Origin of the sequence: Nostoc sp. 'Peltigera membranacea cyanobiont' 210A (genome assembly GCF_002246015.1) — a bacterium.
In the GTDB taxonomy this organism is placed as follows: Bacteria; Cyanobacteriota; Cyanobacteriia; order Cyanobacteriales; family Nostocaceae; genus Nostoc.
This window is the reverse complement of sequence record NZ_NOLJ01000002.1, coordinates 744,806-802,476: the sequence shown is the minus strand read 5'-3', so window position 1 is coordinate 802,476 and position 57,671 is coordinate 744,806. Positions and strand designations below refer to the sequence as shown.

Below are 57,671 nucleotides of genomic sequence, written 5' to 3'. Positions count from 1 at the left end.
TCCATAGTGATTTTGAGCGGGGATTTATTCGCGCCGAAACTGTTGCTTATAAAGATTTAGTAACAACTGGTTCGATGAATGCTGCGAAGGAAAAAGGGTTGGTTCGCAGTGAAGGTAAAGAGTATGTTGTGCAGGAAGGAGATGTAATGTTGTTCCGATTTAATGTGTAGGGGTAATTAATCAGTGGCCGTTATCTTTGAGATAATGGTCAACCTACACGAAGTTGCGTAGGCTTTGCCCGCCGTAGGCATCGCACCAAATAAATTGACAAATATCCTATAATGTGCTTCAAGATATGCAAGGCGATCGCAAATAAACCAGCAATCCTCAAAATCAAGTAGCTCTCATAAAATCGAGTGTATAGCTTTGTTGCTCTATCAAAGCTATACCACTTATACCGAAAGGGATGCCACCGCGAACTGGACGTTAATCTTGCGCCCAAGCTTTCTGAGATATGAGTAACACTGCACCTAAGACTACTATATTGATAATTAACCTAAGAAACCGAGGCATATTGATTTAGCCAAGTTGTGAGTATTGGTAAAAGGAGTGTGTTAACGGATGAATCATATCAAATCCAAGCAATTTGCACCCACATCCATAAAGCAGCTTTTTGTACTCACAAATACCAGTATACTTACGTAATTAGTTGACTCACGATAGTACTTTCTGTAAACAAAGCAATAATTCGTTGACAGTATAGGGCTTCGACAAAAATGTATTGACACCAATAGCTGCGACTGCACTGAGCTTATTGTCAGACATGAGTCCACTGCTGGCGATAATTTTGACTTGGGGGTTGATTTTTTGCAAGGTACGCATGGCTGTTAAACCATCCAGCGAGGGCAGCATAATATCCATGAGGACGGCACTAATTTTATCTCTATTTTGAGCGTATAGCGCGATCGCCTCAATGCCATCACTGGCAACTAAGATTTTGTAGTTGTGAGCTTCTAATGATGTTGTCGTAATCTCTTGAATGGCGGCTTCATCATCGACAACCAAAATCAATTCTCCATGTCCTGTCTGTGGTGGCAAATTTTCGGGGCTGCGTGTTTCTATTCCCCCCACTGCTGGCAAGTAAACCTTAAAGCTAGTGCCACTTTCCAGTTCACTATACACGTTCACAAAACCTCCGTGACTTTTAACGATTCCCAATACTGTGGAAAGTCCTAAACCCGTGCCCTGTCCGACATCTTTTGTAGTAAAGAATGGCTCGAAAATTCTATCTAGCATTTCTTTAGGAATCCCAACTCCGGTATCGGAGACAGTAATCACTATGTAAGGCCCCTCTTTGGCTTCTAGGTTCATGCGGGCATAATTTGCGTCAATCAACATATTTTCAGCAGAGATACTCAAAGTACCGCCATTGGACATAGCATCACGGGCGTTAACGCAGAGGTTCATCAGCACTTGATGCAGTTGGGTACTATCTCCAGAAACCATCCACAAACCTGGCGGTACATTAGTGCTAATTTCTATCGATTTGGGAAATGTCTCTTTAAGAATCTTGGCAATTTCCACAATTATATGTCTGAGTTGCAAAGTGATGTGCTTCCCTTCTACACCCCGCGCAAAGGACAGCACCTGTTTGACTAAATCAGCACCGCGTCTAGCGTTAATTTCTAAAATTTCCAGTAGATGACGAGTCCGCTCATCTGCATTAGGAAATTTTAGCGGTAGCAGTTGCGCTCCTGCCAAAATCGGTGTCAGGATGTTGTTGAGGTCGTGAGCAATACCACTAGCTAAAGTGCCAATACTTTCCAGGCGTTGAGCGCGAAATAATTGGGCTTCTAGGTGCTTTTTCTCGGTAATATCTGTGTCAACGGTGAGAATTGATTTGGGTTTTCCTTGTTCATCGTATACCAGAGTCCAGCGACTAGCCACAAGGACTTCTTTGTTCATTTTAGTAAGTTTTGTTAATTCGCCCTGCCACTTACCTTTACTAATAGCTTGCAATAGAGCCGCTTCAATTTCCGGCGAAGGTTCGTCATACAAAAGTTCGCTAGCATTTTTACCCCAAGCCTCTGTAGCTTGCCAGCCATAAAGTGTTTCTGCACCTTTGTTCCAGAAGAGAATTTGATTGTTTAAATCTCGCACGCAAATGGCATCTGTCGTCACGTCTAGTAACGCTGCTTGTTCGCGGATTTTTTCTTCAGCTAGCTTGCGATCGCATAGCGCGGCTTGCCGTTCGCGTAACGCAGCCTGTCGTTCGCTAATATCTATACTGGCGCATGTCACCCCGACAATTTCTTGGGTTTCATTCCGCAATGGTTCGACAGTTAAATCGTAATATCGGGTTGTATCTTTGATGGTAATTGATACTTCCTCGCGCGTTCCTACACCTGTCGTCAGCACTCCACGTTTAATTGTAATCAGACGTTGAGCATCTTCTATTGGGATGATATCTAAGTCTTGTTTACCCAATATCTTCTCAACTGTTAATCCAGATGGGGGATTGTAAACCCAGGTGTACCGCAAATCTCTATCCTGGTTGTAGACAAAAATTGGAGAATTTTTGAGAGCAACCCGAAATCGCTCCTCACTCTGCCGCAGTGCGTTGTCTGCCTGTTGGCGTTCGATGGCATAACGCATAGATCGCACCAGCAAGTCACCAGTTACTTGCCCTTTCACTAAATAATCTTGCGCTCCTTTTTGCATTGCCCTAGTTGCCAGGGTTTCATCATTTATACCCGTCAACACAATGATTGGAGTTCCTTTTGCCTGATTATGAGCAATGACAAAAGTTTGTAATCCCTGGCTATCTGGCAGCGAGAGGTCTAACAAAATCACATCAAAAATTTCGTTTTTTAGGTAGTTGAGTGCTTCATAAAGCCCCTCAACGGGCATCAGATCAACTACAACTGTGGTAACTTCCTTGAATAACTCCTGTAACAACAAGACATCACCAGGGTTGTCTTCTACTAATAAGACTTTAATATTTTCACCTGCCATTTCCACTACTCCGGTGGCAGTTTTACAATCGCAAACCAAAAATTTTCTATTGATTGGACAATTTTAACGAATTGATCGAAATCTACTGGCTTAGTTATATAACAGTTGGCAGAAAGATTATAAGCTTTGAGGATGTCTTCTTCAGCTTGGGAAGTCGTCAAAACCACTACAGGAATTCGTTTGAGGTTTTCATCTCCTTTAATTTCTGCTAATACCTCTCGTCCGTCTTTTCTAGGGAGATTAAAATCGAGCAGTACAATATCTGGATGGGGTACTTTAGCATATTTTCCCTGTTTTCGCAAGAAAGCCATTGCCTCTACACCATCTTCGACTACGTTCAAGTGAATCGAGATTTTGCTATCTTCCAGGGCGATTCGTGTAAGTTGGACATCGCCAGGATTATCTTCTACTAACAAAACCTCAATAGGCATAATCGCTGTTATGGTGTTTACCATTGCTTACCTACTCTATCTGGAATTGTGAAGTAGAAAGTCGAGCCTTGACCCGGTTTCGACTCAACCCAGATGCGCCCGCTGTGGCGTTCGATAATTTTCTTACAAATTGCCAGACCAATTCCAGTACCTGGATACTTATCTCTACCGTGCAAGCGCTGAAAAATTATAAAAATACGCTCAGTATATTGGGATTCTAAACCAATTCCATTATCACGCACTGAGAACAACCATTCATCCTCCGAGGGGGTAAAATTTAAATTCTTTCCATCTAATATATCTGCATCTCTTTTACTTACTCTAATGTGAATTAATGGCTGTTGACGATCGCAAAATTTGATCGCGTTGGCAATCAGGTTTTGAAATACTTGTGTCAATTGGGTAGCATCAGCCATCACTTGAGGTAGAGTATCGTAGGTGACAACTGCCTTTCGATCTGCGATCGCAACTTGAAGATTAGCAAGCACCTGTTCTAAGACAACACTACAATCAGCTGGCACAAAAGGCTGTCCACGGGTGCTGACGCGGGAATAGTTTAACAAATCGTTGATTAGGGTCTGCATCCGCCTGGCCCCATCTACTGCATAGGCAATAAACTGATCGGCATTGGCATCCAGTTGGTTTTTGTATCTCCGCTCCAGCAGTTGTAAATAACTAGTCACCATCCGCAACGGCTCTTGCAAATCATGAGAAGCCACGTAGGCAAACTGTTCTAATTCTGCATTAGAACGACTAAGTTCCTGACTTTGCTGGGTTTCTTTTTCTAATAGTTGTGCCTGAGATAAAGCAATCCCAATTTGGTTCGCTAATTGCTGTAACAAATCCATCTCAAACTGATTCCACTGTCGAGGTGCGCTACACTGATGAGCTAGCAATAAGCCCCAAATATCGTCCCTGACAAGAATCGGCACTACCAGATTAGCCCTGACAGCAAACTGCTGAAGAAATTCTTGATGGCATGGTTGGATATGAGCAACTTCAATGTCTTCAAGGGCACTTACTCTTCCCTGACGATATCTCTCTATATATTCTTCTTTAAAACAGGGGTCAAAAATATTTTCTCCTAGAATTACTGGCCAACCAGGCAGGACTGCTTCTTGTACCACTGTTCCCGAACCGTCACTTTCCAGTCGAAAAATTAACACCCGATCGGCTTGCAGTAATTTTTGTACCTCTGTGACAGTGGTTTGAAGAATTTCATCTATTTGTAAAGAGTCTCGAATTTTTAGGGTGATTTCGGCAAATAGTTGCGATCGCAGATTTTGCCGCTTTAATTCTTCATTTGCCCGCTTGCGTAAGCGAAGCTCGTCGTAGACATCTGTGATATCAGTATAAGAACCAACCATCCGTACTATATCACCCAATGCGTCCCAAAGTGCCTGCCCTCGATCTAGAATCCATTTATAGCTGCCGTCTTGACACTGGACTCGATATTCACAGACGTAAAACGGTGTTTTCTTGGCAAAGTGGTCTTGGAAAGCCTGAAGTACCCAATCTCGCTCATCGGGATGGATTCGTTTTGTCCATTCATTCCAACGGTTGGAAACTTCGTAGTCTTTATAGCCGAGCATTTCCTTCCATTGAGTTGAGAAGAACACTTCATTAGTCTTGAGGTTCCAATCCCAAATACCATCATTATTACCATGTAATGCTAGTTGCCAACGTTCTTCACTTTCTCGTAGTGCTTCTGCTGTTTTCCGTCGTTCAGTAACGTTTTGAAAATAAACAGACAAGCCGTCTTTTGCCGGATAGGCATGGACTTTAAGCCACTGTTGCTGTGGCAGATACAACTCCTCAAATTCGACGCTCACCTGTTCTAAGATTGCCCTGCGATATTCACAATCAAATGTTGTGCCGATAATTTCTGGAAACACCTCCCAGATGTTTTTACCCAAAAGCTCATTGTGAGTTTTTTGCAACAGCCGTTCTGCTTGACCATTAATATAAGTAAATTGCCACTTTTGATCCAGGGCAAAAAAACCATCAGTGATACTTTCGAGAAGATTGGTGATGCGGGTTTTGGCGGCTTCAGACTGGGCGCGGGCTGCTTGCTCGTGCGCCACTAGTTTTTCAGTAACTTTAGATACCTCATTTACATGACGCCTGAGTTCGAGTTGGTCGATTACCAGGCGACTCAAACCCACAAACGCCTCTATTTGTTTTTGGCTTAGTTGTCGTGGAACTTGGTCAATTGCACACAGAGTTCCCAACATATCTCCCTGCGGAGTAATTAAGGGTACACCTGCATAAAACCGTATATATGGATAGCCAGTTACTACCGGATTACTAGCCAACTTCTCATCAGCTAGGGTATCAGGAACCACCACAACATTACGCTGCTCTTGGCAAAGATAAGATAATCCAACACTACGGGGCATTTCTGATACATCTAAACCTATTTTTGCCTTAAACCATTGACGGTTTTCATCAATAAAATTTACCAATGATATGGGAGTGCCACAAATAAAGGCCGCTAACTGAGCAAGATTGTCATAGGCTTCTTCGGGTTCCGTGTCAAGAATTTGATACTGGCGGAGGGCTTCTAACCTCGCTACTTCTGTATCAATATGTCTAGGTTTCATTAACTTTTTTTAATAAATCTAAATGTGATATCGAGTCATCAGCGTGATTATCTTAAAAATAGCTTAACGTTTTTTAATAATTGTTAGCCCTTTCCTCACCTTTGGCTGTTCAGGAAAGTCTGTTAAAAGCGATTCTTAAAGGATGTTTGAAAAGTATTTTTCGTAACATCTAAGCCTTAGAAACCTAACTCTCCCAGCCCCCTTTGCCTAAAACTCTAGTATTTCCACTACATGACTAAGAGTATCCTTAATTCGCTCAATCAGTGTACTGCGCGGATGTATAAATAAACTCCGCTAGCAAACAGCAGTAGTAATATGACAGTCACCGAAGTGTATCAAATTATCAGACAGAAGCGACTAGTCTGAAGTATATTTTTTACTTGATTTTTTAAGTTAACAGTCTGGAATTACGTATTTATACGGCTAAATCATGGCTCAATTTTTGAGTTGGGGTGATTTTGCTGAGGTTGAATTTTTGCTCAAGAATTACACTCTTGTTGCAGTAAATCTGCTTAATCATATTTTATTCTTTGCGCCAGGATAAGACATCAAACTTTTTTGACTATCTATATTTACTGAAACACTGTTGAATCCATCGAATCAAATAAATCAATAATCAATTCAAAGACCAAGTATTAAATAATGGTTAATTTTCGACATTAGCCAATGCTCAATAGTTTGAATCGCCAAAAATTTTATTCTGAAAACATTGAAAAATCCAAATCGAAAAGGTATCAATATCTCCCTAATGAGATTCAAAAAAAATGTAAAAATTCTTGGGATTTGTTTATTGTATTCAACAATACTATACAAAATTGTATTTATTAAATTACCTGCGATCGCTCTAAGCATAAACAGGCAAAACAACATTGATTTAATCGCTAATCATAACAATTTATTAATCAATTCAAATCAAAAAATAAATAACTTCCAAAGCCAAGAACTGTTAAAACAGGCTTTAAGAAAGTCTAACTCTAACCTAGAGAAACCAAAACAGCTACGCAAATTCACCATTGCTGACGTTATCCCAATTGAAGAATACAAAGACAAACCTCCCAAGCTACCTGAAGAAGATGAAGAAAAGCCTCAACCAAATACAATTCAACCATCAAATTCAAATCCATTAAAACCATACACACCCCAGCAGCAAATACTCATAGAAAAACTACGTCGAACAAAAAAACAACAACAAGTAATCCAAAAGAAAATAATTATTGACGCTCTGACTGCAAGTTCCAATCGGTATTCTTGGATTGTTAATCCAACAGATAACCTGACTTTTAAACCTCAATTATTTAAACCAAATGAAGACGAAAATTATATAGATACAGATTTAAATATCAAATTTTCTGGAGACAATCAGTTTGTTGATAAATTTACTTATGCTAAATTTCCCAAAGATGACCAGTTTTACTGGGTTCTCGATAACAATAGATTAGTAATTGAGACTAAAGGTACACAAGCAGGTATTCTTGCCCAAGGTAGAGCTTCTGAAACTTACATTACCCAAAATATGACATCAACCCAAGGATTTTGGGGATTGCAAAATATTACTACTTTACCTGTGAATTTTGATGAATTAGTCGGCGGAGCTAAAATTCAAGATTTTTCTATACTTTCTCTAGCAGGAGAACTAATTAATCCTGAAGGGATACCTGCTGGTAAAGTAATAATTAATAGCGGGATTAATCTTAACGATCCTAATGTCACAGTTTTGGCAAATACTACACCAATTATTGGAAGCGGTTCCACTTTTAGTAATGATGGTGGCGGATCTTTATTTGATTTATTAGATGCTACTAATACACCTAAAATTTTACAAGCCTTTCCTACCACGAATTTAAAGCCTTTACTAAATGGCGGAAGCGTTCAACTCAAGCTAGGCGAAATTATTCCCGATCGTGTTCTAGAAGCGACTGGTATTTTATGGGGAAATATCTTAACGGGTGAAGGTTTTGGTTTTACTGCTCCTGTCTCTTCGTTACCAGGTGTTAAGATTGCCCAGAGAGGCGAATTTGATAATTTTGATTTATTAAATATAGCAGTTAATCCTTACTTGACGCCACTTGAGAGAGACTTGTCTTATTTAAATTCTTTATTATGGGTATCTTTCGGCAAAAGAGACCCCATATTTAAAACTTTATCTGAGACACAAAAAACTTCTAATTGGCACAGATTATATGTTAACTATCCTCATAATCGTACTGTTGTTCAATATGATAAAGAAAAAATTAGTGCTAGTTATTCTAATATTTTTTCTAGCCCAGGATTGTCTATTACAGCTAATTTAAGTGACTTTAGTATTGATAGTATACAAACAGCTAACTCTACTTTAGGATTGGCATTAGGTGGAATCTTTGAATTCATTAAAATAGATAATATTAATGAAAGTTTAGCAGAAGCACGAGAAAGCTTTAAAAACGGAGAAAGTTTTGTTGAATTAAATACAAAGTCTACACCGAATCAAAGAAGACAAATTAACAACAGACTAAATCGTACTTTAGCTTATTCTAATGCAACTAGCGACCTAGAACAAGTCTCTGGAAGTATCACACTTCAAAGTAAAATCACTCCTAATAATTCTAATATTTTGGAACTGAGAACAGGAAATCACAAACGCACAGTCCAATTTTTACAAAGAGATGTTGAACTTTTAGATCCAGGAAATACGTTCTTTTCAACCCTCAGACTTTCTAATGAAAGATTTGGCCCTCTGACTTTCATAGGAAATCAAATGCCTTTGACTAATACTGATATTAATCCTATTAACGAATCTAGCGGTGCTGAAGTTATTTTGACTAACTCCCAAGGACGACAATTTGTACAACGATTTAATTCGGAAGATAACACTATAGTACCAATTCCAGTCCGCACATTTGATTTGGCATTCGATTATTTTGAACTCACCAGAGTCGATCGCATAGGTGTGAGTTTTAAAAGCTTTGATGGTTATCTATCTTTACCTTCAGTCGAATTATTAGCTGCTGGTTCTTCTGGGAATTTAAACTATAGCGCTAGCTTAGGAACTTGGTTTAATATAAATGCCAACTCAGCGCCTGGAGTTTCTAATAATAATTTAGGGTTAGCAGAACCATCTGTGGGTATATATGCCAGTATTCTGGCTAACTATATTAAAACTCATGTCCAGTTAAACTCAAATAAAAAACCTGTAGCTGTCAACACTCACATACCATCATTAAAAATTGACTGGAATAGTGCATCAAATAACAATAATCCTTTTTCCACTGTATTCAGCTATTATTTTAATCATCAAGAAAAAAATATCAGTTTTTCTTTAGCGCCTGCAATAGCTTTTATTCAAGATAATAGCAATGGTGAGTTTTTAACACTGTTTAGTGGTGATCTTAGCACTAGCACAGGTTTAAACATTAATACGAACCTAGAGTTAGGTAAAAGCCTTTTTTATGAGTTACAAGGTTTACAAAAAGTTGGTAGAAATTTCTCTGTTGGTGCTTACATTAAAAATTATTCTACCAAGAATGTGGGCTTAAATACCCGATTGTCTGGTCTAAACTACGGAGCTATTTTTAGATATAATTTTACAGATAATAATATTTTTATAGAATCTAAAATTGGTACGGGAGAAAATGGACTTGATATGCAAATTCAAGGTGGTTATCGATTTTAAATAAAAAAGTAAATAAGCAAGCTAAAACTAGAAAGATTTACTCTGGATTATTTAATTAAACAATATAACAATATAGGCGAGTACTATTTTAGTATGTAAAAACAATGATTACAATCCAAGGAGGCTTCTTTCCCTTGATATCTTGGCTTTTTCCTATTGCCTTTTGCTCTTTACCTCTTGCCTAAGAATTATCAAATATCGTAGATGCAGCAATAAATTTAATATAGTTTTTGCAACTATTCTAAAGCTCCTAAGGCATTATTACTGTTGATTGTCTGAATGAGAGAGGCTGTATCGGGAATTAATGTTTGATTATTGACTGTTTGTAAAGTTGGATTCAAAAACGAATTGTTATTATTTGTGATTATTTCATTGGCTGTGCCTACTGTCAGAGATAAAGAAGTTATTCTTTGATTAGTTGCTCCAATATTTGTCAAAGTAGGCGTTATTGTTAGAGTCGTATTTGTGCCGGGATTTAAAAAATTATTACTAACAGGTAAAGAGAGTTCACCACTAACACTTTGATAAGCGCCGGAAGGCGAAACTATAGAAATAGCCCCACGTGCCACAGCTTCTTGTGCATATGCTGGCACTGCAATAAAATTGCCTATACTGATAAAACCCAGCAAGCAAATGGTTCTTTTGATAGTTCTAGGCAATTGACGAAACACGCTATACATAACTTATCCCTCATGCTTTTTTTGATTGGCATGAGCAATATAGCGGTAACTTTTCAGAAAATTTGATTGCTAGACTACTAAAATTTGGTATAAGAATTGACACTTAGTAAATAAAGGCAAAGTTCAATAGGCAAATACCAAGAGTAATTATTGTGTTATTGTCTTGTGCCTATTGCCTTCTAGCTTCCGTCTTTTGCCTTTTGTATTTTACCTATTGGCTAATTTAAAAGATTTCGTAAAGTATCTATTTAAACAACATCAAAAGCCCGATTTCTTTAAGAAACCGGGTTTATATGGTAATATAGTAGATAAGTTTGGAAATACCGCCCCTCAACTACATTCAAGGGGCTGTATTTTTTCTTCAATCCCTCAACTACATTCAAGGGGCTGTATTTTTTCTTCAATCTTTTACATCTCAATCACTCTCTACTTTATCTTCTGTGAAAACTATGGATACAAGTAAAGAAGAGTCAGTCAAAAAATTGATTCGCGTATTACCAAATACTTTGATGCAAATGCCCAGCATGGGGATAGTCGTAGACGTTTCGTCTCAACTGATGGCAAAATTTTTTCAAACAATACCCAAAAAGAGATTGAAAATCAATGCAAGGTGTGAAAGCATATAGACTAAAAGCCGATCGCTTTTTACACTATCTTGATTTTCTGTCAGTTAACAATCAGTCTATTCTAGACCGCCATTAACACTAGCTGCTCTGACAAGGGCTGCTAGGTCTTCAATTGATGTAGCAGTACCGGCATCAATCTTGGCTGCAATAGCTGCTTCGATTGTAGAACTGGGTGGTGATACTAGGTTTACAACTGCACCTGGATCTATTGTTAAACTAGTTACAAGTTCGTCATTTCCACCCGCGGTACCGCTATATGCAGGTGTAACAAGTAACATTGGTCCGGTGAAATATGCAGAAGTGGGTGCAGTTAACTCAGCACTGACGCTGACAGAAGAACCTGATGGTCTAACAATTGTAACCGCACCACGAGCAGCAGCGTCTCCTGCATTTGCAGGTGCTGCAAAGAAATTACCAACACCAACCAAACCTAATACACAAACGCTGCCTTTGAGAATTGCAGAAATTTTCATGATTAACAAACTCCCCGTGTTGTTTTTCTTTACGTTCTCAATATAACCATTGCCTACCAAAAAAATCCCAGTAACAATACTGAATTTTAGATAAATTACAGAGGTCAGAAATAAAAAAAACTAATAGATGGAAGTAATGGCGTGGATCTGAATAAAAGCTTCAAAACCATCATCTAAATAGAGTCGCAGCAAGGCTTATGTATAACCATTGCCTGTATAAAATTTGTGGCAATAATCACCAAACTTTGGATTTTAGAAAATTAAATCCAGAAAGTACTGGAGGTAAGGCTTGAGACTGCTTTCAACACCACAATCTATGTAAACACTGCTTAATAATTCGTTAAAACTTGTCAGATATGGCTACGTCATATCTTTGCTAAATCTTAAGTGCATCTTTATGGTTAATATGCTGTGGGCAACGATTTAAATCCTCAGGCTGATGGCAGTTATTGTATGGATACAATATTTTGAAAGGGCAGATAACTATACGCCAATACCATATTCCACAAAGTTGAAAACGGTTATAAAATCTAGTTATAGGTTGGGTGGGTAGGGTAATTATCTGGAAGATACCCAAGGCATCGCGCAAAGCGCCCAAAAATTTCTTAGTAATGTTGGCTTTCGTGTCTACACAAGTTAATTTTTGAATCTTTGACTAAAGTTATTTAAATACAAATAGATTTTTAAAAGTCTGATGTCTGTCCTTTACCAGTAGTGAGGTAGATAATAAGCACAGCCAAAAATTGCCTCAGCGTTACCCTCAAGCACCATTTAACTTACTATATTTATTATCCCCCAGTTGAATGGGCTACATCTGCCTGCCTTTAGGTCATTATGGCAAAATCTAAGAAAAGCGCTACCCCCATCAATCTCAGCGATCCACAATATTATCTTAACCGAGAGTTAAGCTGGTTAGAATTTAATGCCAGGGTATTACATGAAGCCTGTGACGATCGCACCCCACTTCTGGAACGTCTTAAGTTTTTGGGAATATTTAACTCTAATTTAGATGAGTTTTTCATGGTGCGCGTTGCTGGCTTAAAGCAACAAGTAGAGGCAAAAGTTAGCCTGTTAACTCCCGATGGTCGCACACCACAACAACAGCTAGACGATATTAGGTCTACCCTCACTCCCCATGTCAACAAACAGCACCAACATTTTGAGGAAGTACTTCGTCCTCTACTAGTAAATCATGGCATTCATATTCTGAATTACATAGATTTAAATCAAAAGCAGCGGACTCATCTCAACAGCTATTTTGAGGAACAAGTCTTTCCAGTTTTGACTCCCCTGGCTGTTGACCCCAGTCATCCCTTTCCTTTTATTTCTAATCTCAGTCTAAATCTGGCTGTTGTAGTCAAGAACCCAGACACCGAAGAGGAATTCTTTGCCAGAATCAAAGTCCCTAGTGTTCTACCACGATTTTTACCGATACCGCCTGAGTTGGGAGATCAGAACAGCGAAAAACCTGCCCACTGGACTGGAGTACCTTTAGAACAGGCGATCGCTCATAACTTGGAATCTCTATTTCCAGGGATGAACATTCAAGAATATCATCCGTTCCGCATTACCCGTGATGCCGATTTGGTCTTAGAAGAAGATGAGGCAGATGATTTGTTGTTAGCGATCGAACAGGAATTGCGAAAACGGCGTCTGGGTGGTAGTCCAGTCCGGCTAGAAATTCAATCCCAGACTCCTGAAATAGTGCGATCGCGATTATTGCAAGATTTGGAATTAACAGAAAGTGATGTTTACGAGGTAGATGGTCTTTTAGGACTGCGAGATTTAATGTACTTTATGTCCTTGCCATTGCCGGAACTCAAAGATCCACCACGCCAATCTGTTGTACCCTTACGCCTGCAAAGGTTGAGAGAACCGAGTTTAGACCCAGATGCGCTGGAGACGGACGAAGGAAAAGACTTTTTTGCTGTAATTCGGGAAAAGGATTTACTAGTACACCATCCTTATCAATCCTTTTCGGCTACAGTAGTCCGTTTTATTACCCATGCTGCCTACGATTCAAATGTGTTAGCCATCAAGATGACCCTTTACCGGACTTCTGGTGACTCACCCATCGTCAACGCCTTAATTGCCGCTGCTGAAAATGGCAAGCAGGTATCTGTGCTGGTGGAATTAAAGGCGCGATTTGATGAGGAGAATAATATTTATTGGGCAAAACGACTAGAAAGAGTTGGAGTTCATGTCGTCTATGGTTTAGTCGGGCTAAAAACCCATAGTAAAACCGTCATGGTGGTACGGCGCGAAAAAGACCGGATACGTCGCTACGTGCATATTGGCACTGGTAATTATAACCCTAAAACAGCACGACTGTATACAGATTTAGGATTGTTTAGTTGCCGTGAAGAATTGGGTGCTGACATTACAGATTTATTTAATTTCTTAACCGGATATTCCCTGCAAAAATCCTATCGAGAGTTGCTGGTTGCCCCTGTGAATATGCGCGATCGCTTTTTGGCACTAATTCACCGCGAAATCGAAAATGTTCAAAATGGATTTTCTGGACGGATTGTCGCCAAAATGAATTCCCTAGTCGATCCAGAAATTATCGCCACTTTATATGAAGCTTCCCGCGCTGGAGTGCAAATCGACTTAATTATCAGGGGTGTTTGTTGTTTACGCCCAGGAATCAAAGATATTAGTGAAAACATTCGTATCATCAGCATTGTCGGTCGCTTTTTAGAACACTCTCGAATTTATTATTTTCATAACAATACACAGGAGGAAATATATATCGGCAGTGCTGACTGGATGCGTCGCAACCTAGATCGCCGAGTCGAAGTAATTACCCCAGTAAAAGACCCAGATATTGCTAAAGATTTGCAAGAAATTATGGGAATTATGCTCGCAGATAATCGCCAAGCTTGGGAATTACAAGCTGATGGTACTTACATTCAACGGCGTCCTTATGATGATTCTCCAGAAGCTAATTCACAAAAAATTCTCATGAACATGGCATTGCGCTCAACCGGTGTAGTCCCAACCTGATTGATAAAAAAATAAGTTACTTATACCTTGACAACTAGCTCAACTTAGTTGTTTTTGGAAAAATTGAATTTTTTGAGCAGTTGTCTAAGTTGTTTATCATAGGTTCACACAAGTTATTCAACCATAGGATAGAGTCAGTGCTGGCACTTGTTCTCATAAACTGGAGAGGCTATTCTGAATAAATTTGTCTTTCCCCTCAATGTTAATGTTATCCTGCGAGCTTTCTACCTTGCGTGTTTTAGTAGTTGATGACCACGAACTGACTCGTTTAACCTTACAATTGGTTTTTTCTTGCCAGGAAAATATTCAAGTAGTAGGTTTAGCCAGTAATGGTGAAGAAGCTATAGAAATGGTTAAACGTTGCCATCCTGACGTAATTGTTCTAGATTTACAGATGCCAGTCATGGATGGCTGGAGTGCGTCCAGTCACATTAAAGCTATATCTCCGAACACCCAGATACTTGCTTACTCCTCAGTGGAAGATGTCAATTTTCACGGGACAAAGGCAATGTCTAGCTTTGATGACGTTTGCAAGAAAGATGTGCCTACAAGCGAACTTATTGCCTTAGTTAGGCAGCTGGGTCAGCGTGCAGGAGATGGTTCAGTGGCAGGATAAATGATGCAGTGATTATTGCTTCGCCAACTCAGGCTTAGTTCAATTCTGGGGATTTGAAGACATGATACTACTGAAGAACGTCGGTCTAGCCTGAAGTTGAGGTTGAACCGACGTAATTTTTGATAACTTCTACTCTACCGGAATAGTGCGTGTAAATTCATCAATTAGTTCATCCAGTTCTTCCAAAGCCTGATTTACATCTATTCTCAAAGTTCCCAGGTTTGGTTGCTCCAGTAAGCTTAATAGGTAATCGCGTTTACTTTGAACTGCGACAATTCGTTCTTTTATAGTCTGTAAATCCATTATTTTTTTCCTATCTTTAACTACCTTTAAATTTAAAGTTAACTCAAAATCTAATATTTTGGCACACTATACGCCGTTAGTAGTCAACTTAGAGCTACCTGCCTTGCCTACGAGATGCTGCGCAAATAGTAGACTAAGGAAAAATTGAGTGTTTGAAAATCACAAAGATAAAAGTGGGTAAAGTCTCGTTTAAACGAAGCTAGTGCTTTGGGCAAAAATGCCTGACTTGTTGGCTCTTGGTGTGTTGCCTTCCGGCTCTTTAGCAACTGCCGTGCGGTTTAACCGCCTTAATATGGCAATGTTGAATACTAGCGCCTGGGGACGATGTTCTTTCCTAATTTGTTGCTCATAGCCGATGATAATAAAACAAGGTATTCAGACTTTATACTAATTTAAGCTCATGCTACGCCAAATTTCTTTAGGAACACTCGGTCTAACTATCGGTGGCATATTAACCATCATTGGCTTCGTCGCCTATGCTGATAATAATGCCACACTCAATCTTGTCGGATTTTTTTACGGGATTCCTCTATTATTGGGAGGGCTGGCACTAAAAGCTAATGAACTTAAGCCAGTACCATTTACCCAAACTACGTCACCATCAGCATTGATACTGCGCCAGCAGCAAGCAACTGATACGCAAAATAAAATTCGCAAAGACATCACCCGATATTGCTACGGTCAAGATGCTCATCTAGATACAACACTTTCTTTTCTGGGTTTGAGTCCCACCGATCAGGAACGGCCAACAGTCACAGGGTTACGAGAAACAGAAGTTGATGGGAGCTATGCCCTCATTTTAGAATTTGATTCACCGTTAATACCAATTGATGTGTGGCAAAAAAAGCATGAAAAAATGACCAATTATTTTGGTCCTGGATTGGAAATTAAAATAACGCAGCCATCTGAAAATACAATTGAGCTAGCGCTAATCAATATTCAAAAAGAATCACTAGTCACTAGTCAGTAGTTGAGAGCAAAATCTTAAGCATTTACCAAAAAGTTACTTTTCTAAACGAACTGCGTACCACTGTAAATATTTCCCAGGCCCAATATCTAATTCGCAACTAGTGTCAATTAAATATTGGGCTTGAGTCTCCACAGTATCAAACTTTTGCAAGTCAGGCGGTAAATCTTGAATTATGAGTTGTTGAAGAGTTATTTTGAGCTTTTCTAATAGCTCTGATGGTGTCATAAATTGTTCTGGTTGATTTGTTTCTAAAACAACAAAATGATCCTGCTGGTACATTAATGAGTCTGGCATTTTAAAGATTTAGCGAATGTCAATAGGTTTGGATGATTTTTGTAAGAACTTTTGCTTGTTTGTGTAATCAGCTTGAGTTCTGTATGGTTTATGGCTAGAAAGAAATGGTTATGAAGTCACTTGAAAATAAAGTTTTGCACTAAGTTTTATCTCAATCTTATGTAATTATACTAAACCTCAGCAAGCCTTGTCGGATAGACTAAATAAATTTCAGTCAGGTGATATTAGTATTTAGTATTAGCTATCTTCTGAGGGTACTTTGGCAATTGCTTTTCCTTGTCTCGCTAGGTTTATAAACTAACTACATAACTAAATAATTAGGGTGTGTATTTGTAATTCTCAAAAAAATCGTAATTTGACTTTAACAATAGGGAAATATAAAAGTAACATTTTCTCCCATAACCATCGCTGAACAAAAAGGCAGCAATTGCCTTCGTGTTCCAATTACAGATTGTCTATGCAACTTATTTATCTACCGCTTGCTTGGCCCAACAACATTGGGCAGTCCATTGTCAAAAAACAGTTGATTGTGAAGCCAGACACGCCTTTGCCGCAAATCCTGGCATTGATGAAAATAGCGATCGCCCCCATACGATTGAGTTGCACAGCCTTTTTCAGGATAGTCCCGCAAGTGGAAGGCAACTCATGTCAGGCATAAGCCCATTTACTGTTTCTAAGCAACCACCATTGATTCTAGTGGCTGATGATGACAAGACCATCCGGGTATTGTTGCGTAAAGCAATGGAACAAGAAGGTTATCGAGTGGTCGAGGTCAATGATGGTAAGCAATGTTTAGATGCTTACGAGACTATCAAGCCGGATATAGTTTTGCTAGATGCTGTAATGCCTGTGATGGATGGCTTTACTTGCTGTAAGCACTTGCTCCAGATTGCCAGGAATAATTTAATTTCAGCCCTTGCCACCTTTGATACTGACTCGACTCTTAACAATACGGTTATCTCCAAGATATGGGAGCGTACTCCCATCTTGATGATCACTTGCTTGGACGATGAGGAATCTGTAAACCGTGCTTTTGAAGCAGGAGCGACTGATTATGTCACTAAGCCAATTCACTGGCCTGTATTACGCCAGCGGTTGCGCCGACTGCTACAGCAAGCACAAGTATACAAACAGTTAGAGGCGGCAAACGAAGCTTTGCATCACCTTGCCAATGTAGATGGGTTAACTGAGTTGGCTAATCGTCGCCGCTTTGACGATTATCTCAATACTCAATGGATTAATCTCGCACAAGAGGGATCTCCCTTGTCAATGATTTTGTGTGATATCGACTTTTTTAAATTTTATAATGATAAATATGGTCATCCGGCTGGAGATGTATGTTTACAAAAGGTGGGTGCTATCTTAACCCTTAAAGCACAAAAACATCAGGATTTAGTAGCCCGTTATGGTGGCGAAGAATTTGCTGTAATTATGCCATACACTCCTGCATCTGGCGCACTTCACGTTGCCGCCGCAATCCAAGCCGGAATCAAAGATTTGCAAATTGTTCATGACGGTTCTGCGGTGAGTCAGCACCTCACTCTCAGTATGGGCGTGGCAACTGTTGTCCCGACTTGGGAATCTTCACCTTCAGAGTTGATCGTGCTGGCAGATAAAGCACTCTATCAAGCAAAGGCTGGGGGACGCGATCGCTTTATCTCAAGTTCTTAATTGTCATTGGTCATTTGTCAATACCCATTACTTAAGAAGGATAAACTGGCAGTGTGAAGTGAAACCATGCTCCGTTATTGGGGGCGGAATCCACCCAAATTTGGCCATAATGTGCCAGGACGATGCGTTGGCATAGACAAAGGCCAATGCCGTAACCTTCTGTACCTTCATCCCGTTGCAGGCGGAAGTGGTTTTCAAAGATGCGATCGCGATTCTCTACAGGAATACCAGGCCCAGTATCGCCAATACTAAACTGAACTTTTTGGGTAGTGCGGTGCAATCCGGCGATGCTAATCTTGCCACCTTCTGGGGTGTATTTGATGGCATTATCCAACAGATTCACTAGCACTTGCCGGATACGTTCTGGGTCAGCATATACATAAGGTAAGTCATTGGGAATATCTGTTTCGACCTCTTGGGATTTGGCGGTGTAGCGATCGCACAATTCTTCTAGTACATCTAAGCACATTTTACCTAGTTGCACCTTTTGTGGTAAAATTGGAAACTCAGTATCTTTGCCGCGACCTACCTGCAAAAGGTCGGTAATCATCCGATCGATGATCTTCGTTTGATTCCGGGCTTGTTTTAATAGATGCGCTGTCAAGGATGGTTTGAGGCGCTGAAATTGTCCTGTCTCTAAATTGTAGTTAGATTGGAGAGTTTCGATGGCGATCGCGGCAGCAGTTAGGGGATTGCGGAGATCGTGTGCCAGCATCGCAATCACCCGATCTTTAAACTGTAGCTGCTCTTGGAGGTTATCTTTTTCTTGTTTTAAGCGAAAAATTTCGTCTGAGAGTCGGATGAGTTCGGCAGAAACAGCAACTGAACGGATAGTTGATTTGGGTGATGTTACTCTAGCAGTATCGTCTATCCGTTCTTGTAAGTCTTCTTGTAATTTCAAATAGGCGTCTACAGCGGCTTGCCAGCGAGGCCACCAGTTTTTCAATTGCGCTATGATATTACTCCCAGCCAAAACCTGTCGTGGTTCCGGGTGAATTTTGATTAAAGCTGGCGTTGCTACCAATTTAAAGTGTTCTGCTAAGTAAGGTTGTTGACCAACATCAATAGTTTGAAGTTCAAAACTATACTCAGCCTGCAATTCTTTTAAGTAAGCACGGATTCGCTGCACCTGTTGACGGGACTTGGGGCGTCCATCGACAAACAGTAACAGCTGGAGTGGAGCCTCAGAATAAATAGGCTGATCCTGGGAAACTTGCATGTAATCGTGTTTCAGCACTGGTAACAACCCGGTGACGCTTTACAGAAAGTAAAAAAGACTGACGGTTGTCGATGGTCGTTGTTTTTTCTTCTTAATATCTATTTTAGATTTTCATACTCCTATCCGATCTGCGTTTTTGACATCAGACATATCTTATTCAGCCTTTTGCTCCCGTTTGGTTAACTTTATCTCCAAGAAACACCCAAGCCCCTTGAATATAAGTCTTAATTTGCCCTGAATCAAAAATTTTCGCCAGAGCCAGGAGGTGAAAGGTTTAATGGTATGTCAAATCGGCTAGTGCAGCACCATGTCAATTTAAGCAAGCGATGTCTACGACGGGCTACGCCTACGCCCAAGAAAACACAGATGCTAATTGTATCTAATCTATCAGGAAGCTGTTAACTGTTCAGACCAAGTTTGTAGAGGTTTTTTTCAACCGCCAGTGCATTTGATGAAGTGTCTTTTTCGCCTCAAGCCAATCATTAACTAGGATTGGGAAAAACAGCCATACCTAACTATGTACTACTTCTATAACTTGCGAAGCGCACCTTCCAGCTTTCCTAAAAGAACCACAGCCCTATCCTAGAATAACAGAGGATGGGTTGATTGAGGGAAAGTTTTGGATAACATAGAGGCGATCGCGCACTTTTAGAGGAAGCACTCACTGCTTTCGAGGCTGTCAATAAACCCTTGACTACAGCACAAGTGGCACTTTCTCCAGAAAATCAATTTAGAAATACTAGGGAAACTGCTGCGACTCTTGACTGCTTTACCTATTTACCCCAGTGGCCAAGAATAACGAACTTACGCTAATTTCCTGGAATTGTTTAACACTGGCATTTTCCAGAGATTCCCTTACTCACCTTACCATCGTCAAATGAATAATTTCCAGAATCGATTTTCAGCCAGTGTTAGTTTACTCGATCTATTCCCCTCTTTGGGTGAGGCTAAGGGGGGCTTTATTCCTAGTCTATCACTTCAGTTATTTGGCGTAGGCTTTGCCTGCCGTAGGCATCCCATTACAACTAGTGCATCTGGAAGTAGATTCCAGCTTTTGCTAGCTAAACTGTTTTTTGACCAGTTATCAATCAGTTATCTGCTCTACAACTTGGATGTTTAGGTAACTATCTGAAAAATTGGTTCACAATCAAGTATCGAGCGGTTTGTAGTCGGTGGCTCGATTCCTCATCTAAAGACTAAATTTTTTACTACGAACTTTCAACTCCTCAAACTCTTATCTAGTAAGGATTTCAGATTTATTTATATTTTTTCTCAAAAATGTTAGTTTTTCAGAATTTTAGGGAACTCTATAAATAAGCATAGGAATTATCAAAACCTAATGGCTGTAAAACGAAGACAATACGGTAGCTTTTGCTACCGTTTACTCATTTTTGGAGATATCATCACCAACATAGACATTTAGGAAGAAGACGTAGTAAGTCGGTAGTGTCTTTTGGTGATTATTATAGAGAGTCAGAGGAGAGCAGGGGAATAAAGGAGAATAACCATGTCTCATGCCCCATTCCCATTTAATGGACAGTCTGCGCTAGGGTAGGAATTGAAACTCAATCTGTGATTTCCTGTGCTTCCCTGTAAACGTCCAGCTGTATTTCTAATTTGGGCTGTTATACTCACTTCGTTAACAGCCTGTGCTAATAGTCCAGTTGCCAAAAACCTTGAGGAATCTTTGGCGGCAGATCCGAAACTGCAAAGCAATCCAGTTGTCTTTGGAGAATCTCAAGGTAATCAACCGCAAGCACAGCAAAATGAATCAGCCGTTCAGCTACCATCTGATTTTCCTAAAGATATCCCTTTATATTCCAATGCCAAACTACAGGAAGTTACACCTGCTAGCGGCTCAGAAAATAAAATCTCAACTCGTTGGTTAAGTTCTGACCCCAGTAATTTTATTGCTAGTTTTTATCGCAGCCAGTTTCAAACAAATAACTGGCAGATTTTACAACAGCCGACAGATGATGCGGGAGGCGCTTTTGAGGCACGTCGCAACGATTTGCTGTTGAAGGTTTCCATTCAGCCCAAATCAGTTACTAACGCCACACCTAATCAACCCCAAACAGCCACTGAATTACTGATTGATTACGTACCGAATAGTACTGCAACAGCACAACCTACTTCAACTACAAATCCTAACGAAACTACTAACGCCGTTCCTCAACCGGGAAATTCACAGTTCATTGGCCCAGTACCACCCACAAACTTAGCAACACAGCCACCAAGCACAGCGAATAACCAAACAATCGCTACAGTTACGACTAAATCTCAGGTATTCAACGATCTGAATAAGGCACCACAAGAATGGCGGCAACATATCCAAGACTTGGCTGCATTAGGTGTTTTATCTATAGAAGCAAAGACAACTAAGAGCAACTCTACGACCACAACTAATCAGTTTGAACCCGGTAAAATCGTTACACATCGGGAATACGCCCGTTGGCTAATTGCTGCTAACAATGCTGTGTATGCCAACAATCCGGCTAAACAGATTCGTTTGGCATCAGAAAGTACTCAACCCGCTTTTAGTGATGTGTCAGCAAAAGACCCTGATTTTCCAGCAATTCAGGGATTAGCCGAAGCTGGATTAATTCCCAGTCCTTTGTCTGGAGATTCTACGGTAGTTTTGTTTCGTCCTGATACACCTCTAACGCGGGAACAGTTGCTGCTGTGGAAATTACCCCTAGATACTCGCCAAGCTTTACCCTCTGCTAACTTAGATGCGGTCAAACAAACCTGGGGTTTCCAAGACGCAGCGCGAATTGACCCGAAGGCTTTAAGAGCAGTATTGGCTGATTACCAGAATGGCGAACAATCGAATATTCGGCGGGTGTTTGGTTATACGACTCTGTTTCAACCCAAAAAATCAGTAACTCGTGCTGAGGCTGCTACGGCTTTGTGGTATTTCGGTAGTCAGGGTGAGGGTGTATCGGCTACTGAGGCTTTGAAATTAAAGCAAAGTTAAAGCTATGTCTACGACGTGTACCTGATTTAGTTGCACTTAGTCCAGTCTCAGCATAAAAGTGGGCAATTCCGCCCTTTAGTACAAAAATTTTGCTATTTCTTTGTAATATACCTATTTTTCATCAAGAAAATGTAAATCTAAGTGTTTTAAGCGTTTTTACCTGTGTTTCATAAATTTTTGAGGCATAGTTAAGTGAAACAACGTAAATTAACTCAATAGACGTACTTAATTTTGAAGTATCTCTATTGAGTAAGTTGTCAGAGTATCGCCCTTTCATTGCTTTTAAACAATTAAAAAGACCACAGGTAACACAAATATGAAAAAACAAGCTGTAGCAGCAGGATTTGTTCTATTTTCTTTCATGTTGCCGACCAAAGCTTCGGCTGTGAGTTTTGATCGGCTTTATGTATTTGGCGATAGTCTTTCTGATACAGGTAATATATATAATGCTACGGGTAAAACATACCCTGCAAGCCCACCTAACTTTGATGGACGTTTTTCCGATGGGCCGATCTGGATAGATTATCTCGGAGATCAGCTAGGATTAAAGCCCACTTTATTGACTACTATTCCTTCCACACCTCCTACTCAAGGGATAAACTTCGCTTTCGGTGGTGCTAGCTCTGGTTTAGATAACGCTGTCGTTCCCAATCAAAATTTACCGGGAGTACTCAAACAAGTCCTTGGTTTTGCTGGAACTCTGCAAGCAAATAATCAAACTGCTGACCCAGATGCACTTTACACATTGTGGGGAGGTGCTAATGATTTCTTTTTTCTGAACCCGGAAGACTCGAAGACGCCAATCAGTAATATATCCCTGGCGTTGAATACTCTGGTAGGAGTCGGCGCAAAAAATATTTTGGTGTTTAACTTGCCAGATTTGGGACAGCTACCAGCAGCTAAAATCAACGGTCGCAACCCTACAACCCTCAGTAAATCGACTAGTGAGTTTAACTTGGGTTTAGCACAAACTGTGAACGCTTTGAATAAAAACCCGAATCTCAACATCATCTCTATTGATACTTATTCTTTATTTAATCAGGCAAGTGCATTAGGTTTTACGAATGTAACCGAATCTTGTCTATCTAGACCAGATATATGTAAGCCAGGTGACAACAAGTTTCTCGTCTGGGACGGTTTCCACCCTACCACTGACGCTCATAAGGTGATAGCAGATACAGCACTGGCGGCGATTGAGGCTAAGTCTGTTCCTGAACCTTCGATAAACTTGGGGATTTTAGCCCTTAGTGCTTTTGGTGCGGTAGGAGTGCTGAAGCGTCAACAAAAAAGGTCAGCAGTCCGGGTTATCGATGCACAATTTCCTCATATAACAGTTAAAAACTAAACTAATTGATGTGAGATTGCGATCGCTTATTTGAAATTATTGAAGAATTAGCCATGCACCATTCTCCGAGTGGTGTGTGCAGAAACTGAGATTAACCAGTTGTTGATGCAACGATTTGCGGCGCTGGATGTAGAAGTCTGGTGCGTAGCTTGCCGCCGTAGACATCGTGCCGATAATATTATTGCCGTTTGTTAAAAGCTTTCTGTGAAACTGAGTTTGAGGAATAATTCGAGGCTTTCACTCGAAGAGCGATCGCATATCAACTCAAAATTGCGTGAATTTTTCTGGTTGTCGAAAATGCGCGTAGGCGTAGCCCGTCGTAGACATCGCATCGCAAAATTGTCCCTACTTTTGATGTGGTATGAGCGGCGATGCCAAATAGCCCGTCGCAGACATCGCCATATCTCTAGATTAGGGATTAGATGTATAATCCCTGAATACTTCATATATTTATTTACGAGTTAAAACTATTAAATGATTACCGTTACACCAGAGGAAATTACTCAGTTTCGCAACCAGTTGGTCGATAGTCCAGAGGCTGCTTTAGCGGCTTTGGATGCTATAGAAGAGTGTGAAGGCTATTTAGATGATGCTGTTCCACTGTTGGTTATGCGGGAAACTGCACAGGAAGCAGATAGATCGTTAAATGATTTGCTAGAAAGATGTCGCCAATTCCTCTGTCAAGAGGAAGTCAGAGAGTTTTTAGAATCAGGATTAATTGCTCCAATTATAGAACCATTGGCAGTTAGTACAGGTATTCCTTTGGGTACTGCCACTGCACTTAGTATATTGGTGTTTAAACTGGGGGCGAAAAAGTTTTGTCAAGTCCCTGAATCTGGTGCTTAACGTCCAGATGCTGGGTTGAGTCGATGAGGGATATTATTCCCTGCACCTCTCAGTTAAATCTGGGCGTGCGACTTTCACCGCACCCAGCTTCCGATGTTCTCAGCTTGCGCTTTTGCTCATGTGTTTGTAATCGTGGCAACTCTCATGAATTGCTTCCAGATTATTTTTCTTCCAGTTGGGGTGATTTCCATCGATGTGATGCAGATTAATCCGTTCTTCATCGATGAATTTTAAACCGCAGGAAGCACATCTATGGTTTTGCTTCTTAAGAGCAATAGAAGTTGTTCCGCCGTCATAGAGTTTACTTTTGCGTTCGCTCCAGTAGGCTGTATCTCCGTCATAGGGGGATTTTACTCCTTTGACCATGACGTGTTTATTTTCGGAGTAGGGAACCGTTGGGAATGCTTTGTCTAGTAATTTCTTGCTAGAGTAGCGATTTTGATTGGTTTCCTTGTTAAATACCCTGTAAGCTCTTGTTTCGATGTGGTATAGCGAGTTTCTAGACCCGTCCATCTTGCAGAACTTATGGTAATTTCTCCAACCTCTAACTACCGGGGCTAATATTTCAGCCTTTTTGGTAGCACCATAATTCGAGTTGTTGACGATGTGTTTTACTTTCTTACGGAACGCTTTGAAGTTATCTACTGAGGGAATACATCTAAACTTTCCGTTTTTCTGGACTTTAAAGTGCCAGCCGAGGAAATCAAACCCATCTGTCGCGGCGGTGACTTTGGTCTTCTTTTGGCTTACATTCATTCCGCGTTTGCGGAGGAACTCGCTGATTCTTTCAAGTATCTCTGTCGCATCATCTTGGGGGCGGAGTATAATAACCATGTCATCCGCGTATCGGATTGATGGCTTGACAATTCTCTTTTCTGGAGTGTTGTCTGTGATACTTCCACCGGATTTGTATCCGATATGGTATCTATGTATACTCTCAATCCCGTTGAGTGCAATATTTGCTAGTAATGGGCTGACCACTCCCCCTTGTGGGGTTCCTTGTTCAGGAAATTCTGGATTTACCCCTGCCTTGAGGCATCGGAATATACCGAGTTTTAGTCCTTTAGGGGCAATGAGTTCGTCCATTATTGCTGAGTGGTTAATCCTGTCGAAGCATTTTTCGATATCGAGTTCGATGACTCGTTTTTCTGTTCCATTGGATTGGGAGCGAAGGTTATTAAAGATGTGGGTTTGTGCATCGTGGGCAGAGCGCCCAGTTCTGAACCCGTAGCTCCTGGCGTGGAAGGTGGCTTCGTGTGCTGGTTCGAGTGCATATTTTGCGAGGCATTGCCAAGCTCTGTCCGCGATGGTTGGTATCTTAAGCATTCTGGTAGTCCCGTCCTTTTTGGGGATGGGGATTTCCCGTAGTCCCTGATGCTTCCAATTTCCACTGTTCATTTTCAGTAGTTCTTCAAGGTTGAAGCGTTCCATGAATGAGAGGGATTTCTTCCCATCAATACCAGCCGTCTTTTTGCCAGCATTTAGCTGAGATACAAGTCTAATTGCAAGAAATCGAGCCGAGGTGGATTTTAGAATAAGCTTTTGTAGTGACCTAGCTTTCCGCTTGTCTCCAACTTGAACAGCTTTATACACGCGCTTTTGAAGGCGGAAAAGGTTACGGCGGAATTTCTTCCACGGTAACGCTCTCCAAGATTCACTAGTTTTGTAACTGTGTCTAATCATTTTCTCTTCTCTGGTTAGTGTATTCTGAACACCTCGAACCAATTACGGTTCGTCCTACCCGAATTGTGGGAATTCCGCTTCTCGTCTAGCCTACTTGGGGTTCGACTGCCCCTTGACCCACAATTCGTTTTTATTCGTTCCCTCGGAGAGATTGATTTTTCCGTTAGATGTAGCCATTTCGACTACTGGATTCCCTTGACTCTTGCCGTTACTGACTTAAATGTTCGGCGGGAATTATCTCCAGTGGGGTCAGGGATTTTGCGTTGCGCCCTGCCCGGGCTTTAAGTCGCTTTTCTAGGCTCTGTTTCATCATAGGAACTCCCTATTAGCGCCAGTGTCAACCCGCAACGGNTCGTCTGATTGCGCCCTGTTCCCAGCTTCACTCTACAAGAACCGAGCTTGTTCGGTGTGGGCAGATAAGGAGTCAATTCTGAGTCTGAATGGCAGGACTTGCACCTGCATCTGACCGAGAGTTCAGCTTTAATGACAGTAATCTGCTGTCGGACTGGCTTAGTTATGTACGGACTGATACCGTGATTCACTAAGCAACGAATCGCACTAAATCCAGCCCAGTAGTAAGGATTTGCAAAAGGTAGGGGTTGACGTTGCTTGATTCGTTCCAAAGATTCTTGAAACCTGATACGTTGTCCTACTCTGAGTTGAGCCAAGACTTTTTCAATTTGGGGTTTGTGTTCTTCTAAAAATCTGTCTAATCCTTCAATAGTCAGATTTCGTAGCCATATTTGAGCTTGCTTAAGAGCTATGGCAATATCTCCTGCTTCTAGGTTATCAAGTGTGAATAAATTTTCGTAGAATTTAATCATTAAAAAACTGGTAGACAAGTCATCTACTTTCCACAGTGAACTAACGACACTGGGACTACCAGCTAACAGAAAACCGCTAGGTAAACCAATGTATTCGTCACTGGTATTTTGAAAATCAATCAATCCAGTTTCGCAAGCGGAAAGGGTGACGAGGCGACATTTTTCTAATTTGAGAGTGAATATTTTATCTAAAGTCAGACATTTTTCTAAATCGTAGGTTTCCCCTGCTCGTAAATTCAGGTAACGTTCGGAGTCGGGTTTTGTTGGAGTGTCTGCGATGAATGCTTTTGCCAAAATTAAGGCTGAATTACCGGGGTTTGTTAAGTTAAAAGACCCGTGACAGCTAAAGTGGGTGCAGTGGTAAGTGTTTAAGTCAGTATTACTAATTGCTGTGAGTGTCGCTGCTGTTTTTTTCAAAACGTTGGAAGTATTAAAGTAGCTTTGAATAACTTGTACTTCTAAATCGGTGTAATTCAAATCTTCTGTAGGATTTTGAATTGCAAATAGAGATTGAAAATCAGGACGTTTGCGCTGTTGTACTTGTTGCAGTAGTTGACAACTGGGTGCATAGCTCACACCACCAGCAAATAAATCCAGAAGACAAGACGAATTTTCAGAATTTTGATTTATTGGGATTGCATGAAGGGGGAATAAGTGCAAGAACCTATGGGGAATTAGGATGAGTTTATCGCAGTGCTTTGGTATCTGGGTTAGTATTTCATCAATGTGCAGAATCGAAGCTAATTCTTTGAGTGCTTTCCCTAAGTTATTTTGCCATTGGTCTTTTTGACCGTAGTAATTCTGCAAATATTGATTTACCCAATCATACAAAGCTTGTTGGTCTTCTGATTGGGATTGGTAAACTGTTACCTCTCCTTTTTTTGTGACAATAAATGCCAGAATTTTATCGTTGAGAATATACCACTCGATAATGGCTGTATGCTCATCCAAAGAACCTTGGAAGGAGTCGAATTTGAAACCATAACCGACAGGTAAGTAGCGGTTTTGCAATTCATTACGCTGCTGTCGCAATTCTTGAAGATGTTGTGCAAGGACTTTGGGATTTTCAGCTTTGCCATTTTGGATTTGATATTGTCCTGTGGCTATTTCATCCCTGTATGTTTCTAGTTGAGTGAATACTTCTGGAGGGAAGATGGTTTTAGAGTCACGTTCAAGAATTTGTTCAACTAAATTGCGGGTTTTACTACGTTCAACATATTCAATTGCTTCGGTAATCTTATTTAATTCTCTGCAAACTTCTACCATGCGCCTATAAAGTTTGTTCCATTCTTCTGCTTGTTTGCGTTTGCTTTCATCGCCAGAAATAATTTCTCCTCGTAATGATTCGACTATTTGGATGGCAGAATTAAAGGTGGCATAGGCTTTAGTTAACTGTTGTGCTTCTTGATAGAGAATACCAATATTACATAAAGTTAATACATGATTGTGTGGAAAGCTGGTACAGGTGAATACTTCTAAAGCATTGGTACAGAATTCGATGGCTTTTTCAAAATTTTCTCTTCTATCCTCCTGTATTTTTTGACGGTAAGCGTTCCCTAAATTATTCTGCGTCATCGCCCATAGTTCTGGAAAATCATTGCGGCTAAATACTTCCAATACAACAGAAAAGGTAGCGATCGCATTTTCGATATCTTCTTCTCTATCTTCCTGTAATCTGTCAAGGTAAGCATTTCCCAAATTATTTTGCGTTATTGCCCATTGTTGTGGAAATTCAAAGCGGGTGTATACTTTTAAAGCGGCAGTATAAGCAATGATCGCATTTTTGATATTTTCTTCTCTATCTTTCCCTTGTCTTTCAAGGTAAGCATTTCCCAAATTATTTTGCGTTACTGCCCTTTGCGTTACTGCCCATTGTTGTGGAAATTGAGAATGGGTTATGACTTCTAATACTTTAGTATAAGCTTTTATAGCACATTCAATATTTTCAATCGGGTTTCCTTTAACTCTATATAAATAAGCATTTCCTAAATTACTTAGCGTTTTTGCCCATTCTTGTGGAAATTTAGAGTAGGTTATTATTTCTAACGAGCTGGTAAAAGTTTTAATAGCATATTCCCGATTTTCTACTCTATCTCCCTGTATTCTCTGAGAGAAAGCAATGCCCAAATTATTTTGTATCATTGCCCACTTTATTGTAGATACACTGCAATTAAAAACATTAAGGGTGACTTCATAGCCAGCAATAGCAATTTCTATATTATTGGCTTTATCTCCTAAAGATAATTCTTGAATTAATGTACTTAAATCAAAAATATCTGATGCAATATCCTTGTTTTCATTTAATTGAAATTGTCTAAGCTTATTCTGTAACCAACTTTGGAATAATCTTGCGGAAATATTATTAAGTTTTTTAACGTTTTTCACAAGTCTTTGGTTAACTACTTGCACGTTATCTCTATTATCTACCATCACTTTCAGTGCTTGCTCTAAGAAATCTAAGCATTCTTTTGTTGTGACAGTTGATGGTAATTTACTATAAACTCCAAGCTGTTGCCCTGCTATATTCATTAAATGATTAGCTTGGTCTAATTCGCCATGTTTTCGTAGATGATTTGCTATTTCCAGGATCTTTGGTATCCAGTCAACATCCACTAGTTCTTGGTTTGCTGCCAAAATTTCTTGGACTTCATCGTTAGTACGACAATTAAGCAGGCTTTGAATGAGGTTGATGTAGGCTTGCTGACGCTGTTCGTTCATGGATTAGGGCGTGAGACGAAACTCGATCATAAGAAACATTCACCACCAACACGCTAAATTCCAGAAAAGTGTAGAATTTCATCACAAATGTTGCGTTCCCGGCGACGCAAGAACCTTGGATGAGTGTTTTTTACTTGTGAACAGACAATATACTGATTTTGCGATCGCTTGATTTCCAAAAGATGCGATCGCGTTTTGCTAAGAAGCTTTTGAGTAAATATCAAGCAATACCCCCCGATATAAATTGTCATCTAATCGAGGGGGAAGTTCCGGTGTAATATTGAATTTTAAATTGTTACACTGCTCTGTGTTCGTCGCAGTTTTTGATGTAACGACGTAAAACAGAGTTGATTAAGGTTTTATATTCTCCGCTTTGAGCTTGAAACCACTCTAGTATATCTGGCTCAATCTGTACCAATTGCTGTGCTTGAGGTGCGGGAACTCGGAGAGTAGCTTTCTGAAAAAAATCTTCTGTCAATGGTGGAATATCAGAGTAGTCAATTTCTTCATCGTTCATTGACTCCAATGCTGTCCAGTTAATACGAGAGGTATTTCTCAAGTTTTTGTCGCTCATACCGATTTGCCCTTGGTGCTGAAATGATCCGAATCACATTATTTTTGCGTTCTGTCCAACACTAGAACGGCTACACCGTTGCTGAGGAAACCTATACCGAACCAACGGTCTTCTCCGTAATCAAAACGATCATCTAACTCAATTAGCATTGGACTTTCAAACATCTCAGGAACATCGGCGAAATCAATCTCATGTTTGCGAAGATTCTCTAAATTTTCCGTCTCATCCCACTCAAACTGCATGAAAATTTAGACACGCTAATTGAACCATCTCTATTATCCTGCATAATATCCCAATACGCTCGGTGTTAGAGAGAACCTGATTTTTGCGTAGGTTGGGTTGAGCAATAACGTAGGCGCAATGATTTTGTGATGCCTGCGGTAGTCTACGTCAACGCATTTATAGATTTGGCGATGCCTACGGCGGTCTTCGCCAACGCATTTGTTATTTCCGCGTATGCATTTATAGATTTGGCGATCGCAATTGCTATTTCGGGGTACGCAATTGCTATTTCGGGGTACGCAATTGCTATTTCGAGGTACGCAATTGTTATTTCGGGGTACGCATTTATTGATTTTGTGATTACTGTTGCTGATTGTACTTATTCTAAAACAACAAATTGATATGAAAAATGAGTAAAAACACAGTCAAAGTCGTAATTCTTTTGTTGAACTTTTAATGAAATAAATCCACAAAACTACCCATCTCAGGCAAAAGGATACTCCACTATCTTGAAAAAGGCATTAAAAAAAGGATATCTCATGTCTTTAAAAACTCGTGGTTCTGCTGCTATTGACAAAGCCCAACTTCGTCTCACCTTGCTTAAATCTATTGATGAAAATCTGGATTTAGGACATGGGTTAACCATTGAAGCTTACAACCACCTAATTAACACTACCCGTGCTGTGCTAGAAGCTAATAATACGCTGGTTGCCAATCTGGAAGAATCACGTAAAACAGTAACCCAGATGGATAAAGCTCTCTCCGAAATATCTGAACGAATGCTAAGTGGAGTTGCAACTGTCTACGGCAAAAACAGTATGGAGTATTCCAAGGCTGGCGGCTCTAATCGAAAACGAAGTAAACAATCTAGTTCAAAAGTTACTTCACTTGTAGCGGTTCTTACTACTCAACCTACTCAAGCTGCAATTGCGAATGCCTCAACTAACGGTAATGGCACAACTCCTTTGCTGCAATAATCCACACCTACTTAAACAAGAAATCAGATCCCCGACTTTTTAGAAAAGTCGGGGATCTTTTTGTCGCCAACATTTTGTTATATCGAGGATGCGTTGGCGTTGGCGTAGCCTCTCGTAGAGAAGCCCACCGTACCCCTACGGGGAAGCAAGCTACGCGTAGCGTCTCGTAGAGAAGGTATCGCTACATAATTACGAATTACGAATTGGTATTAGGTCTTTTGAAGATGCGAGTAACTGCTGTGTAATTTCTGGCAGTTGGTTAAGACAATGCTTATCTAGTTATAAGTTTGCCTTGATTTTTAGCTGCGGCGATGTCTGCGACGGGCTTCTCTACGAGAGGCTACGCCAACGCCTACGCTCCTGAATTAGTAGTAAATACCTGAATTCCTGGCACTGTCACATAATCACCATCATTAGTAATAATCTAGTAGAACTTACGTAAGAACTCTCTGAAACTCTTATTTCTCCGTGCCCTCTGCGTCCTCTGCGGTTCGATTTTCCGTTACCTGTGCGTAAGTCGTGTCTAGGTTTGATGACAATAATTTGTCATAGCGACATTAATCTGTCACCGACGACAAATAATTTAGTCACTGTACAATATGATTTGTGTCAAACTTGACTATTGAGGAATACTTTACATCAAAGCCGATGATGGGATTTGAACCCACGGCCTGCTGATTACGAATCAGCTGCTCTACCACTGAGCCACATCGGCGTACACAATCTAAGAGTATAACATGATTTAATCATGGTAGATCAAAATCCTAAAAATCGCCTTAATCCTGAACAATACGCCAGCCTCAAAGCAGAAATAGCGGCTCCTTATCGGGGCTTACGACAATTTTTCTATATTGCTTTCGGTGCTTCTGGTTCACTCGGTGCATTCGTCTTTTTCTTCCAAGTGCTTGCCGGACGAAATGTTGAGAGTGCAATGCCAAGTTTAGCTCTCCAAGTAGGAATAGTTGCTCTAATGGTTTTCCTCTGGCGCTGGGAACAGCGTCGGCAACAACGCCCCCAATCAGGTAAAAATCCTAATTCCTGAAGGGAGAAATTTTAGCTAGTTAATTTTTGACTACTTTCTTTTGATATATCTTTATATTCTTCAAATTTATGAATGCTTTTATGAAGATTAAAATGTAAAAAAAGAAAAAAGAAAAAATTGTTAGGAAATCCTAAAAAGCAAAAATTTCTGAGAAAATATAAATCATTGAAACGGGGTCAGCCAATATAAAGACCCTGACCATAAATCCAAGAACATTCAAATGGGGTCAGCTATATTTAAAGACCCCAAATTTTATGTTTAAAAACCCCTAAATTTAAAAAAATTCACATTAATTGGAAGCGCCAGACTAACAAATTATTAGCCTGGCGCTTCCAATTTGCTAACTAGGCATTTATTGGGCTGTTACCAAATAAGATGAAGGAATTGGCTGGGCACGTCCAGCATTGACGAGTGCCTGGTAAACAAAGGCAGCAACCTCGGCTCTAGTTGCCTGACGATTAGGATTGAGTTGCTTCACTGTGGGATAATTGATTACTAGTTGCCGTGCAGTTGCCGCAGCAACAGGAGCGATCGCATAATTAGGAATCTGGGCCGCATCGGTGTAAAAAGAAAGGATATTTTGATTACTCGCAGTTAAGCCCAAACCATTAGCTAAAGCAACTAACGCTTGCACTCTGGGAATTTGCTGCTGTGGTTTAAAAGTGCCATCGGGATAACCAGAAACAAATTGACTCTGGTAAGCAGATTGAATGGCAGCGTAAGCCCAGAAATTGCTTGCTACATCCTTAAACTGAATGGCTGCGCGTTTAGTTGGTGGCTTTAGGGCTTTAGTGACAATAGTGGCAAATTGAGCGCGGGTTACAGGTTCATTGGGTTTAAAGCTGCCATCAGGAAAGCCCGCAATAATATTTTGGGAGGCTAAGGCTTCGATGTAGGTTTTTGCCCAGTAATTTGCTGGCACATCTTTAAAGGCAACAGGCCCTCCAGGGGGTACGTCAACACTTGCGGCAACAAAATCTACTGAGCCAAAAATCTTTTTCTGATCGATATCGTTGCCAACAGCGACAATCTTACCTGTTTTGGTGGCGTTGTTCACATCATAACGAGTGTTGTTGCGAATAAGATTGCCACCAGGATTTTCGTTAGTGCCAAGATCGGGTAAAGCACTAACAGTTGCTACAACTCCATCCCGCTTATTATTTTGAATGACATTCTTACGCAATACGGGCTTCGCTGACTCTGAGATAAAAAGACCGTCTTGGTTTTCGATAATTTGGTTTTCTACAACTAGAGGTGTGGAAGTGCCACCGATCGCTAGACCAAAACCAGTATCCTGAAATAAGTTATTCCGAATTTCTCCTTGGGCAGTCTTAGCAATTGAAATCCCATTGCCTTTGTTTTGCACAAAGAGATTACCTTCGACTTTAGGATTGCCTGTACCAGTGACAAAAACACCCTCTCTGGCACTGTTAGTAAAAGTACTGTTTTTGATGACGGGATTAGTTGATTCCACCCACACAGCCGTACCCCGGCTATTTGGGTTGGTGACGGTGACACCAGTAATCGTGGTATCTTGTCCGGCAAGGATGGTAATGTTCTGTTGGGCAAAGGTGCGGCTAGTGTAGAAGCCTCCACCTGTAATCAATATCGCCTGACCTTTTGTAGCTTCATCACCCCGCAGTGTCACCCCTGGTTTAAGTAAAAGCGGGAAGGTTTCATCACTTTCCTGGTTATAGTTTCCAGGTGCTAATTGAATCACTGCACCTGGTTGGGCTTGACTAAGAGCGAAACTGATACTTTTGTAGGGTGCAGCTGAGGTGGCACCAGCACCAGCCCTATCTACACCAGTTGCTGGATTAACGTAAATCGCTGCGGCAGTTGCAGGAGCTTGCGCGGTGCGAGTTGGGGCAATACTTTCTGGGTAAGTTGCGCCAGCATTAACCTTACCTTGTAGTAGTATTGACCCACTAGAAATAACAAGCATTGCCGTTAGTCCGGCTCCTACGCGCAAAGTATATCTGAGATGACTGCTAGAAAGAAGGCGAAAATTTTTCGCTAGAGAAATGTGAGAACCCCGATATTTCATTTTTTGAGTCTGTGATGTGCTGAATTACGGTATGTCGAACAAGGTTAAAGGTAGCAGCTTTGTAGCTGCTGTAAAACCCATGCAAACTATACTGGATGATTAGCACTGATTCAGCTAAATTCCTTAGATAGATCACAGAACTTATACATTGCTTATATTTAGGACTTACGCACAGTCATGGAAAATCAAACCACAGAGGACGTAGAGGAATAAAAGGTAGAAAGGTTTTTTGCGTAAGTCCTAATATTGTGTTGTCTAGAAAATTTTCTTATGGGTACTATGGGGATGAGGCGATTTTTAGTATTCTTTAAAGCTAGATACCGCGACTAATTCTGCTGGAATACGATCGCAGGAAAAACAAACCTATTGGAAATCGGGAGAAATGTGTTTTAATTTTTTGGGGCTGCGTCGCGTCTTAATTTTAGTAGGTAGTATCTGTCTTCTATTTTTGTCCACTCCTGCCTTTGCTGCGGAACGAGTAGTGCTGAAGTATGGTATCTTCCGTGAATCGATTTCTGTAGAGGAACTATCCACCTTTTCCCAAACAGGTGAACTCTCACGTTCACTAAGAGTGAATTTAGCTTTAGCGCGACAAGACCCCAAAGCCATTCGTCAGTATTTAACAAAGCCAGTGAAGGTAAACCCTGTATTTTTAGATAAAGTGCTAAATAGCCAGATTGGTAATATTATTTTGGATCAAATTAGTCAAGTTACTTATACACCGTCTCGGAGAGCAGATCGGCAGGCTTTACGAGCCGCTTTAGTACTTTCTGCTAGTCAAGACAGGCAAGTATCGCTGATTGAAATTATTAAGAATTATCCCACCAATGAAGTGGAAGTTGATGGCGTAGTTTACCGCCGTAGGCATCGCTTGGAGAGTGCATACCGTCAACTCCGCCGCTTGCAAACAAACCTACAAGATTTATTTGGTGTTTAGTAAGCTAAAGTTTCTAAAGTTTCTCGTAAATACCGTTGTACCTGCTGTTCCAAGCGAATTCCATGCAATTGAGCATCGCGTTCTAGTTGCCAACGTTGAAAACCTGAACTAGTGGAGATCGCACATTTGAGGCTATACCAAATTTCAGTATCGGCAGAAAATTGGCGATCGCTAGAAGCTGGAATTTGAGCCATAGTTCCTTATTCCTTTATTTTAAACTTGAACGGTAACTGGGCATTGGGCATTGAAAAGAGGCAGAGGGGCGGGGTGCGGGGGGCGGAGGGGAAAATTCTTCTCCCTTGCTCCCTGCTCCCTTGCTTCTTCTCGGTTCCCTCATCTCTCCCTACCGCCCTGCTCTTATCTCTAGCCCTTGAAAGTGAAATAATATACTTTAGGGGCTACTACGAATCTGTATTTATCCTAAACAATGATTGCAATAATCGGGGCACGATTTGATTAACCCGCACTCCTAAAATGGTGAAATCTTGCTTAATCTTTTCTAAAGATAATGGTTCTATGCCAGCGAATTCTGTCTCATTAATCACCAAAACTCGCATTACACTCACAGGTATTTGTAAAAATAGATTGCTGCCCAAAAAGGCTAATCCCGCAAGCACTAGTGCAAGGCTGCGCCATTGTGGGAGGAATTTAGCTGAATTTGCTACTAATGGGGCAATTTGGTAAAGATTCCACAATATCCAAACCGATAATACTGCTGCCACTAATGCCAGGACACGATTTAATTTTGTATTAATTAAACAGAGAATTTTCCGCTGCCGTTCAGTCAGATTTTCTGGCTTTAGGGCTATTCCTAAAAGAGCAAATATATAAAAGGGGCGACGCAACTGCATCCATAGCAGTGGGAGAACACCAATGGCGGCAACTAAAAATAGCTCCATCCAGACCGGCAAAAACGGTTCGCCTACAGACAGGAACAATAAGCAGAGTACTAAAAAAACAGGCAACGTCGCCAATCCAGCGACGTGAATCCACAAAATAGGTTCAGAGCGAAATGAATGCATAATAAAAAGTTATGAGTTAAGAGTTAGGAGTTAAGAATTAGCAGCCTTTAACTCCTAACTCCTAATTTATCACTCCTAACTTCTAACCATTTTACCCTTAACACTATCTCGTTAAGGTGAGAGTGCGGCGTTTCGTAACCATCTGATAGGATTCGATGATGTCACCTTCAACCCAATCATTGAATTTATCCATGCCGACACCGCATTCATAACCAGCGTTGACCTCACGGGTATCTTCTTTCATCCGTTTTAAGGAATCAAGAACGCCTTCAAAGATCACCTTACCGCCGCGTCGCACCCTGACTTTACAGTTGCGAACTAGCTTGCCAGATTGAACATAGCAACCAGCAACCGCACCACGACCGACTGGGAAGACGGCACGGACTTCGGTTTGACCCAAAGGTTCTTCCACCAACTCTGGTTCCAAAAGACCTTCCAAGGCATCTTGGATATCTTCTAGGAGTTTGTAGATGACGTTATATTCTCTGACATCTACACCTGCTTCATCAGCGGCTTGTCTAGCGCCACTGGCAAAGGTGGTGTTGAAGCCGATAATTACAGCGTTACTGGCAGCGGCTAAATCGATATCTGTCTCGGTGATTTCCCCAGCCGTAGCCAACAGCATCCGAATTTGGACTTCGTTTTGCGGAATTTGCTTGAGCGCTCCCACAATAGCTTCCACCGAACCTTGTACGTCTCCCTTCAAGATCAAGTTGAGTTCTTTCAACTCGCCTTCTTGTGCTTGAGCCGACAGGGTTGTGAGGGTAACGCGTCCTTGTAACAGGCGGGATAGGCGTTGTCTGTCTGCGCGATCGCTAGCGAGGGATCTGGCTTCTTTTTCGTTGTGGAAGACCTCGAACTCGTCGCCGGCGGCTGGCACATCACTTAAACCTAGTACCTCGACAGCAAAGGAAGGAGAAGCAATGTCTACTCTCTTACTTCTGTCATCCACCATCGCCCGGACTTTACCGAAGGCCGAGCCAGCTACCAAGATATCTCCCACATGCAGGGTGCCATTCTGAATTAGCAGGGTAGCAACTGCTCCCTTAGCTTTATCCAGATGTGCTTCAATGACAGTTCCTTTGGCGGTACGATCTGGGTTGGCAGATAGTTCTGCAACCTCTGCTACCAACAGAATCATCTCTAAGAGCGTATCCAGATTTTCACCTCTGATGGCGCTCACGGGAACCATGATTGTCTCACCACCCCAGTCTTCTGCGGTCAGACCATACTGAGTAAGTTCTTGTTTAACCCGCTCTGGCTGTGCCCCTTCTTTGTCAATTTTGTTGATGGCAACAACAATTGGCACTCCCGCAGCTTGGGCGTGACTAATGGCTTCAATAGTTTGGGGACGGACACCATCATCAGCAGCCACTACTAACACGGCAATGTCTGTTACCCGCGCTCCTCGTGCCCGCATCGCCGTAAAGGCTTCGTGACCAGGAGTATCCAGGAAGACTATCTGCTGTGGTTTGCCCTCATGTACTATATCTACATGGTATGCACCAATGTGCTGAGTGATACCGCCAGCTTCGCCAGCAGCCACCTTGGTTTTGCGGATTGAGTCCAGCAGGGTTGTTTTACCGTGGTCTACGTGACCCATAATTGTCACGACTGGTGGACGGCGATGAAGATATTCTTGGTCTTCTACGCCGACCATTTCGGTGATTTTCCGAGCTTCTGCTTCTCGTTCGACAGTTTCAACTTCTATTTCTAGTTCTTTTCCTACCAGAGTAATTGTGGGAATATCTAGATTTTGAGTGATACTCACCGCCATACCTTTAAGGAACAGGATTTTGACAATCTCTGTATCGGCAACGCCTAATACGTCAGACAGTTCTTGCACAGTCAACGGCCCTGTGATCGTCACTTTTTCGGGGCGATCGCGCTTTGTCTCAGCTTCTTGGCGACGGTTTTGGTGATGGTCGCGACCCGAAGACTTGGAACCAGACCTAGAACCAGATTTTCTCCCTCTTGCAGTTGGGGCGCTAGCAAGGGTTGCACCTGGCATCTGTACAGGTCGAGTCGCTTTCGGTTTGGGAGGACGAGCGATAGAAAGGCTGACTTGGACTGTGGCTGGTGAATCTATATCGTCATCATCGAGCAAATCTTCTTCAAACTCATCATCAAGGATGGGTTTGATCCGCTTGCCTTTGACGCCAGCTTTCGCCTTCTCTTTAACTTCGTCAATGATTTCCTCTTCTACCCATTTTTTGCCGCCTTTGGTCGGGCGAGGCGGACTTGGGCGTTTCAAATCGAGGAGATCGGGAGTGACTGGTTCATCACCCAATCCTTGAGATTTGCCCGCTATGCCTGACATCTGTCTGGGTGGAGTAGCGATCGGCATTGCGGCTGCTACTGCTTCACCTGGACGTGCCGGTCTGGGTCTTTGTCCCTCTCCTAGTTGTGATGGTGCAGATGGTCTATTGCCCCTCGGCTCTGGTCTGCTGGGTGCAGGGGTAGGACGACTTGTCCTTTGTGGCGTACCTGGTGCGGACTGGTCGGTTGGCAGTTTTGCGACTCTCGGCTTAATTTGTTCGCGATCGCCTTCCGCGGGTCGTAGCCGTTGGTCACGTTTGAGGATCGGTTTATCTGCCTGAGATACTGGCTGCTCATCTTCCACCTGGGCAACTTCTGCCTCAGGTCTGGCTGGAGGAGCAACTAGTTGTGGTTTGATCGGTTTTTCCGATTTCGGTCTGGGTGAAACTGTTTTTTCCGGTTTTTGAGATGTTATTTTTTCCGGTGCTGGATTTGGATTAGGCGTTTGTTCCAAGTCAGCGATCGGAGGTTGCTCTTGAGTCTCAGATTGAGTCCGGGGCACAGGTCGAGTTGGTGCTGCCGGTTTCAGGGGTGAGACTGGTGTAGCGAAAGGCCGTGGAGGAGAGGGAGGATTAGCTTCAGACAAGGCAGCTTGGGTATTGTTAGCAAGTGACGCCTCTGGGGCGTTGGGAGTAGTATTTCTCAATATTTTGGGTTTGCGTATTTCCAAAATTTGCTGTTTGTGGGGTGCAGCAGGTCGGTTACGTCCGCCGTTGGGTGGTGAATTTGGCTTATGGCTGGTTGTACCTAGTTCCTTTTTGGCAGACACACTCGTAGTTGCAAGCTTTTCTGCTGCCGCCCGGATGTTTTCTGCCTCGGATTCGGAAATCGTGCTGCTATGGCTTTTGACCGCAATATCGAGCTGGTCGCAAATTGCTAGTAGCTCTTTGTTATCCAAATTCAATTCCTTTGATAATTCATAAATTCTAACTTTGCCGTTGGTCATCCACTCTTCCCCTTTAATTTACAGTTTTAGCGGATGGTTGCCTGGTTTGCGACATCTCCATCCTTGGATTACTGTTTTTAGACTGCCGTTCAGTTTTTGCCGGTGCCTCCAATCAGGAAAGAGAGATGTTTCGGTTTAATAATGGCATCCCCACCAGGAATGATGGTTGAGGGATACCCATAAAAATTTCTTAAATAAAAGATTTTTATAGGAACCCTTGACGCCGAACTGCGCCTAAGCGCTACCAGGTTGCCATTTTGTAGTTTCTTGTTTTGTTGATTCTGAGTCTTCCACAACACAATCGATTACATTTTGTTCTGGGAGTGTTGCCTCGCCCCTCGTTATTGGAGAGCCGAATGCCTTTTACACCCATTTACTATTTTGGCACTAACCTTAACGATCAACGGGGAGTGTGATGAAAGCACGACTTCGGCTTTCGACACAATTCCTCTAATGATTACGTCACAAAGTTGTTCCAACTAAATTTGGTTTTGGGTATTACTGCGGGCTAGACGTTGCGACAAGCTTTGGTACAGTGCTTCTGGCACTGATGCATGTAGCGATCGCCCTAGTCGATTTTTTTTTTGAGCCGCTTGTAAGCAACTCGTTTCTGGACAAATATAGGCAGAACGCCCCATGCCCTGATCTAATTGTACCTTTCCCGATGGAAAGACGCGGACAATCCGCCAAAACTGATCTTTTGAGCCTACTTTACGGCAACTAATACAGCGCCGATAATTTGGTTTCATCGGTTCTCTACGATCTCAGCCCAGGATAATGGAAGTAAAAAGAAGCTTATTATTACTATTTTTTACCTATACCAAGTAGCTTTTGAGAAAATAATCCTTGAGACTGAGACTACAATCTACAGTATCAAAACTTTACAAAATTAATCAATTATTCATCATCGTTATTGTCAAAACTATCTTCCTCTTCTAATTCTTCCTGACTTTCATCCTCGAATTCTTCTTCATATTCAAGATCGTCTTCCTCTGATTCCTCTGATTGATATTTTGTTCTGACGGCTGCAAATTTGGCATCCTCTCCTGCAAAGTCATACTTAGCTTTGTCTTTAATGTCTATTTTCCAGCCAGTCAGACGGGCTGCTAAACGAACGTTTTGCCCTTCCTTACCAATGGCCAAACTCAATTGATCTTCAGCTACAAGTACGTGAGTTTGCCGCGATTCTGGGTCCATTAGGCGTACTTCATCTACCCGTGCTGGACTTAAGGCATTAGCAATGTATGTTGCTGGGTCTGGCGACCAGCGAATTACATCTATTTTCTCACCGCGTAATTCGTTGACTACCACTTGAATTCGCGATCCCCTGGCTCCAATACAAGCGCCAACTGGGTCTACATCGCGATCGAGAGTATCTACTGCTATTTTAGTCCGGGGGCCGACATAACGGGAGGGGGGGTTTGCCTCCCTCGCTACGGCAACAATCCGTACCACTTCATCTTCGATTTCTGGGACTTCGTTAGCGAAAAGATAAACTACCAAACCAGCATCAGCACGAGACACAAGCAACTGTGGCCCTCGTTGCTGACCTTGGGAGACTTTTTTGAGATATACCTTGAAGGTGGCATTTGCCCGATAATTATCGTTGGGCAACTGTTCCCGCTTCGGTAATTCGGCTTCTACTTCTGGCTGACCAAAGCCGCTGCTAACTGCTAGAACCACTGATTGCCGCTCAAACCGCAGGACTCTTGCTTGGAGAACAGTTCCTTCTAAATCTTGGAACTCTTCTTGAACCATTTGGCGCTGTTGGTCCCGTAATTTTTGCGCCAATACTTGCTTAGTTTGCATCGCCGCCATCCGACCAAATTCTCCTTGGTCGGGGGTAACATCCAGTACCACAGAGTCCCCTAACTGCGCTTCGGGAGCGACTTGTTGAACTTCGTCTAGGGAAATTTGGTGGTCTGTGTTATCTACTTCTTCAACAATGGTTTTGGTGGAAAGAACGCGAAATCCTTCTCCTTCAATATCGAGTTCTACTTCAAAATTTTCAAAATAATCTTCGTCAAACTGTCTGCGCTCTAAATTTTGGGCGCGGCGATAACGTTCATAGCCTTTGAGTAGGGCTTCTCTAATCGCTGATTGAACTGCAAGCCGGGGTAAATTGCGATCGCGACTTATACTTTCAATTAATTCTTTTAATCCAGGTAAAGTAACCATTGACATAAGCAATCTCCTTTAAAAATTAGGGACTGGGGACTGGGGACTGGGGTCTGGGGATTGGGGACTGGGGACTGAAAACTACGCACTAGAGCCAGGGATTAGAGAATAGCTTTATCTCTAACCTCTAGCCCCTAGCCTCTAACCTTTAGCCCTTAGTTCCTAATCTCTAGCCTTGAGCTAAGGTGCTCTAGTCTCTAACTCTTGAGCCATAGCCCTTTGTTTATCGGCGCTCCTCTAACTGCACCTTAGTAATTAGGGAGCGGGGAATTTCGACTACACGACCTTTTTGGTTTAAGTAAAGTGCTGTCTCATCCCGACGAATCAACAGACCAATCCACTCTTGTTGTCCGTCGTAGGGGGGCTTTGTGGAGATAATGACAGGAAATCCTTTAAAGGAAATAAACTCCCTGTCTGTTACCAGTTGCCGCGAAATACCAGGACTAGACACTTCCAAGACGTATGTATCTGGAACGATTTCCGCAGCATCTAAGGAGGCTTCTAAAGCACGGCTCATCCTCTCACAATCGTTCAATCCAGTGTCTTGCTCAGGATTGCGAATGTCTACCCGCAAAACTGGTGGACTTTGGTTGGTGTGAAAAACCACGCCAACCACTTCCAATCCCAGTTCTTCTGCCACTGGTGTCGCCAAATCAATAATTTGTGGAACTAAAGGATGAGCCATGAGAGAATTCAATAAAAAAAGTGGGCATCGACCCACTTCCTGCGATAGGTATATCTTCCAAGAAGTCTTGTGACGAACCAAATGATGATTCGCCTAATTCGAGTTTAGCGCATTTCTTTTATAGTCGTGCATTGGGGGCTGGGGATTGGGGATTAGGGATTGGGGATTGGGGTATTATTATTCTCCCCCTGCCTCCCCTGCCCCCCTACTCCTTTACCCTTGCCGTATTTTTGGGAGAGTAGCGCCTTTATCCACTACCACCGGAACTGATACTTGTGTTCGTAGCTGCCTGGTTTGCTCGATAATTTGGTCTATGTCTTCTTGGGATAAACGCTGGACGTAGTTGAGTTTGATTTCCTCTAAGAAGTCAAAAAGTAAACTCTGAATTTCTGAGAGTACATGTTTTTCCTTGATTTGAGATCCCAATACCTTGGTGAAGCTTTCTACTAGTTGACTGGTGAGTTTTGCGCCCACAGGGTCTTCAACAGCGCTAACTAAAGTTTTGTAAAGATTAGTTGTGATTTGAGTCGCCAGTTGTTCGCTTAACTGGGTTTGGGCGTGTCCTACGCCAGGGAGATTCTGGAGGTTGCGGTAGACGGGGACTTGATGGAAGACGGTTTCGATATTGTGGCGCAGAATGGCAACGATCGCAGGTTGGATATCAGGTAGGACTTGGTAGACAATTGTTTTTACCAAAAGACCTGCGATCGCTTCTACTTCATTCACATTATTAATATCTATGTAGGGACGTAAATTTTCTTGTTGCGAGAGCCAACTTGTTAACTCACCCCGCTGAATTGAACCCTGAACCTGATTAATTACCCTCACCACGACAATTTCTGTGAGTTCTTCGGCAAAATTGGCGACAATCCCCTGATTAAGTTGCTTTCGCACTGGATGCAGATTCAATAACCGCGCTTGATCAAGGCGAATTAATACAGGTATGATTCGCAACTCTCGCCAAAATGGTAGTAGTAAAAATAAATCGTACCAACGCCACAATAGTGCTTCTAACCAGCTAAAACCAGGATGTTGGCGTTTGAGCAAGAAGGTGCGCCCCAGCAATTCTACGCCAAATAAAATCACAAAGCGTAAGTCAATAATCCAGAATTTATCAATAAAATCGCCATTTTCCCCGATTTGGCGGTAGTAGTTACTGGCGATCAAAGGGCGGATGCTTTTGTTAAAAAAATTAATTTCTTCAAGCCAGCCATTTTGTGATAAATGCGGCTGACTCCAAAAAGTAGCGAAGGACTGTTTTGCAGATTCTTTGCGGATGTGCGATCGCATCCTTTGTTTGATTTTTTCCAGCGTCCCACTCTTATTAGCTCCCGCAAACGGGTTACTGTCAATCATCTCGCTGCTAAGACGACTTATTTGTATTAGCCTGCCATTTACTTGAGGCGACTGTAACCCTGTTTGTCTAACTTCTTCTTCTAATGCGTCTACTGTTTCTAGATAACTTTTTGTGTCTCGATGACTTTCAATACCTTTGATTGGGTCATAAATCTTAGTAATTTGGGGAAGTTTTCGCAAGTAGAAATCTCGCCAAGGTACGTAACTTAAATCAAACAACACTAAACTTAAATTTACGGTGGCAGCAATTGCCATAAATCTTTCAAACCAAAGATTACGCTGCTTAGAAGATTTTACATTTTTCATTTTCTGTAAAATATGATACTTGTTTGGGTATTTAAAATATAAACTCTTTCATTTATTAATTATTCTTTCTGCCCTTTCTAATCAATTACAGCAATTTCCAGTGCAATAGAACCCCAGCACAAGGGCACATCTATTGTGTGTCAACTTCAGCCCAAACCAAAACCCCTTTTTCAAGCATAGGCTGAAAATACTCCTCATTGAAGCATAGCCATAGGTCAAGAGACTGCCTTTCATCTTAAATTGACACCAATGCACAGATGTGAACTATACGGCAATTTAGTGTTAAAAAGGTGTATTCGATTTAAACGATCGGAGCGTTGCTGCACCCCTGCTAATTCAAAATACTTCTTTTGATAGATGACATAAATTACTTTTTAATAAACCAGCTAAATTTACCAAAAAAAAATCACAATTTGTTCAAAATTCATTAAATAATCGTGAAAAAAGTTATTAAACAAACTTAAAATGCAGCTGTTAATGTTTATGATCCTGCTGATTTAACCCAAAGGAGTTTTTAAGTATGTGGTGTGGGTTTGGAAAATCAAGCGCAACCTTTGCTGTTACTTGCCTCATGACTGCTAGTTTGGTAATTGCAGACACAGGTTTTGCAGCCCCTCAAAAAAGTTATACGCCCCAGCAATTCCGTCAAGTATTGCGGGGATTAGGCTATAACGTCAAGGTAACAAATACTGCTTTGACGGATGAGGAAACTAAAAAGGCAATTCGAGAATTTCAGACTGGTTACAAGCTAAAACCTGTTGATGGCATAGCAGGGCCAAAAACCCAAGATTTTGCTGCTAACATCGTTCAAATTCTGCACAGAAATTTGAATGCAGTGGTGAAGCCAAATCCTCCCCTGCCGCGGGATCATTTTTATGGTTCCCGCACGGAAGAAGTGGTGAAGGAGTATCAGAAGAAATATCAGTTGCAAGAAACTGGAATTGCTAATTTAGCACTCCGCCAAAAGCTGAATGAAGAAGCAAAGACACTCTTTAGCCAGCCGACAACTAAACCAACAACTAAGCCGACAACTAAACCAACAGCTAAACCAACAGCTAAACCAACAGCTACACCGACAGCTACACCGACAGCTAAACCGACAGCTACACCGACAGCTACACCGACAGCTACACCAACAGCTACACCAACAGCTACACCAACAGCTACACCAACAGCTACACCAACAGCTACACCAACAGCTACACCAACAGCTACACCAACAGCTACACCCTAGTCCCCACAAAAAACTCCTACCCCAAAACTAGCCCCTCAGGTCATCTGATTTGGTTCCTCTAAGGGTCTGCCCTTGGGTGTAGGTAGAATTGGACGGAGATCGTTGTAAGGCATAGGAATGTACTGCACGCTGGGTCGTCCTCCTTGTGGCTGTGGGTACAGATCCATGAGATCATAAATAGAATGGGGCAGTCCGACGGTTACGGGCAGCCCCATTTCTGTTGCTTCTTCAATAGTGATGGGATAGTCGTGGGTGACGCGCCCAGTTGTCAAGGCTTCGATAATCGGTTCGATATTTTCTGGCAGAACTTTTTGTTTAGGTATACTGTCTTTTAGCAAAGTTCGCACAAATCGCTGTACCTGCTGAATTGCTTTGCGTGAGAGGTCGGCCATAATTAGAGTTTGGTCATCAATCTCACTGATGGGTTTATCTTCAACCACTTTCAGGATACTGGCTGCGGGGTAATTACCCAGTTGGGGATCAACTGGCCCCAAGACAGCGTTAGCATCCATAATAATTTCATCAGAGGCGATCGCAAGCATTGTACCGCCACTCATAGCATAGTGGGGTACAAAGACTGTGACTTTTGCTTGGTGGCGAATTAACGCTCTAGCGATTTGTTCTGTAGCCAAAACCAAACCGCCAGGAGTGTGCAAAATTAAGTCAATCGCTACATCTGGCGGTGTTAGGCGAATTGCTCGCAATATTTGTTCTGAGTCTTCAATAGTAATGTAGCGAGATATGGGAATTCCCAAAAAGCTAATGGACTCTTGGCGGTGAATCAGCAAAATCACCCGACTTTTGCGTTCCTGCTGGAATTGTTGTAAAGCACGCAAGCGCCGATATTCTATTTGACGTTTTTGCCAAAGGGGTTGCAAAGAAGTCAGAAGGAGGAAAATCCAGAATAAATCACCAATACCAAAGCCCATATAATTTATTTTTGTTCAAAAATAACGGTTGCCGTCATTATTGTCACAAATTTGGGGCGATCGCAGTTCTATCTGTAGATTCATAGAAAAATTACGAATTATTTACTACCCCCTTCGCCAAATTTTAATAGTGTCATCATCACTACCGCTAACTAGGGTTTGGCCATCGGGACTGAAGGCAACGCATCTAACATAGTTGGAATGCCCTGTAAGTGTGCTGATTTCTGTACCACTGTGTATGTGCCACAGTTTGATAGTGTTGTCCCAACTGCCACTAGCGAGAAATTGTCCATCCTGACTAAAGGCGACTGACCAAACTGAATCAGAATGACCTGTGAGAGTACAAATTTCTCTGCCTGTATTTACATGCCAGAGTTTAACCGTGTTGTCACCACTACCACTAGCAATAATTTCTCCATTTTTGCTGAAGGCGATACAGTTGACAAAGAAAGAATGGCCTGTGAGTGTGTAAATGTTTCTGCCTGTGTATACTTGCCACAGTTTAATAGTGTAATCATTACTGCCACTAGCCACTAGTTGTCTATCCTGGCTATTGGTTGCAGGCGTTCTCGGAGAGTAGGCGACTGACGAAACTGGGTCGGAATGACCTGTGAAAGTTTGGATTTCTATGCCTGTGTGTACCTGCCACAGTTTGATTGTGCAGTCAGCACTGCCACTAGCCAGAAACTTGCCATCTGGACTAAAAGTAACCGAATTTACCCAATTAGCATGACCAGTGAGAGTACGAATTTCTTTACCCGTCTTGACATCCCACAATTTGATTGTATTGTCCCAACTCCCGCTAGCTAAGATTCCCCGGTTCAGGTCTGTAACTCCCGCAGATTTGCCGGATTCGCCTTGATAAGAAAGGTTTGAAGAGATTGGGCTAAAGGCGACGGAATGAACCATACTGGAATGACTAGAAGACCAACGACCCAGTTGACGCACTAACTTACCAGTACCGACTTGCCAAAGTTTGATGGTCTTGTCATTACTGCCACTAGCAATAAATTGCCCATCTGGGCTAATGGCGATCGCATGAACCATACTAGAATGACCTTTGAGGGTCTGTACACATTGCCAGTTCTGCCGATCTAATACAACAGGTACAGGTAGTTTCACTCTAGGCGTTATCACTAAAGTAGATGATATTTTAGTTATATCTTCCCCAGTATCAGAACCCAATAAATCCAACCACTCCTGTACAGACTGGGGACGATACGTTGACTCCAGATCCATGCCGCACATAATAGCCTGATTTACCCTGTTGCTGATGTTGGGATTAAAATATTGTGGTGGTTCTAAATTAATATTGTGACGCCTATCATCTGCACTAGTTGGTACAACTGCGGTAAGCAAGTTATACAAAGTAGCGGCTAGGGCATAAATATCAATGTATTCTCCTCGCGGCGCTTCTGATTCATACTGTTCAGGTGGGGCAAAACCAGGAGTACGATACACTGTATGCCTTTGGATCATATTAGGAACAAATTCTCTAGCGATGCCAAAGTCTATCAGTACTGCTTCTAATTTATCAATGCGGATCATGATGTTGCGTGGTTTTAGATCCCGATGCAACAGTCCTTTAGAATGGATTAGGGTCAAAGCACCACCAATTTGCCGGATGTACAGTAGTGCTTCTGCCTCTGATAGCACCCCTATTCGCCTCAAGCGTTGTGCTAAGTCTTCCCCTTCGATGTAATCCATCACCATGCAGGGCAAATTCCCCTCATCAAAGATGGTTTCTATCTGTACTATATGAGGATGGTGGCACACAGCCAGCCGAACTGCTTCATCACGAAAGTCTTGCCGTAACTTGTTTCGGTGGAGTATCCAGGCGGGGTGATTCAGGATTTCTTCTTTGAGGGTTTTAATCACTCGCTGTTGATTTCGTTGATTTCTGGCAAGATAAGTAATGCCAATTCCGCCTTCACCTAATTGGCCTTCAATAATGTAGCGTCCCCCGAATAAAGACTTTCCTGCATTCCACACCATTAGTAATATTTGACAATTGCTGGGATTTATTTTGGCAAGGTATCAGAACAGCCAACACGAATTTTTGGGAATTCCATTTGAATTGCTGTTGTAGCTTTTTGGAACTTAATTACTTAGATAACATTTTTATTAACCTCAATAATTACTAATAGTATAAAGTTGGATATACCCTCATAGTTTTGCCTAAACTATGCCTTTATACGAAAACATGAAAGTTGATTGCTCATGGTAGAGTAAACAGTAACTTTAGACATATTTGTTCATAATAATTTGACTTGTAGGTAATCTAAAATTATGCTAAAGAATCTCAATTTGAAACAAAAATTTACAATTCTGCTACTGGTAATTTTGACATTTGGTCTGAGCTTGAGTGGATTTACTCTTTCTTCTCTACTGAGGGAGAATGCTAAACAAGATATTAGCTCCACTGGTCTCATGCTCATCCAAACAATGAGTTCTGTTCGTAAATACACCAGTACTCAAGTGAATCCAGAGCTAGTTGATAAATTAGCTACTGAATTTTTGCCGCAAACCGTTCCTGGATACTCAGCACGAGAAGTGTTTGAAATTTTACGGAAAACAACAGATTACCGTGATTTCTTTTATAAAGAAGCAACTCTCAATCCCACAAATCTTCGGGATAAGGCTGACGGTTTTGAGACGGAAATTGTAGAACAGTTCAGAAATAAATCAGACCTTAAAGAAGTTAGTGGATTTCGTTCAATTCCTGGAGGGGATATCTTTTATATTGCTCGTCCCTTAGCAGTTTCTGAACAAAGCTGTCTGGTCTGTCATAGTGTACCTGAAGCTGCACCTCAAAGTATGATTAGTCTTTATGGTGCTGCTAATGGATTTGGGTGGAAGCTTAATGAAATTGTTGGCGCTCAGATTATATCAGTACCTGCAAAGAATGTCATCAGCAAAGCCAATCAGTCTTCCTTACTAATTATCTTGATTGTATCAGCTATATTTATAGCGACTATCCTGTTAGTCAACTTGTTCTTGAATCGACAAGTTGTGATGCCTCTCAAACGCATGACTCGCATAGCCGAAGAAGTTAGTACGGGACATATGGAAGTTGAATTCGAGCAGATGTCTAATGATGAAATCGGTAATTTAGCTAAAGCCTTTAAACGGATGCAGTTAAGTTTAGAAATGGCGATGAAAAGAATCAAACGTACTCAAGGAGGTACAAGCGATTACAATAATTCGTAATCATGTTCTCTACGAGACGCTGCGTTTAGCTTGCTTAAGAGCAGGGGTATGTGGATTAGCTACCCCTACGCTAACGTAATAACTTTCTGTAGAAGATGTTGCGTGTAGCTTTGCCAAAAAACCTTGTTACTTTTATTAGCTCTCTTGACTTAAACTTACAGAATTGCTTAAGAGATGAAAAATTATTCATCAATTTCATGATTTCTAAATCTCTATGAAAATAAGCTTTTTTTGAATTCAAAAGCTGCTTGAAAGTTAGGAATTTCCTTAGTTACAAGTTCAATAAATTGGTCAGCTGAAATATAAGGATTGTGAGCTAGTATTTCTTCTATAATCAGATTTGCCATTGGGCCGATGTGGTAGGCTAATTCTTGCTGGCAATGTTTGATAAATGCTGGTTGGAGTGAAGATTGTTGTTGTTCAATTCGTCGTCCATTTGGTGGACTAGTAGGTGAACTAAAAATTGTTTCTTCAGGTTGGTTATATGACTGTGATATAACCGACATAGCCTGAAATTCAGGGTTAAATACTGTGGCTGGCAAATCATCAACCATGATTGCAGAAGACATTGCTACTTCTGGTTCTCCAATATAGCCTAAATCTCTAAGAACTTCGCTGGCTGTTTGGTATCGCTTATTAGGTCTATCTTCCAACATACAATCAAGTACTTGAGCAAACCCATCAGTCACATAGGTATAATCACGCCAGTTCCATTCAAGTGAGTATTGATCCATTAGTAAAGATGGATCTCTAGCTGTGAGTAATACAATGGCAGTTACACCCAAAGCATAAAGGTCACTAGAGGGTGAACATAAACCCAAACTAATCTGTTCGCGGGGAGCATATCCAACTTTGCCTACAAGGGACATTTTGCCAACAAACGTTATTTGGTGGTTGGAACTTCTCCCTTCGTTAATATCAGCAATTTGCTTGCCTACCCCGAAATCAATCAGCACTGGCAGATCCTTGCCATCGGGTAACATAATATTGTCAGGAGAAATATCTCGGTGGATGATGTTGTGCTGATGGACATATTCCAAAACAGGCAGCAGATTTTTGAGCCACTGTATAACTTCGTCTTCAGAAAAATTTCTTCCTTGACGTTGAAGTTCTCCTAACAGTCTTGAATATGTTTTCCCGTCAACATACTCTTGTACTAAAAATAGCCGGCCATCTCCTTCAAAGCAAGCCAAAAACTTGGGAATTTGAGGATGTTGCAATTGATGAAGAATTTTTGCCTCTCTTTTAAATAAGTTACGATATTGTTCCAGTCCACTTTCGCCTGTGCCAATGGGTGCAAATTCTTTGAGAACACAGGCTTCATTAAACCGACGAGTGTCAAATGCTAAGTAAGTTCGTCCCAATCCTCCCTGTCCTAGAAGTTTTTGGATAATATAGCGGTTATCGATTAGAGTTCCAGCAGCTATTTCTGGTCTTGTCATAGGGGACTGTGACATCATCATCGCACTCCTAGCGATTTTGTTATTGATAAATTATCTAATTTGCTGAAAGTCAGAAACTCTAGCAGATAAGGGCTGATAACATCCTTTAAATTGAGGTTAGCACCACTATGCAAGTCAAGGAAATACACTTTTCTACAATTTTCTGATGGTCTTGTGTTACCAAATAGACAATTTTAACCTGAGTAGTTAGATCGTACTACTTATACTTAAGTATTTTAGCCGCCGCAACATAATCAGTGTCTGCGGTAATATCTGCAAATGTTCAGGGCATCGCCTTTGAGATTTGCTGCTGAACCTTATTTTCCCCTTAGTAACCCAATTGAAACTGAGTTGAGGAACAGTAAGGATATAGCGTGACATCATGGTTTTTCATAAAAACTGAGGTTGCTATAGACTTGCCGAAAGGAATATTATATGTATTTCAAGTGCTAAATATGCGATCGCTCTCAAAAATTAATCTTTCTGGAAGCCAATATCGTTATCAGATAGCTGCTTCGGCATCGGCTATCAAAGTTTTTAGTGCAGATAATTTCTCAAAAACAGAAAATTATACTGCGTATAAGAAAAGACTTGTAAAGCTAGAATAATTCATCTAGTTCATCAGGATTCACACCTAACTGACGCAAACGTTCTGTTAATTGTTCTACTTTTCGTTTGGCTTGAGCAGCTTCTTGTTCTGCAATGATAGCTCGTTCAGTAGCCGCCGCCGCTTCCTCTGTGGGTGCGAGAATTAATTCTCCCGCCAAAGTGAACCACCTCAACCACAACCTTTCAATATCTCGAAATGAACCTTGCCATAAGCCTAAACTTAAATCTATCTCTGGCATCAGTAGGTATCCATTAGTCAAGTTCATCGGTTCATAGTGAGCGCCAACTAACTGAAAAGCCCGAAGTTCATTAGTGTAGCGACTAAATACAACATAGTAGGGAATCCGCAGAATTCGCTCATAAACTTCCCATTTGCTAGGAGGTTTATCTGCTGCATTTTCTCTTCTTGTGCCTAAATCTTCGTCTTCCGTACCTGGAGATAATAACTCAACAACCACAAAGGGATTTGCTGGTTCTTGCCAAGTTACATAACTCAACCGTAAGTCTTGCCCTTTATATAATTTTCCTACACCTACTACACCAAACCAATCTGGGCGTTTATACCACAAAGGATGTTGTAGATCATAGTAGAGATTAAGATCAGCCGCACTGTAAACTAGTTCGGGATTCCAGTTAATGGGCTGAAAAGTTAAGTATAAAAGTAAGGGTTGTAAAAAGTGAAAATCGTCTGGCAAGCCTGGTTCCTCTGGGTTGTCACTTGGTAAATCATACATCGTTGGTAGAGTTTCCCAAGGAGGAAGCGGCGGGTCAGATTGAGGGATGTAACGGGGAAAAGAATTCATAATCAAAATTGGGTTTGATATTTTTCGGCTATTACTTTTATGGCTCTACCGTACTAATTATGTTAAATTTACAGCTTCTAAAAAGGAACAGGGAATAGGGAACAAAAGCGAATAGATGTTTACTGAGTTTTTTCACGCAATCAAATAGGATTCCTATAGAAGTTAGAACTTACGCACTTTACACATTGACCATTATGTGCATAGTCAGCTTGTTAAACTAAAAGTCTTACCCTGCCTCGTTCCCAGGCTGTGCCTGGGAACGAGGCAGGGTGGGCTGCTGCCTACTTGTTTGACTCTAGGCAGAGCCTCCCATAAGAGCATTACAAGGCTCTGCCTTGTAACGAGAGGTAATTCACAGTTGGCTGTCTTTGTCAATGCGTAAGTTCTAAGAAGTAATAATGTTATTTCACAACTAGCTGCGAAGTGCTAGCGCACCGCTCTGCTAACGCCAAATTTTGAGATCGCTTCTGCTACTATTATCTCTAAATGTTCGGCTTCCTTGGATCAAATGCCACTTGACTCTAATGGTGAAACTTGCTCAAGGTTAGTAATTAACGAGATATCACTTGTGGGGTGGACATCTTGTCCGCCCTTGGCTATGGGCGGACACTCCAAATCTTCGCCTTCGATGTACTCCATCGCCATACATGGCAAATTCTCCTCATCAAAGACATTTTCTACCTGCACAATATGAGGATGGCGACACAAAGCCAGTCTCAAAGCTTCATCTCGAAAGTGATGCCGTAATTTATCTTGATGTGGTCTGAACACTTTGTTTGGTCAGCAGATGCTACAAAAATTATTGGTATCACACCCATCGGTCGGGCAACTTGTAATAGATTAGATTTGAATGATCAACGCCGTAGCGATCGCTTCATTCAAAAATCCCGGCAACTTTGGATAAAAGGAGGTTTTCATCCTCCCTGTGAAGATCCACGACAGGAAAAATAGAAACCTTGCGCTGTTCAGATCCCCGACTTTTTTGAAAAGTCGGGATTCTAAGTTAGATAGGGGTTATTGCGTTAAAATTTGCCGGCTTAAAATACTCATTACTTCACCTGGGTTGGCGGTTGATAGCAGTGGACTCCAATCTCCTACACCGGCATAGCCAATTACCTGCAAGTAGTGAATTGTACTTCTAACGGCTTTGGGAGAACCAATCAGTAGATGTTTAATCGGTTCTCTGTTGGGAAATGGCTGTGCAGTTGATTCCTTGCGGGTGGGTGTATCTAAATTTTCACCCAGGTATTGCTTTAACTGTGATTGGGCAGACTTTTGTAATTGTGCCATCATTGTATTTGTCTCCTGATAAAGGGGTTACATAAAGGCGATCGCATTCTTCTTCGCGGGATTAGGCGATCGCCTTTATCATGTCTTTATATTAAAGTATAAAATTATACTTATTAACTATAAACTTGAAAATTATTAATAATAATTTTCAAGTTTATACGGGAATAAATTAGCCTTAGCTTTGGTATTATTAGCAAACCCTAATTAACAAAAATTCTCTCAATTTTTGGCTGTAATTGGTATTATTTAAAATTTCATCTTTCTAAAAAAAATGCTAGATTTAGCAAATTTTTCACTAATCTAGCAAACCTAAATTATTTACAGGAAGTCTAATCTTCCGGTTCAATTCCCGCCGCCCGCAATTGTGCTGCTAGTCGTTCAGCACGTTGGCGTTCCTGTTCAGCACGTTGGCGTTCTTGTTCAGTGCGTTGGCGTTCTTGTTCGGCTAATTCTGTTCCCCAAGGTAAAAGGTTTCCTTGTTCATCCCACCATCGTAACCACTTTCCTGTGCGGTTTTCACGAGTACCTTGCGACACTCCAAGGTAAAGATTCATTTCTGTTATCCAGTAGCGTTGATTTTCATCAGGCTCTTGCAATATGTACTGTTCTGTAGTTAAGCGATACATCTCGAAACTACCGCTGTCTGGCTCAAAGATGATGTAGTTTGGCACTTTTAAAATGCGCTCGTAAAAAAACCATTTTCCTGGGGGATATGTCGCTTTGATAGAATACTCTGTCTCCTGTGTATCGGAAACAAATTCCATCACAATTAGCGGAATGTCACCCTGTAGTTGAGGTGTGTAACTGCGTATTACTTCTTCTCTACTAACATTAATTTTGGCAATGAAAGCCCAATCAGGCGCTTTAATGACTATTTTGTTGTTTAGAGTCGCACAAATGCCGTAATTAGTTGTTGTTAGGGTGTTAACTGAAATTTTTCCGGCTAATTGTAGGCTTTCCGTGAGTGCAGCAGCTAATGCTGGTTGATTGATGTTGTCCACTGGATCATCGGGGAGTTTGTAATCATCGGGTAGTTTTTCCCAAGTGATTTGGTAGTCTTGGGTGAGGGTTGTCATGATGGGTTTTCCTTTGGTCTGTAAAAGGGATTGGGTACTGGATTTTCACTTGTAAAAATATGGAATTTACTTTGACCCTTCCCAAATTTTGAAACAATTTCCCAGTACCCAGTAGCTACTCATCTTCATCGGGTTCTAAATCGTCGGCTGTCAATTCCTGATGGGGGATTGCGGCGATAATCGCATCTATTACTTTAGAGACTGGTAATATCTCAATATTCAAGTCGGGAAATTTTGTTCCTTTTGGCACGATCGCTCGTTTAAATCCCAACTTAGCTGCTTCTTTCAACCGCAGTTCCATTTGGGAAACCGATCGCACTTGTCCACCTAACCCAACTTCACCGATTAATACTGTACCGGGATCAACTATGCGATCGCGGAAACTAGCGACAATTGCGATCGCTATCCCTAAATCTACTGCCGGTTCTTCCACATTCAACCCACCCGCAGAAGCAACGTAAGAATCTAACTTGGACATGGGAATTCCCACCCGTTTTTCTAAGACGGCGAGAATTTGCACTAGGCGGTTGTAGTCTACGCCAGTTCCCGCACGCCGAGGGGAAGGGTAGCTGGTGGGACTCACCAAAGCTTGCAATTCCACTACAATCGGGCGAGTGCCTTCGCAAGCAACCACAATGGCAGTACCTGGCGCTGGATCGTCACGGTTGCCTAAAAATAGCTCTGAGGGATTGGAAACTTCTCGCAGTCCCTCCGCTACCATTTCAAAGATGCCGATTTCGTGGGTTGCGCCGAAGCGATTTTTTACTGTGCGTAATAACCGGTGGGAAGCAAAGCGATCGCCTTCAAAATACAACACTGTATCTACTAAATGTTCTAAAACTTTTGGCCCTGCGATCGCTCCTTCTTTGGTGACGTGTCCCACAATCAGCATGGTGACATCTTCGTGCTTCGCCACCTTCATCAGCGCTGCGGTACATTCCCGTACCTGAGCTACTGAACCTGGTGCAGAAGTCAGCGCCGGAAAAAACACCGTTTGGATACTATCAATCACCGCGACATTTGGCTTGAGAGAGTCTATTTCCCGTAAAATTTCTTCTAAATCTGTTTCTGGCAGTACATATAAATCTGCACCTATACTGTCAGGATCTATGGAAAGTTTAGTCTCTACTACTACTGTTACATTCTCCTCATTCACCACACTTAGGGGTTTTGATACTCCCAAACGAGAAGCTCGTAATTTTACCTGCTGTCCCGATTCTTCACCAGTTACGTAAAGGATGCGGTATTTCTGCGCTAATTGATTTGATACTTGCAATAATAGAGTAGATTTACCGATACCAGGATCGCCACCAATCAACACCATAGAGCCGGGGACAATCCCACCTCCAAGCACCCGATCCAATTCTTCATAACCAGACTCCCATCGGGCAATTTGGCGATCCGTAATTTGGTCAAATGTTAAAGAAGCTCGCGCTTTAGCTGGTTTATTGTGAGATTTGCCATTGCCTTGAGCGGATTGCCAACTACTCACCCCCCCTCGACTGGGTACATCTACTGAGGATTGAATAGAAATTTGTTCTTCTAGAGAGTTGTAAGTACCGCAAGCTGGACACTTACCAAACCACTGGGGCGATTCTGCTCCACATTCGTTACAAGTGAAAAAGGTTTTTGGCTTTGCCATTCTTAAATCTTATTAAATAATCTTAATATTTACTTAATTCTTGAAAAAAACTAAAAACTAATAATAGTGGTATTTAGAGCTTTTTCCAAATCAATTCATGGAATGATATCTTAATATTATGGTATTAAAAATTAATCATGTAAATTTTTAGTCAAGGAGCCTAGAGAAACTTGGAAAGCCATAAAGAAAAAATCTTGGTGGTAGACGACGAAGCCAGCATTCGCCGGATTTTGGAAACACGCCTTTCCATGATTGGCTACGATGTAGTGACGGCTGGCGACGGGGAAGAAGCTTTGGAAACTTTTCGCAAAACTGAGCCTGACCTGGTAGTTTTAGATGTAATGATGCCAAAGCTAGACGGCTATGGTGTATGTCAAGAATTACGAAAAGAATCAGATGTGCCCATTATTATGCTAACAGCCTTGGGTGATGTCGCCGATCGCATCACCGGGTTAGAATTGGGTGCTGATGATTATGTAGTTAAACCATTTTCCCCCAAGGAGCTAGAAGCCCGGATTCGCTCGGTGCTGCGGCGAGTAGATAAAAACGGAGCTTCTGGAATTCCCAGTTCTGGGGTAATCCATGTCGCTAATATTAAAATCGATACGAATAAGCGACAAGTCTACAAAGGCGATGAGCGCATTCGATTGACGGGTATGGAGTTCAGCTTGTTAGAGTTGTTAGTCAGTCGCTCTGGAGAAGCTTTTTCTCGTTCGGAAATTTTGCAGGAAGTATGGGGTTATACACCAGAACGTCATGTGGATACCCGCGTAGTAGATGTGCATATATCACGTTTGCGCGCAAAATTAGAAGACGATCCTAGCAACCCAGAATTGATTCTCACTGCACGGGGTACTGGTTATCTTTTCCAGCGGATTATTGAACCAGGAGAGGAGTGAGGAGATGAGGCAGGGGGGCAGGGGAAGCAGGGGGAGC

The 57,671-nt window shown here is 41.6% G+C and carries 47 protein-coding genes, 1 tRNA gene and 2 pseudogenes (1 of these 50 cut by a window edge); 18 read left to right on the top strand and 32 right to left on the bottom strand.

Annotated elements, in window-relative coordinates:
- Positions 1-170, top strand: the final stretch of a protein-coding gene (ychF, locus tag CDG76_RS08365; RefSeq protein ID WP_094348566.1) for a redox-regulated ATPase YchF. The gene continues 922 nt to the left of window position 1, outside the view; only the last 170 of its 1,092 coding nucleotides appear in the window; the start codon falls outside the window, past its left edge; its stop codon occupies positions 168-170.
- Between the two features lie 484 nt (positions 171-654).
- On the opposite strand, the gene CDG76_RS08360 is transcribed toward ychF, so the two are convergent.
- The 3 genes from CDG76_RS08360 to CDG76_RS08350 are packed head-to-tail and all read right to left on the bottom strand — an operon-like array spanning position 655 to position 5,989.
- A complete protein-coding gene (locus CDG76_RS08360; RefSeq protein WP_094348565.1) occupies positions 655-2,955 on the bottom strand; it encodes a hybrid sensor histidine kinase/response regulator in 2,301 nt (766 codons plus the stop codon).
- A gap of 5 nt (positions 2,956-2,960) precedes the next feature.
- Positions 2,961-3,410: a response regulator gene (locus CDG76_RS08355; protein WP_094348564.1), complete on the bottom strand. Its 450-nt coding sequence runs from the start codon at positions 3,408-3,410 to the stop codon at positions 2,961-2,963.
- On the bottom strand, positions 3,404-5,989 hold the full coding sequence (locus CDG76_RS08350) for a GAF domain-containing protein (RefSeq protein ID WP_094348563.1): 2,586 nt from the start codon (positions 5,987-5,989) through the stop codon (positions 3,404-3,406). The genes CDG76_RS08355 and CDG76_RS08350 overlap by 7 nt, the downstream gene beginning before the upstream one ends.
- A gap of 709 nt (positions 5,990-6,698) precedes the next feature.
- On the opposite strand from CDG76_RS08350, the gene CDG76_RS08345 reads away from it, so the two are divergent.
- Positions 6,699-9,638 carry a hypothetical protein gene (locus CDG76_RS08345; RefSeq protein WP_223265178.1) on the top strand — a complete coding sequence of 980 codons (2,940 nt, stop codon included), beginning with the start codon at positions 6,699-6,701 and terminating at the stop codon, positions 9,636-9,638.
- Positions 9,639-9,874: 236 nt separating this feature from the next.
- On the opposite strand, the gene CDG76_RS08340 is transcribed toward CDG76_RS08345, so the two are convergent.
- Complete coding sequence (locus tag CDG76_RS08340; RefSeq protein ID WP_094348561.1) at positions 9,875-10,318, bottom strand: hypothetical protein; 444 nt, start codon at positions 10,316-10,318, stop codon at positions 9,875-9,877.
- Between the two features lie 682 nt (positions 10,319-11,000).
- Positions 11,001-11,417 carry a hypothetical protein gene (locus CDG76_RS08330; RefSeq protein ID WP_094348559.1) on the bottom strand — a complete coding sequence of 139 codons (417 nt, stop codon included), beginning with the start codon at positions 11,415-11,417 and terminating at the stop codon, positions 11,001-11,003.
- Positions 11,418-12,251: 834 nt separating this feature from the next.
- Between CDG76_RS08330 and ppk1 the strand changes: the two are divergent.
- Both ppk1 and CDG76_RS08320 read left to right on the top strand, forming a co-directional pair.
- Positions 12,252-14,461: pseudogene (ppk1, locus tag CDG76_RS08325) on the top strand (polyphosphate kinase 1).
- 161 nt (positions 14,462-14,622) lie between these two features.
- Entirely contained in the window at positions 14,623-15,039 is a 417-nt protein-coding gene (locus tag CDG76_RS08320) for a response regulator (protein ID WP_094348557.1), read from the top strand.
- A 129-nt stretch (positions 15,040-15,168) separates the two neighbouring features.
- On the opposite strand, the gene CDG76_RS37160 is transcribed toward CDG76_RS08320, so the two are convergent.
- Positions 15,169-15,342, bottom strand: a complete 174-nt coding sequence (locus tag CDG76_RS37160; RefSeq protein ID WP_094348556.1) for a hypothetical protein — start codon at positions 15,340-15,342, stop codon at positions 15,169-15,171.
- A 400-nt stretch (positions 15,343-15,742) separates the two neighbouring features.
- On the opposite strand from CDG76_RS37160, the gene CDG76_RS08310 reads away from it, so the two are divergent.
- Positions 15,743-16,312 carry a DUF2854 domain-containing protein gene (locus CDG76_RS08310; protein ID WP_094348555.1) on the top strand — a complete coding sequence of 190 codons (570 nt, stop codon included), beginning with the start codon at positions 15,743-15,745 and terminating at the stop codon, positions 16,310-16,312.
- A gap of 33 nt (positions 16,313-16,345) precedes the next feature.
- On the opposite strand, the gene CDG76_RS08305 is transcribed toward CDG76_RS08310, so the two are convergent.
- Positions 16,346-16,606: a chlororespiratory reduction protein 7 gene (locus CDG76_RS08305; RefSeq protein ID WP_094348554.1), complete on the bottom strand. Its 261-nt coding sequence runs from the start codon at positions 16,604-16,606 to the stop codon at positions 16,346-16,348.
- A 645-nt stretch (positions 16,607-17,251) separates the two neighbouring features.
- Between CDG76_RS08305 and CDG76_RS08300 the strand changes: the two genes are divergently transcribed.
- Positions 17,252-18,277, top strand: a complete 1,026-nt coding sequence (locus CDG76_RS08300) for a response regulator (protein ID WP_094348764.1) — start codon at positions 17,252-17,254, stop codon at positions 18,275-18,277.
- Positions 18,278-18,308: 31 nt separating this feature from the next.
- On the opposite strand, the gene CDG76_RS08295 is transcribed toward CDG76_RS08300, so the two are convergent.
- Positions 18,309-19,514: a histidine kinase gene (locus tag CDG76_RS08295; RefSeq protein WP_190240792.1), complete on the bottom strand. Its 1,206-nt coding sequence runs from the start codon at positions 19,512-19,514 to the stop codon at positions 18,309-18,311.
- 1,564 nt (positions 19,515-21,078) lie between these two features.
- Here CDG76_RS08295 and CDG76_RS08285 point away from each other — a divergent pair.
- Both CDG76_RS08285 and CDG76_RS08280 read left to right on the top strand, forming a co-directional pair.
- A complete protein-coding gene (locus CDG76_RS08285) occupies positions 21,079-22,473 on the top strand; it encodes an S-layer homology domain-containing protein (RefSeq protein ID WP_094348551.1) in 1,395 nt (464 codons plus the stop codon).
- A gap of 316 nt (positions 22,474-22,789) precedes the next feature.
- Positions 22,790-23,818 carry an SGNH/GDSL hydrolase family protein gene (locus CDG76_RS08280; RefSeq protein ID WP_094348550.1) on the top strand — a complete coding sequence of 343 codons (1,029 nt, stop codon included), beginning with the start codon at positions 22,790-22,792 and terminating at the stop codon, positions 23,816-23,818.
- Between the two features lie 36 nt (positions 23,819-23,854).
- Here the strand turns inward: CDG76_RS08280 and CDG76_RS39015 are convergent, their stop codons facing one another.
- Together CDG76_RS39015 and CDG76_RS35945 are read right to left on the bottom strand one after the other, a co-directional pair.
- A complete protein-coding gene (locus CDG76_RS39015) occupies positions 23,855-23,983 on the bottom strand; it encodes a hypothetical protein (protein ID WP_262984315.1) in 129 nt (42 codons plus the stop codon).
- Between the two features lie 26 nt (positions 23,984-24,009).
- On the bottom strand, positions 24,010-24,264 hold the full coding sequence (locus CDG76_RS35945) for a hypothetical protein (RefSeq protein ID WP_143854044.1): 255 nt from the start codon (positions 24,262-24,264) through the stop codon (positions 24,010-24,012).
- A gap of 28 nt (positions 24,265-24,292) precedes the next feature.
- Here CDG76_RS35945 and CDG76_RS08275 point away from each other — a divergent pair, with 28 nt between their 5' ends.
- A complete protein-coding gene (locus tag CDG76_RS08275; RefSeq protein WP_094348549.1) occupies positions 24,293-24,664 on the top strand; it encodes a hypothetical protein in 372 nt (123 codons plus the stop codon).
- 99 nt (positions 24,665-24,763) lie between these two features.
- Here CDG76_RS08275 and CDG76_RS08270 read toward each other — a convergent pair whose 3' ends face one another.
- From CDG76_RS08270 to CDG76_RS08255, 5 genes are all read right to left on the bottom strand, one after another.
- The gene (locus CDG76_RS08270; RefSeq protein ID WP_094348548.1) at positions 24,764-26,347 is read right to left on the bottom strand and encodes a group II intron reverse transcriptase/maturase; all 1,584 of its coding nucleotides are present in this window, start codon (positions 26,345-26,347) and stop codon (positions 24,764-24,766) included.
- A gap of 281 nt (positions 26,348-26,628) precedes the next feature.
- A complete protein-coding gene (locus tag CDG76_RS39585; RefSeq protein WP_442946369.1) occupies positions 26,629-28,437 on the bottom strand; it encodes a CHAT domain-containing protein in 1,809 nt (602 codons plus the stop codon).
- A gap of 1,505 nt (positions 28,438-29,942) precedes the next feature.
- Positions 29,943-30,140, bottom strand: coding sequence for a hypothetical protein (locus CDG76_RS35940; protein ID WP_143854043.1), 198 nt, complete (start codon positions 30,138-30,140; stop codon positions 29,943-29,945).
- Positions 30,141-30,184: 44 nt separating this feature from the next.
- Positions 30,185-30,463: a BrnA antitoxin family protein gene (locus tag CDG76_RS08260; RefSeq protein WP_094348547.1), complete on the bottom strand. Its 279-nt coding sequence runs from the start codon at positions 30,461-30,463 to the stop codon at positions 30,185-30,187.
- Between the two features lie 38 nt (positions 30,464-30,501).
- Complete coding sequence (locus CDG76_RS08255; protein ID WP_223265176.1) at positions 30,502-30,705, bottom strand: BrnT family toxin; 204 nt, start codon at positions 30,703-30,705, stop codon at positions 30,502-30,504.
- Positions 30,706-30,834: 129 nt separating this feature from the next.
- On the opposite strand from CDG76_RS08255, the gene CDG76_RS37155 reads away from it, so the two are divergent.
- Positions 30,835-31,086 (top strand): hypothetical protein, encoded by a 252-nt coding sequence (locus CDG76_RS37155; protein ID WP_094348546.1) that lies wholly within the window; start codon positions 30,835-30,837, stop codon positions 31,084-31,086.
- 138 nt (positions 31,087-31,224) lie between these two features.
- Positions 31,225-31,662, top strand: coding sequence for a hypothetical protein (locus CDG76_RS08245; RefSeq protein WP_094348545.1), 438 nt, complete (start codon positions 31,225-31,227; stop codon positions 31,660-31,662).
- 643 nt (positions 31,663-32,305) lie between these two features.
- Here the strand turns inward: CDG76_RS08245 and CDG76_RS08240 are convergent.
- Positions 32,306-32,377 (bottom strand) — tRNA-Thr (locus tag CDG76_RS08240).
- A gap of 33 nt (positions 32,378-32,410) precedes the next feature.
- Between CDG76_RS08240 and CDG76_RS08235 the strand changes: the two genes are divergently transcribed.
- Positions 32,411-32,704, top strand: coding sequence for a DUF3493 domain-containing protein (locus tag CDG76_RS08235; protein ID WP_094348544.1), 294 nt, complete (start codon positions 32,411-32,413; stop codon positions 32,702-32,704).
- Positions 32,705-33,056: 352 nt separating this feature from the next.
- On the opposite strand, the gene CDG76_RS08230 is transcribed toward CDG76_RS08235, so the two are convergent.
- Positions 33,057-34,751 (bottom strand): DUF1565 domain-containing protein, encoded by a 1,695-nt coding sequence (locus CDG76_RS08230; RefSeq protein WP_094348543.1) that lies wholly within the window; start codon positions 34,749-34,751, stop codon positions 33,057-33,059.
- 382 nt (positions 34,752-35,133) lie between these two features.
- Here CDG76_RS08230 and CDG76_RS08225 point away from each other — a divergent pair, with 382 nt between their 5' ends.
- Entirely contained in the window at positions 35,134-35,688 is a 555-nt protein-coding gene (locus CDG76_RS08225; protein ID WP_094348542.1) for an alpha/beta hydrolase, read from the top strand.
- Here the strand turns inward: CDG76_RS08225 and CDG76_RS08220 are convergent.
- From CDG76_RS08220 to CDG76_RS08185, 7 genes are all read right to left on the bottom strand, one after another.
- Positions 35,685-35,882 (bottom strand): hypothetical protein, encoded by a 198-nt coding sequence (locus tag CDG76_RS08220; protein WP_012412012.1) that lies wholly within the window; start codon positions 35,880-35,882, stop codon positions 35,685-35,687. The two genes, CDG76_RS08225 and CDG76_RS08220, sit on opposite strands and share 4 nt — an antisense overlap.
- Positions 35,883-36,089: 207 nt before the next feature.
- Positions 36,090-36,710: a low-complexity tail membrane protein gene (locus tag CDG76_RS08215; RefSeq protein ID WP_094348541.1), complete on the bottom strand. Its 621-nt coding sequence runs from the start codon at positions 36,708-36,710 to the stop codon at positions 36,090-36,092.
- 103 nt (positions 36,711-36,813) lie between these two features.
- On the bottom strand, positions 36,814-39,975 hold the full coding sequence (gene infB / locus CDG76_RS08210; RefSeq protein WP_094348540.1) for a translation initiation factor IF-2: 3,162 nt from the start codon (positions 39,973-39,975) through the stop codon (positions 36,814-36,816).
- A gap of 479 nt (positions 39,976-40,454) precedes the next feature.
- Entirely contained in the window at positions 40,455-40,724 is a 270-nt protein-coding gene (locus tag CDG76_RS08200; RefSeq protein ID WP_094348539.1) for a YlxR family protein, read from the bottom strand.
- 148 nt (positions 40,725-40,872) lie between these two features.
- On the bottom strand, positions 40,873-42,159 hold the full coding sequence (gene nusA, locus CDG76_RS08195; RefSeq protein ID WP_190240791.1) for a transcription termination factor NusA: 1,287 nt from the start codon (positions 42,157-42,159) through the stop codon (positions 40,873-40,875).
- A gap of 217 nt (positions 42,160-42,376) precedes the next feature.
- A complete protein-coding gene (gene rimP / locus CDG76_RS08190) occupies positions 42,377-42,838 on the bottom strand; it encodes a ribosome maturation factor RimP (RefSeq protein ID WP_094348537.1) in 462 nt (153 codons plus the stop codon).
- A 213-nt stretch (positions 42,839-43,051) separates the two neighbouring features.
- The gene (locus CDG76_RS08185; protein WP_094348536.1) at positions 43,052-44,500 is read right to left on the bottom strand and encodes a hypothetical protein; all 1,449 of its coding nucleotides are present in this window, start codon (positions 44,498-44,500) and stop codon (positions 43,052-43,054) included.
- A 520-nt stretch (positions 44,501-45,020) separates the two neighbouring features.
- On the opposite strand from CDG76_RS08185, the gene CDG76_RS08180 reads away from it, so the two are divergent.
- On the top strand, positions 45,021-45,734 hold the full coding sequence (locus tag CDG76_RS08180) for a peptidoglycan-binding domain-containing protein (protein ID WP_094348535.1): 714 nt from the start codon (positions 45,021-45,023) through the stop codon (positions 45,732-45,734).
- 35 nt (positions 45,735-45,769) lie between these two features.
- Here CDG76_RS08180 and CDG76_RS08175 read toward each other — a convergent pair whose 3' ends face one another.
- Positions 45,770-46,663, bottom strand: coding sequence for an SDH family Clp fold serine proteinase (locus tag CDG76_RS08175; protein ID WP_094348534.1), 894 nt, complete (start codon positions 46,661-46,663; stop codon positions 45,770-45,772).
- 105 nt (positions 46,664-46,768) lie between these two features.
- On the bottom strand, positions 46,769-48,658 hold the full coding sequence (locus CDG76_RS08170; RefSeq protein ID WP_094348533.1) for a serine/threonine-protein kinase: 1,890 nt from the start codon (positions 48,656-48,658) through the stop codon (positions 46,769-46,771).
- Positions 48,659-48,952: 294 nt separating this feature from the next.
- Between CDG76_RS08170 and CDG76_RS08165 the strand changes: the two genes are divergently transcribed.
- Positions 48,953-49,873 (top strand): Tll0287-like domain-containing protein, encoded by a 921-nt coding sequence (locus CDG76_RS08165; RefSeq protein WP_094348532.1) that lies wholly within the window; start codon positions 48,953-48,955, stop codon positions 49,871-49,873.
- Positions 49,874-50,085: 212 nt separating this feature from the next.
- Here CDG76_RS08165 and CDG76_RS08160 read toward each other — a convergent pair whose 3' ends face one another.
- A complete protein-coding gene (locus CDG76_RS08160; protein ID WP_094348531.1) occupies positions 50,086-51,330 on the bottom strand; it encodes a serine/threonine-protein kinase in 1,245 nt (414 codons plus the stop codon).
- Positions 51,331-51,689: 359 nt separating this feature from the next.
- Here CDG76_RS08160 and CDG76_RS08155 point away from each other — a divergent pair, with 359 nt between their 5' ends.
- The gene (locus tag CDG76_RS08155; protein ID WP_094348530.1) at positions 51,690-51,923 is read left to right on the top strand and encodes a hypothetical protein; all 234 of its coding nucleotides are present in this window, start codon (positions 51,690-51,692) and stop codon (positions 51,921-51,923) included.
- Here the strand turns inward: CDG76_RS08155 and CDG76_RS08150 are convergent.
- Together CDG76_RS08150 and CDG76_RS39580 are read right to left on the bottom strand one after the other, a co-directional pair.
- Positions 51,915-52,727: a Uma2 family endonuclease gene (locus CDG76_RS08150; RefSeq protein WP_094348529.1), complete on the bottom strand. Its 813-nt coding sequence runs from the start codon at positions 52,725-52,727 to the stop codon at positions 51,915-51,917. The two genes, CDG76_RS08155 and CDG76_RS08150, sit on opposite strands and share 9 nt — an antisense overlap.
- Positions 52,728-53,339: 612 nt before the next feature.
- Positions 53,340-53,489: pseudogene (locus tag CDG76_RS39580) on the bottom strand (serine/threonine-protein kinase); the annotation flags it as partial.
- Here CDG76_RS39580 and CDG76_RS08140 point away from each other — a divergent pair.
- A complete protein-coding gene (locus CDG76_RS08140; RefSeq protein ID WP_317616120.1) occupies positions 53,484-53,678 on the top strand; it encodes a hypothetical protein in 195 nt (64 codons plus the stop codon). The pseudogene CDG76_RS39580 and the gene CDG76_RS08140 overlap by 6 nt on opposite strands.
- Positions 53,679-53,741: 63 nt before the next feature.
- Here CDG76_RS08140 and CDG76_RS08135 read toward each other — a convergent pair whose 3' ends face one another.
- From CDG76_RS08135 to radA, 3 genes are all read right to left on the bottom strand, one after another.
- A complete protein-coding gene (locus CDG76_RS08135) occupies positions 53,742-54,020 on the bottom strand; it encodes a hypothetical protein (protein WP_094348527.1) in 279 nt (92 codons plus the stop codon).
- Positions 54,021-54,346: 326 nt separating this feature from the next.
- Positions 54,347-55,093, bottom strand: a complete 747-nt coding sequence (locus CDG76_RS08130) for a Uma2 family endonuclease (protein ID WP_094348526.1) — start codon at positions 55,091-55,093, stop codon at positions 54,347-54,349.
- Between the two features lie 115 nt (positions 55,094-55,208).
- Positions 55,209-56,735, bottom strand: a complete 1,527-nt coding sequence (gene radA / locus CDG76_RS08125; RefSeq protein ID WP_094348525.1) for a DNA repair protein RadA — start codon at positions 56,733-56,735, stop codon at positions 55,209-55,211.
- Between the two features lie 170 nt (positions 56,736-56,905).
- Between radA and rpaB the strand changes: the two genes are divergently transcribed.
- On the top strand, positions 56,906-57,634 hold the full coding sequence (rpaB, locus tag CDG76_RS08120; protein WP_012412029.1) for a response regulator transcription factor RpaB: 729 nt from the start codon (positions 56,906-56,908) through the stop codon (positions 57,632-57,634).
- Positions 57,635-57,671: the final 37 nt, after the last annotated feature.

Coding starts and splice junctions, on each gene's coding strand:
- CDG76_RS08360 (WP_094348565.1), bottom strand. CDS start 2,955: ATGGCAGGTGAAAATATTAAAGTCTTATTAGTAGAAGACAACCCTGGT.
- CDG76_RS08355 (WP_094348564.1), bottom strand. CDS start 3,410: ATGGTAAACACCATAACAGCGATTATGCCTATTGAGGTTTTGTTAGTA.
- CDG76_RS08350 (WP_094348563.1), bottom strand. CDS start 5,989: ATGAAACCTAGACATATTGATACAGAAGTAGCGAGGTTAGAAGCCCTC.
- CDG76_RS08340 (WP_094348561.1), bottom strand. CDS start 10,318: ATGTATAGCGTGTTTCGTCAATTGCCTAGAACTATCAAAAGAACCATT.
- CDG76_RS08330 (WP_094348559.1), bottom strand. CDS start 11,417: ATGAAAATTTCTGCAATTCTCAAAGGCAGCGTTTGTGTATTAGGTTTG.
- CDG76_RS08320 (WP_094348557.1), top strand. CDS start 14,623: ATGTTAATGTTATCCTGCGAGCTTTCTACCTTGCGTGTTTTAGTAGTT.
- CDG76_RS37160 (WP_094348556.1), bottom strand. CDS start 15,342: ATGGATTTACAGACTATAAAAGAACGAATTGTCGCAGTTCAAAGTAAA.
- CDG76_RS08310 (WP_094348555.1), top strand. CDS start 15,743: ATGCTACGCCAAATTTCTTTAGGAACACTCGGTCTAACTATCGGTGGC.
- CDG76_RS08305 (WP_094348554.1), bottom strand. CDS start 16,606: ATGCCAGACTCATTAATGTACCAGCAGGATCATTTTGTTGTTTTAGAA.
- CDG76_RS08300 (WP_094348764.1), top strand. CDS start 17,252: ATGTCAGGCATAAGCCCATTTACTGTTTCTAAGCAACCACCATTGATT.
- CDG76_RS08280 (WP_094348550.1), top strand. CDS start 22,790: ATGAAAAAACAAGCTGTAGCAGCAGGATTTGTTCTATTTTCTTTCATG.
- CDG76_RS39015 (WP_262984315.1), bottom strand. CDS start 23,983: ATGTCTACGGCGGCAAGCTACGCACCAGACTTCTACATCCAGCGCCGC.
- CDG76_RS35945 (WP_143854044.1), bottom strand. CDS start 24,264: ATGAAGTATTCAGGGATTATACATCTAATCCCTAATCTAGAGATATGG.
- CDG76_RS08275 (WP_094348549.1), top strand. CDS start 24,293: ATGATTACCGTTACACCAGAGGAAATTACTCAGTTTCGCAACCAGTTG.
- CDG76_RS08270 (WP_094348548.1), bottom strand. CDS start 26,347: ATGATTAGACACAGTTACAAAACTAGTGAATCTTGGAGAGCGTTACCG.
- CDG76_RS35940 (WP_143854043.1), bottom strand. CDS start 30,140: ATGACAATTTATATCGGGGGGTATTGCTTGATATTTACTCAAAAGCTT.
- CDG76_RS08260 (WP_094348547.1), bottom strand. CDS start 30,463: ATGAGCGACAAAAACTTGAGAAATACCTCTCGTATTAACTGGACAGCA.
- CDG76_RS08255 (WP_223265176.1), bottom strand. CDS start 30,705: ATGCAGTTTGAGTGGGATGAGACGGAAAATTTAGAGAATCTTCGCAAA.
- CDG76_RS37155 (WP_094348546.1), top strand. CDS start 30,835: ATGCCTGCGGTAGTCTACGTCAACGCATTTATAGATTTGGCGATGCCT.
- CDG76_RS08245 (WP_094348545.1), top strand. CDS start 31,225: ATGTCTTTAAAAACTCGTGGTTCTGCTGCTATTGACAAAGCCCAACTT.
- CDG76_RS08235 (WP_094348544.1), top strand. CDS start 32,411: ATGGTAGATCAAAATCCTAAAAATCGCCTTAATCCTGAACAATACGCC.
- CDG76_RS08230 (WP_094348543.1), bottom strand. CDS start 34,751: ATGAAATATCGGGGTTCTCACATTTCTCTAGCGAAAAATTTTCGCCTT.
- CDG76_RS08225 (WP_094348542.1), top strand. CDS start 35,134: ATGTGTTTTAATTTTTTGGGGCTGCGTCGCGTCTTAATTTTAGTAGGT.
- CDG76_RS08220 (WP_012412012.1), bottom strand. CDS start 35,882: ATGGCTCAAATTCCAGCTTCTAGCGATCGCCAATTTTCTGCCGATACT.
- CDG76_RS08215 (WP_094348541.1), bottom strand. CDS start 36,710: ATGCATTCATTTCGCTCTGAACCTATTTTGTGGATTCACGTCGCTGGA.
- infB (WP_094348540.1), bottom strand. CDS start 39,975: ATGACCAACGGCAAAGTTAGAATTTATGAATTATCAAAGGAATTGAAT.
- CDG76_RS08200 (WP_094348539.1), bottom strand. CDS start 40,724: ATGAAACCAAATTATCGGCGCTGTATTAGTTGCCGTAAAGTAGGCTCA.
- nusA (WP_190240791.1), bottom strand. CDS start 42,159: ATGTCAATGGTTACTTTACCTGGATTAAAAGAATTAATTGAAAGTATA.
- rimP (WP_094348537.1), bottom strand. CDS start 42,838: ATGGCTCATCCTTTAGTTCCACAAATTATTGATTTGGCGACACCAGTG.
- CDG76_RS08185 (WP_094348536.1), bottom strand. CDS start 44,500: ATGAAAAATGTAAAATCTTCTAAGCAGCGTAATCTTTGGTTTGAAAGA.
- CDG76_RS08180 (WP_094348535.1), top strand. CDS start 45,021: ATGTGGTGTGGGTTTGGAAAATCAAGCGCAACCTTTGCTGTTACTTGC.
- CDG76_RS08175 (WP_094348534.1), bottom strand. CDS start 46,663: ATGGGCTTTGGTATTGGTGATTTATTCTGGATTTTCCTCCTTCTGACT.
- CDG76_RS08170 (WP_094348533.1), bottom strand. CDS start 48,658: ATGGTGTGGAATGCAGGAAAGTCTTTATTCGGGGGACGCTACATTATT.
- CDG76_RS08165 (WP_094348532.1), top strand. CDS start 48,953: ATGCTAAAGAATCTCAATTTGAAACAAAAATTTACAATTCTGCTACTG.
- CDG76_RS08160 (WP_094348531.1), bottom strand. CDS start 51,330: ATGTCACAGTCCCCTATGACAAGACCAGAAATAGCTGCTGGAACTCTA.
- CDG76_RS08150 (WP_094348529.1), bottom strand. CDS start 52,727: ATGAATTCTTTTCCCCGTTACATCCCTCAATCTGACCCGCCGCTTCCT.
- CDG76_RS08140 (WP_317616120.1), top strand. CDS start 53,484: ATGTGGTCTGAACACTTTGTTTGGTCAGCAGATGCTACAAAAATTATT.
- CDG76_RS08135 (WP_094348527.1), bottom strand. CDS start 54,020: ATGATGGCACAATTACAAAAGTCTGCCCAATCACAGTTAAAGCAATAC.
- CDG76_RS08130 (WP_094348526.1), bottom strand. CDS start 55,093: ATGACAACCCTCACCCAAGACTACCAAATCACTTGGGAAAAACTACCC.
- radA (WP_094348525.1), bottom strand. CDS start 56,735: ATGGCAAAGCCAAAAACCTTTTTCACTTGTAACGAATGTGGAGCAGAA.